Source organism: Alishewanella jeotgali KCTC 22429 (assembly GCF_000245735.1).
Classification (GTDB): domain Bacteria; phylum Pseudomonadota; class Gammaproteobacteria; order Enterobacterales; family Alteromonadaceae; genus Alishewanella; species Alishewanella jeotgali.
Window position 1 is genome coordinate 1 of sequence record NZ_AHTH01000017.1, and the last position, 54,835, is coordinate 54,835.

63 protein-coding genes, 1 other RNA gene and 1 pseudogene (1 of these 65 cut by a window edge) are annotated in these 54,835 nt (G+C 50.5%); 25 read left to right on the forward strand and 40 right to left on the reverse strand.

The window, feature by feature from the left end; genetic code table 11:
• From AJE_RS06860 to AJE_RS06875, 4 genes are all read left to right on the forward strand, one after another.
• On the forward strand, positions 1-490 hold a 490-nt coding region (locus AJE_RS06860), incomplete at its 5' end, for an ATPase (RefSeq protein WP_008950235.1).
• Entirely contained in the window at positions 483-677 is a 195-nt protein-coding gene (locus AJE_RS06865; protein ID WP_008950236.1) for a hypothetical protein, read from the forward strand. The genes AJE_RS06860 and AJE_RS06865, both read left to right, overlap by 8 nt.
• Positions 678-797: 120 nt before the next feature.
• Complete coding sequence (locus tag AJE_RS06870) at positions 798-1,067, forward strand: BrnT family toxin (RefSeq protein WP_008950237.1); 270 nt, start codon at positions 798-800, stop codon at positions 1,065-1,067.
• Positions 1,051-1,326, forward strand: a complete 276-nt coding sequence (locus tag AJE_RS06875) for a BrnA antitoxin family protein (RefSeq protein WP_008606745.1) — start codon at positions 1,051-1,053, stop codon at positions 1,324-1,326. Before AJE_RS06870 ends, AJE_RS06875 begins: the two co-directional genes overlap by 17 nt.
• A 202-nt stretch (positions 1,327-1,528) precedes the next feature.
• On the opposite strand, the gene AJE_RS06880 is transcribed toward AJE_RS06875, so the two are convergent.
• Together AJE_RS06880 and AJE_RS06885 are read right to left on the reverse strand one after the other, a co-directional pair.
• Positions 1,529-1,975, reverse strand: a complete 447-nt coding sequence (locus tag AJE_RS06880; protein WP_008950238.1) for a helix-turn-helix domain-containing protein — start codon at positions 1,973-1,975, stop codon at positions 1,529-1,531.
• Between the two features lie 10 nt (positions 1,976-1,985).
• The gene (locus AJE_RS06885; RefSeq protein WP_008950239.1) at positions 1,986-2,327 is read right to left on the reverse strand and encodes a DUF4258 domain-containing protein; all 342 of its coding nucleotides are present in this window, start codon (positions 2,325-2,327) and stop codon (positions 1,986-1,988) included.
• A 422-nt stretch (positions 2,328-2,749) separates the two neighbouring features.
• On the opposite strand from AJE_RS06885, the gene AJE_RS06890 reads away from it, so the two are divergent.
• Together AJE_RS06890 and AJE_RS06895 are read left to right on the forward strand one after the other, a co-directional pair.
• Entirely contained in the window at positions 2,750-2,995 is a 246-nt protein-coding gene (locus AJE_RS06890; protein WP_008950240.1) for a type II toxin-antitoxin system CcdA family antitoxin, read from the forward strand.
• The gene (locus AJE_RS06895; RefSeq protein WP_008950241.1) at positions 2,995-3,291 is read left to right on the forward strand and encodes a CcdB family protein; all 297 of its coding nucleotides are present in this window, start codon (positions 2,995-2,997) and stop codon (positions 3,289-3,291) included. Before AJE_RS06890 ends, AJE_RS06895 begins: the two co-directional genes overlap by 1 nt.
• A gap of 91 nt (positions 3,292-3,382) precedes the next feature.
• On the opposite strand, the pseudogene AJE_RS18990 reads toward AJE_RS06895, so the two are convergent.
• The 4 genes and pseudogenes from AJE_RS18990 to AJE_RS06910 form a co-directional block, all read right to left on the reverse strand.
• Positions 3,383-3,834 (reverse strand): annotated as a pseudogene (locus tag AJE_RS18990) (type II toxin-antitoxin system YhaV family toxin).
• Positions 3,835-3,857: 23 nt separating this feature from the next.
• Positions 3,858-4,190: a type II toxin-antitoxin system PrlF family antitoxin gene (locus AJE_RS06905; RefSeq protein ID WP_039928224.1), complete on the reverse strand. Its 333-nt coding sequence runs from the start codon at positions 4,188-4,190 to the stop codon at positions 3,858-3,860.
• An 89-nt stretch (positions 4,191-4,279) separates the two neighbouring features.
• Positions 4,280-4,510 carry a hypothetical protein gene (locus AJE_RS18995; protein WP_420167170.1) on the reverse strand — a complete coding sequence of 77 codons (231 nt, stop codon included), beginning with the start codon at positions 4,508-4,510 and terminating at the stop codon, positions 4,280-4,282.
• A 156-nt stretch (positions 4,511-4,666) separates the two neighbouring features.
• Positions 4,667-4,837 carry a hypothetical protein gene (locus AJE_RS06910; protein WP_008950244.1) on the reverse strand — a complete coding sequence of 57 codons (171 nt, stop codon included), beginning with the start codon at positions 4,835-4,837 and terminating at the stop codon, positions 4,667-4,669.
• Between the two features lie 258 nt (positions 4,838-5,095).
• Between AJE_RS06910 and AJE_RS06915 the strand changes: the two genes are divergently transcribed.
• The 3 genes from AJE_RS06915 (at position 5,096) to AJE_RS06925 (ending at position 6,015) form a co-directional block, all read left to right on the forward strand.
• On the forward strand, positions 5,096-5,380 hold the full coding sequence (locus tag AJE_RS06915) for a BrnT family toxin (protein ID WP_008950245.1): 285 nt from the start codon (positions 5,096-5,098) through the stop codon (positions 5,378-5,380).
• Positions 5,355-5,636: a BrnA antitoxin family protein gene (locus tag AJE_RS06920; RefSeq protein WP_008950246.1), complete on the forward strand. Its 282-nt coding sequence runs from the start codon at positions 5,355-5,357 to the stop codon at positions 5,634-5,636. Before AJE_RS06915 ends, AJE_RS06920 begins: the two co-directional genes overlap by 26 nt.
• Positions 5,637-5,736: 100 nt before the next feature.
• On the forward strand, positions 5,737-6,015 hold the full coding sequence (locus tag AJE_RS06925) for a CopG family antitoxin (protein WP_008950247.1): 279 nt from the start codon (positions 5,737-5,739) through the stop codon (positions 6,013-6,015).
• 52 nt (positions 6,016-6,067) lie between these two features.
• On the opposite strand, the gene AJE_RS06930 is transcribed toward AJE_RS06925, so the two are convergent.
• The 5 genes from AJE_RS06930 to AJE_RS06950 all read right to left on the reverse strand — a co-directional run bounded on the left by AJE_RS06930 (position 6,068) and on the right by AJE_RS06950 (position 8,230).
• The gene (locus AJE_RS06930; protein WP_008950248.1) at positions 6,068-6,373 is read right to left on the reverse strand and encodes a nucleotidyltransferase domain-containing protein; all 306 of its coding nucleotides are present in this window, start codon (positions 6,371-6,373) and stop codon (positions 6,068-6,070) included.
• On the reverse strand, positions 6,370-6,789 hold the full coding sequence (locus AJE_RS06935; RefSeq protein WP_008950249.1) for a nucleotidyltransferase substrate binding protein: 420 nt from the start codon (positions 6,787-6,789) through the stop codon (positions 6,370-6,372). Before AJE_RS06935 ends, AJE_RS06930 begins: the two co-directional genes overlap by 4 nt.
• 95 nt (positions 6,790-6,884) lie before the next feature.
• A complete protein-coding gene (locus tag AJE_RS06940; RefSeq protein ID WP_008950250.1) occupies positions 6,885-7,349 on the reverse strand; it encodes a hypothetical protein in 465 nt (154 codons plus the stop codon).
• The gene (locus tag AJE_RS06945; RefSeq protein ID WP_008950251.1) at positions 7,346-7,633 is read right to left on the reverse strand and encodes a nucleotidyltransferase domain-containing protein; all 288 of its coding nucleotides are present in this window, start codon (positions 7,631-7,633) and stop codon (positions 7,346-7,348) included. The genes AJE_RS06940 and AJE_RS06945 overlap by 4 nt, the downstream gene beginning before the upstream one ends.
• 120 nt (positions 7,634-7,753) lie before the next feature.
• Positions 7,754-8,230, reverse strand: a complete 477-nt coding sequence (locus AJE_RS06950; protein WP_039928212.1) for a hypothetical protein — start codon at positions 8,228-8,230, stop codon at positions 7,754-7,756.
• 282 nt (positions 8,231-8,512) lie between these two features.
• Between AJE_RS06950 and AJE_RS06955 the strand changes: the two genes are divergently transcribed.
• Positions 8,513-9,319 carry a substrate-binding periplasmic protein gene (locus AJE_RS06955; RefSeq protein WP_008950253.1) on the forward strand — a complete coding sequence of 269 codons (807 nt, stop codon included), beginning with the start codon at positions 8,513-8,515 and terminating at the stop codon, positions 9,317-9,319.
• A 77-nt stretch (positions 9,320-9,396) separates the two neighbouring features.
• Here the strand turns inward: AJE_RS06955 and AJE_RS17945 are convergent, their stop codons facing one another.
• From AJE_RS17945 to AJE_RS17960, 4 genes are read right to left on the reverse strand one after another with little or no spacing between them, the layout of a single operon-like run.
• The gene (locus AJE_RS17945) at positions 9,397-10,563 is read right to left on the reverse strand and encodes a PilX N-terminal domain-containing pilus assembly protein (protein ID WP_008950254.1); all 1,167 of its coding nucleotides are present in this window, start codon (positions 10,561-10,563) and stop codon (positions 9,397-9,399) included.
• An 8-nt stretch (positions 10,564-10,571) separates the two neighbouring features.
• Positions 10,572-11,420 (reverse strand): PilW family protein, encoded by an 849-nt coding sequence (locus AJE_RS18530; protein WP_008950255.1) that lies wholly within the window; start codon positions 11,418-11,420, stop codon positions 10,572-10,574.
• A gap of 12 nt (positions 11,421-11,432) precedes the next feature.
• Positions 11,433-11,855, reverse strand: coding sequence for a type IV pilus modification protein PilV (pilV, locus tag AJE_RS17955; RefSeq protein ID WP_008950256.1), 423 nt, complete (start codon positions 11,853-11,855; stop codon positions 11,433-11,435).
• The gene (locus AJE_RS17960) at positions 11,848-12,348 is read right to left on the reverse strand and encodes a GspH/FimT family pseudopilin (RefSeq protein ID WP_008950257.1); all 501 of its coding nucleotides are present in this window, start codon (positions 12,346-12,348) and stop codon (positions 11,848-11,850) included. The genes pilV and AJE_RS17960 overlap by 8 nt, the downstream gene beginning before the upstream one ends.
• A 281-nt stretch (positions 12,349-12,629) precedes the next feature.
• Between AJE_RS17960 and pilB the strand changes: the two genes are divergently transcribed.
• The 6 genes from pilB (at position 12,630) to yacG (ending at position 18,191) form a co-directional block, all read left to right on the forward strand.
• Positions 12,630-14,333 (forward strand): type IV-A pilus assembly ATPase PilB, encoded by a 1,704-nt coding sequence (gene pilB / locus AJE_RS06980; RefSeq protein WP_008950258.1) that lies wholly within the window; start codon positions 12,630-12,632, stop codon positions 14,331-14,333.
• A gap of 83 nt (positions 14,334-14,416) precedes the next feature.
• Positions 14,417-15,646 carry a type II secretion system F family protein gene (locus AJE_RS06985; RefSeq protein ID WP_008950259.1) on the forward strand — a complete coding sequence of 410 codons (1,230 nt, stop codon included), beginning with the start codon at positions 14,417-14,419 and terminating at the stop codon, positions 15,644-15,646.
• Positions 15,646-16,524, forward strand: a complete 879-nt coding sequence (locus AJE_RS06990; protein ID WP_008950260.1) for a prepilin peptidase — start codon at positions 15,646-15,648, stop codon at positions 16,522-16,524. The genes AJE_RS06985 and AJE_RS06990 overlap by 1 nt, the downstream gene beginning before the upstream one ends.
• Positions 16,521-17,153, forward strand: coding sequence for a dephospho-CoA kinase (gene coaE, locus AJE_RS06995; RefSeq protein ID WP_008950261.1), 633 nt, complete (start codon positions 16,521-16,523; stop codon positions 17,151-17,153). Before AJE_RS06990 ends, coaE begins: the two co-directional genes overlap by 4 nt.
• Positions 17,153-17,902, forward strand: coding sequence for a cell division protein ZapD (gene zapD / locus AJE_RS07000; protein ID WP_008950262.1), 750 nt, complete (start codon positions 17,153-17,155; stop codon positions 17,900-17,902). The genes coaE and zapD overlap by 1 nt, the downstream gene beginning before the upstream one ends.
• Before the next feature lie 55 nt (positions 17,903-17,957).
• Positions 17,958-18,191, forward strand: coding sequence for a DNA gyrase inhibitor YacG (yacG, locus tag AJE_RS07005; RefSeq protein WP_008950263.1), 234 nt, complete (start codon positions 17,958-17,960; stop codon positions 18,189-18,191).
• Positions 18,192-18,216: 25 nt separating this feature from the next.
• On the opposite strand, the gene mutT is transcribed toward yacG, so the two are convergent.
• Together mutT and secA are read right to left on the reverse strand one after the other, a co-directional pair.
• Positions 18,217-18,633 (reverse strand): 8-oxo-dGTP diphosphatase MutT, encoded by a 417-nt coding sequence (gene mutT, locus AJE_RS07010; RefSeq protein WP_008950264.1) that lies wholly within the window; start codon positions 18,631-18,633, stop codon positions 18,217-18,219.
• Positions 18,617-21,337 (reverse strand): preprotein translocase subunit SecA, encoded by a 2,721-nt coding sequence (gene secA, locus AJE_RS07015; protein WP_008950265.1) that lies wholly within the window; start codon positions 21,335-21,337, stop codon positions 18,617-18,619. The genes mutT and secA overlap by 17 nt, the downstream gene beginning before the upstream one ends.
• 241 nt (positions 21,338-21,578) lie before the next feature.
• Here secA and AJE_RS07020 point away from each other — a divergent pair, with 241 nt between their 5' ends.
• Entirely contained in the window at positions 21,579-22,040 is a 462-nt protein-coding gene (locus AJE_RS07020; protein WP_008950266.1) for a DUF721 domain-containing protein, read from the forward strand.
• A 57-nt stretch (positions 22,041-22,097) separates the two neighbouring features.
• Here the strand turns inward: AJE_RS07020 and lpxC are convergent, their stop codons facing one another.
• From lpxC to mraZ, 16 genes are all read right to left on the reverse strand, one after another.
• Complete coding sequence (gene lpxC, locus AJE_RS07025; RefSeq protein WP_008950267.1) at positions 22,098-23,009, reverse strand: UDP-3-O-acyl-N-acetylglucosamine deacetylase; 912 nt, start codon at positions 23,007-23,009, stop codon at positions 22,098-22,100.
• Positions 23,010-23,173: 164 nt separating this feature from the next.
• Positions 23,174-24,343 carry a cell division protein FtsZ gene (ftsZ, locus tag AJE_RS07030; RefSeq protein ID WP_008950268.1) on the reverse strand — a complete coding sequence of 390 codons (1,170 nt, stop codon included), beginning with the start codon at positions 24,341-24,343 and terminating at the stop codon, positions 23,174-23,176.
• 28 nt (positions 24,344-24,371) lie between these two features.
• Positions 24,372-25,607 carry a cell division protein FtsA gene (ftsA, locus tag AJE_RS07035; protein WP_008950269.1) on the reverse strand — a complete coding sequence of 412 codons (1,236 nt, stop codon included), beginning with the start codon at positions 25,605-25,607 and terminating at the stop codon, positions 24,372-24,374.
• Positions 25,604-26,356: a cell division protein FtsQ/DivIB gene (locus AJE_RS07040; protein ID WP_008950270.1), complete on the reverse strand. Its 753-nt coding sequence runs from the start codon at positions 26,354-26,356 to the stop codon at positions 25,604-25,606. Before AJE_RS07040 ends, ftsA begins: the two co-directional genes overlap by 4 nt.
• Before the next feature lie 6 nt (positions 26,357-26,362).
• Positions 26,363-27,274 (reverse strand): D-alanine--D-alanine ligase, encoded by a 912-nt coding sequence (locus AJE_RS07045; protein WP_008950271.1) that lies wholly within the window; start codon positions 27,272-27,274, stop codon positions 26,363-26,365.
• Positions 27,271-28,725 carry a UDP-N-acetylmuramate--L-alanine ligase gene (gene murC, locus AJE_RS07050; protein ID WP_008950272.1) on the reverse strand — a complete coding sequence of 485 codons (1,455 nt, stop codon included), beginning with the start codon at positions 28,723-28,725 and terminating at the stop codon, positions 27,271-27,273. The genes AJE_RS07045 and murC overlap by 4 nt, the downstream gene beginning before the upstream one ends.
• Entirely contained in the window at positions 28,722-29,807 is a 1,086-nt protein-coding gene (gene murG, locus AJE_RS07055) for an undecaprenyldiphospho-muramoylpentapeptide beta-N-acetylglucosaminyltransferase (protein WP_008950273.1), read from the reverse strand. The genes murC and murG overlap by 4 nt, the downstream gene beginning before the upstream one ends.
• Complete coding sequence (gene ftsW, locus AJE_RS07060; RefSeq protein WP_008950274.1) at positions 29,800-30,999, reverse strand: cell division protein FtsW; 1,200 nt, start codon at positions 30,997-30,999, stop codon at positions 29,800-29,802. The genes murG and ftsW overlap by 8 nt, the downstream gene beginning before the upstream one ends.
• Positions 30,996-32,327 carry a UDP-N-acetylmuramoyl-L-alanine--D-glutamate ligase gene (murD, locus tag AJE_RS07065; protein WP_008950275.1) on the reverse strand — a complete coding sequence of 444 codons (1,332 nt, stop codon included), beginning with the start codon at positions 32,325-32,327 and terminating at the stop codon, positions 30,996-30,998. The genes ftsW and murD overlap by 4 nt, the downstream gene beginning before the upstream one ends.
• Positions 32,328-32,333: 6 nt before the next feature.
• Positions 32,334-33,416 carry a phospho-N-acetylmuramoyl-pentapeptide-transferase gene (mraY, locus tag AJE_RS07070; protein ID WP_008950276.1) on the reverse strand — a complete coding sequence of 361 codons (1,083 nt, stop codon included), beginning with the start codon at positions 33,414-33,416 and terminating at the stop codon, positions 32,334-32,336.
• Entirely contained in the window at positions 33,410-34,789 is a 1,380-nt protein-coding gene (locus tag AJE_RS07075) for a UDP-N-acetylmuramoyl-tripeptide--D-alanyl-D-alanine ligase (protein ID WP_008950277.1), read from the reverse strand. The genes mraY and AJE_RS07075 overlap by 7 nt, the downstream gene beginning before the upstream one ends.
• The gene (locus AJE_RS07080; protein WP_008950278.1) at positions 34,786-36,240 is read right to left on the reverse strand and encodes a UDP-N-acetylmuramoyl-L-alanyl-D-glutamate--2,6-diaminopimelate ligase; all 1,455 of its coding nucleotides are present in this window, start codon (positions 36,238-36,240) and stop codon (positions 34,786-34,788) included. Before AJE_RS07080 ends, AJE_RS07075 begins: the two co-directional genes overlap by 4 nt.
• Positions 36,230-37,981, reverse strand: coding sequence for a peptidoglycan glycosyltransferase FtsI (locus AJE_RS07085; protein WP_008950279.1), 1,752 nt, complete (start codon positions 37,979-37,981; stop codon positions 36,230-36,232). Before AJE_RS07085 ends, AJE_RS07080 begins: the two co-directional genes overlap by 11 nt.
• Positions 37,978-38,286: a cell division protein FtsL gene (ftsL, locus tag AJE_RS07090; protein WP_008606716.1), complete on the reverse strand. Its 309-nt coding sequence runs from the start codon at positions 38,284-38,286 to the stop codon at positions 37,978-37,980. Before ftsL ends, AJE_RS07085 begins: the two co-directional genes overlap by 4 nt.
• On the reverse strand, positions 38,286-39,224 hold the full coding sequence (gene rsmH / locus AJE_RS07095) for a 16S rRNA (cytosine(1402)-N(4))-methyltransferase RsmH (RefSeq protein WP_008950280.1): 939 nt from the start codon (positions 39,222-39,224) through the stop codon (positions 38,286-38,288). The genes ftsL and rsmH overlap by 1 nt, the downstream gene beginning before the upstream one ends.
• On the reverse strand, positions 39,225-39,689 hold the full coding sequence (gene mraZ, locus AJE_RS07100) for a division/cell wall cluster transcriptional repressor MraZ (RefSeq protein ID WP_008606714.1): 465 nt from the start codon (positions 39,687-39,689) through the stop codon (positions 39,225-39,227).
• A 350-nt stretch (positions 39,690-40,039) separates the two neighbouring features.
• On the opposite strand from mraZ, the gene AJE_RS07105 reads away from it, so the two are divergent.
• On the forward strand, positions 40,040-40,885 hold the full coding sequence (locus tag AJE_RS07105; RefSeq protein WP_008950281.1) for a MurR/RpiR family transcriptional regulator: 846 nt from the start codon (positions 40,040-40,042) through the stop codon (positions 40,883-40,885).
• Here the strand turns inward: AJE_RS07105 and AJE_RS07110 are convergent.
• Together AJE_RS07110 and AJE_RS07115 are read right to left on the reverse strand one after the other, a co-directional pair.
• A complete protein-coding gene (locus tag AJE_RS07110; protein WP_008950282.1) occupies positions 40,882-41,976 on the reverse strand; it encodes a dipeptide epimerase in 1,095 nt (364 codons plus the stop codon). The two genes, AJE_RS07105 and AJE_RS07110, sit on opposite strands and share 4 nt — an antisense overlap.
• A gap of 11 nt (positions 41,977-41,987) precedes the next feature.
• Positions 41,988-43,385: an SH3 domain-containing protein gene (locus AJE_RS07115; RefSeq protein ID WP_008950283.1), complete on the reverse strand. Its 1,398-nt coding sequence runs from the start codon at positions 43,383-43,385 to the stop codon at positions 41,988-41,990.
• Positions 43,386-43,571: 186 nt separating this feature from the next.
• Between AJE_RS07115 and AJE_RS07120 the strand changes: the two genes are divergently transcribed.
• Positions 43,572-46,415, forward strand: coding sequence for a TonB-dependent receptor (locus tag AJE_RS07120; protein ID WP_008950284.1), 2,844 nt, complete (start codon positions 43,572-43,574; stop codon positions 46,413-46,415).
• A gap of 50 nt (positions 46,416-46,465) precedes the next feature.
• Here AJE_RS07120 and rnpB read toward each other — a convergent pair.
• An RNA gene (gene rnpB, locus AJE_RS17965) (RNase P RNA component class A) lies at positions 46,466-46,840 on the reverse strand.
• Positions 46,841-46,879: 39 nt separating this feature from the next.
• Entirely contained in the window at positions 46,880-47,728 is an 849-nt protein-coding gene (rsmI, locus tag AJE_RS07125) for a 16S rRNA (cytidine(1402)-2'-O)-methyltransferase (RefSeq protein ID WP_008950285.1), read from the reverse strand.
• 75 nt (positions 47,729-47,803) lie between these two features.
• Between rsmI and AJE_RS07130 the strand changes: the two genes are divergently transcribed.
• Genes AJE_RS07130 through dolP form a run of 4 tightly spaced genes read left to right on the forward strand, consistent with a single transcriptional unit; the run spans position 47,804 to position 51,202 of the window.
• Positions 47,804-49,687, forward strand: a complete 1,884-nt coding sequence (locus AJE_RS07130) for a penicillin-binding protein activator (RefSeq protein WP_138984206.1) — start codon at positions 47,804-47,806, stop codon at positions 49,685-49,687.
• A gap of 5 nt (positions 49,688-49,692) precedes the next feature.
• Positions 49,693-50,040 carry a YraN family protein gene (locus AJE_RS07135; RefSeq protein ID WP_008950287.1) on the forward strand — a complete coding sequence of 116 codons (348 nt, stop codon included), beginning with the start codon at positions 49,693-49,695 and terminating at the stop codon, positions 50,038-50,040.
• 11 nt (positions 50,041-50,051) lie between these two features.
• Entirely contained in the window at positions 50,052-50,639 is a 588-nt protein-coding gene (locus AJE_RS07140; protein WP_008606700.1) for an SIS domain-containing protein, read from the forward strand.
• Entirely contained in the window at positions 50,639-51,202 is a 564-nt protein-coding gene (gene dolP, locus AJE_RS07145; RefSeq protein WP_008950288.1) for a division/outer membrane stress-associated lipid-binding lipoprotein, read from the forward strand. The genes AJE_RS07140 and dolP overlap by 1 nt, the downstream gene beginning before the upstream one ends.
• Before the next feature lie 110 nt (positions 51,203-51,312).
• On the opposite strand, the gene AJE_RS07150 is transcribed toward dolP, so the two are convergent.
• Together AJE_RS07150 and AJE_RS07155 are read right to left on the reverse strand one after the other, a co-directional pair.
• Positions 51,313-51,990, reverse strand: coding sequence for a DUF599 domain-containing protein (locus AJE_RS07150; RefSeq protein ID WP_008950289.1), 678 nt, complete (start codon positions 51,988-51,990; stop codon positions 51,313-51,315).
• A gap of 36 nt (positions 51,991-52,026) precedes the next feature.
• A complete protein-coding gene (locus tag AJE_RS07155; protein ID WP_008950290.1) occupies positions 52,027-52,479 on the reverse strand; it encodes a thioesterase family protein in 453 nt (150 codons plus the stop codon).
• Positions 52,480-52,605: 126 nt separating this feature from the next.
• Between AJE_RS07155 and recQ the strand changes: the two genes are divergently transcribed.
• Entirely contained in the window at positions 52,606-54,423 is a 1,818-nt protein-coding gene (gene recQ, locus AJE_RS07160) for a DNA helicase RecQ (protein ID WP_008950291.1), read from the forward strand.
• Here the strand turns inward: recQ and AJE_RS07165 are convergent.
• On the reverse strand, positions 54,381-54,698 hold the full coding sequence (locus AJE_RS07165; RefSeq protein WP_008606695.1) for a c-type cytochrome: 318 nt from the start codon (positions 54,696-54,698) through the stop codon (positions 54,381-54,383). The two genes, recQ and AJE_RS07165, sit on opposite strands and share 43 nt — an antisense overlap.
• 92 nt (positions 54,699-54,790) lie before the next feature.
• Here AJE_RS07165 and AJE_RS07170 point away from each other — a divergent pair, with 92 nt between their 5' ends.
• On the forward strand, positions 54,791-54,835 hold the start of the coding sequence (locus AJE_RS07170; protein ID WP_008950292.1) for a 7TMR-DISMED2 domain-containing protein. Its footprint extends 1,137 nt past the window's final position; the window shows 45 of its 1,182 coding nt (coding positions 1-45); the start codon lies at positions 54,791-54,793; its stop codon lies beyond the right edge, outside the window.

Consider the following 54,835-nt stretch of genomic DNA (forward strand, 5'->3'; position numbering starts at 1 on the left):
AGATAGTTTTATTAACGCAGATTTAATAGCGGCAGGCTTGTCACCATTAGCACCAGAGAAAGAGTTACTGAATGCCAGCAGGTTATTTCTTGCAGAAATACAAAACCGTATTAAAGCGAGAGCCTCATTTGCATTTGAAACAACTCTGTCAGGCCGCACTTATTTGAAATTAATAAAACAATTGCAAGCGGATGGCTGGAAAGTAGAATTGATCTATCTTGCTCTTCCAAATAGTGATATATCACAGCTCCGTGTTGCTGAACGTGTAAAACATGGCGGTCATAACATACCGCTACGTGATATCAAACGTCGCTTTCCGCGAAGTTTGGTTAACTTGCTATTACATTACTCGCCTTTGGTTGATCACTGCCAATGTTATATGAACGCCGATGATGAGCCTGTGCTTATATTTGAACAGCAAGGCCAAGTTCGTCTCATTAAAGAGCCTACTCTTTTTGATGTTTTAATTCAGGGAGCTGCTTATGACTAGCCAAGATGTTGGAAAATATACAGTTGAAGACACACACAATGCTTTACGTAATGCGGTTCGTAAAGCATTAGAGCGAAAAAAGAAACTTGGTCATTACAGTGTAATGTGGCAAGCTAACCGACTGGTTCTTGAGGGGCCAGACGCACCCGTTTTAACAAATCAGAGCACCTCGGAACCCCAGGGCTAAGAGCCTTCGGAGTCACCCATTAGCCTCTCGGTGTCAGATACCGAAGAGAATCCCTATCTTGATCACCTTAATTTTTGTTACTACAATAACTGATATAACATTGAAGATTCGGATGCAATTTTGCACATTACTTACGATCCTGAAAAAAATCAGCGTAATATTAATGAGCGAGGTTTGGCTTTTGATGATGCGGCATTTTTTGAGTTTGCCACAGCATTAATTGCAAAGGATGATCGCAAAGAGTACGGAGAAATACGCTACTCAGCATTAGGCATTTTGGATGGCCGCGTGCATGCTTTGGTGTTTACACTAATTCCAGATGGCATTCGGGTTATCAGTTTTCGAAAGGCCAATAAAAGAGAGGTACAGCGCTATGGCACAGTTAAATAGACCATTAACTACAGAAGATGGTGAGCTGCGTGACGATCTGACAAAAGAAGAGCTGGATCGTTTCAAACCCGCATCTGACGTTTTACCGGCAAAAGTACTGGCACAATTAAATCGTGGTGGTCGTCCTATATCTGATAACCCTAAAGTGTCGACGACAGTTCGTTTTGATGCAGATGTTTTAGCTGCTTTCAAAGCAACCGGAAAAGGCTGGCAAACCCGGATGAATAATGCACTCAAAGAGTGGCTGGCAACGCATTAAAAGACCTTCGTAAACCATTGGGGTCAGGTCTTGACTTTTTCCACTAATAAGAACTTAAGACTTATACACCGAATAACCAGCCCGCCTCGTGCGGGTTTGTTTTTCTTTGTAATCTCAGGAGTCTTTGGGGTCAGGTCTTGCTTTTTGCCCCAAATCCCAAACTGCGATACTGAACTATCAACCCCCCAGAGCTCTGTTAATTTTAAGCTGCAACAGACCAATGATCGTCCACTTCTTCCAGTTTTAATTGAATACTTTGTGCTGCAGCTTGGGCTTCAGTATCTGCGAGTAAATCCAGAAAGTAGCTAACCGGGTTATTCTTTTGCTGGCTTTCCATATACAGTGAACGTAAAACTGCATCTGTGGTTCTGGGAATACTTGACTCGCCTTTCTCATAGCGGGCGATCGTTTGTTCCGTCACACCGAAACGTGTTCCCAACGTTTTTTGCGATACGTTCATTTCAATGCGCAGGAACCTAAATTCCTGATGAGTTAGCGGTTTTGGACTATCGATAATAGCGTTAGCAATAGTTTTGTGCAGACCGTTCATGTCGTCAATGCTGGTGTATTCCTCACCGTCCAATGTCTCTACGGTAAAGCCATTAACCAGATACACGTTCGGCAAGCCACTTTCAGTGTAATGATACATAGAGATCTCCTTAACTAATCCAAACTGTCACAAGGACAGAGCTTGGAGAATGCTGATGACTTTTCAGCGCAACAGCCAGTTCTATCACTGTCCCCGCCGCCATCCCTTTTAGATTGAATTTCCAGTCGCCATTCGTTTCCTGATACGGTCCTTCACGGAATACAGAATGTCTGCTTTTCAACAGCGTCAATATTTGACCGGTAGTTACATCGCGTTCCTGCATCCGCTCTTTGACGTGTTTACTCCAGCGGATCCTGCCCGTGTGATATTCAGCCAAATTATTGATGATCTGCCTGGCCGTTCCTTCTGTCAGAGGAAATTCATCTACTCCTTGAGGTTCAGTGTTGCTCATGAATCACCTATCAAGTTGACACCTATCATTCTGATAGGCTGCATGCACATTGTCAATCATTGTTATCCACTCACTCCTCAAACCTTCGGGGTCACCCATTAGCCTCTCGGTGTCAATAGCGTAACCGAACCCGCGCGCACGCCAGTGCGCGTATCTTTTCGCCCTGCAAGCCCAAAACCTTCGCAATTTAGTTCTCGTTGGTGGTAGCGATAGTTCGCACCCGTCACCCATCAGGATCAAGGCTTTGGACTCACTGCGTTCGGCCCCTGGCTACTTGTAGCCCCCGAAAACTCTCTGTTCTCCCGCCTGTCCAAGTGATGTAGCTTGTAGGTATACCATAATAGAGCATGTTGAAAAGCGTGCTTGAAAGGTAACGCATTGGTGTGTATATTTATTACACAACAGCAAGTAAGGGTATTGCTATGGCAACCAACAGCCATGTAACCAGCCACAAAAAGCGCACTAACCTCTCCATTGATAGTCAGTTATTGTTTGAGGCAAAGCTATTGGGTATTAATGTTTCGCAATCTGCAGAAGCCGGGCTTGCACAAGCTGTTAAACTGCAAAAACAGCAGCGCTGGCTTAAAGATAATAACCAAGCGATTGAAAGCTCAAATGATTTTGTTACTCAGCATGGCTTACCGCTTGCAAAGTACCGGCATTTCTAATGGCTCGCTTCGATGTCTATCTAACCAGTAGTAGCGGTTACTTACTGGATGTGCAAACAGATTTATTAGCTGGTCTGAACACCCGTGTAGTTGTGCCTCTACTGCCTCTGGACAATGCACCTAAAGCGGCCAAACGCTTAAATCCTATTTTTGACATTAACAATCAAGCTTATCTGATGGCAACGCAATTTATGGCAGCTATACCAGAGGTCGAATTGAAGCAGAAAGTTGGCAGTCTGATTGACCATCAACAAGAAGTATCTGAAGCGCTGGATATGCTGTTTGTTGGTTTTTAACCTTTTAAAGCTTCCGAACCTTCAAACCTTCGGGGGCAGATACCGAATCTCGATCCAGATTATTTTCTTTTCAAAAGAAGGGATTAGATAGTTAAGGAGAGCGTTGCGCGTCCGTGGCAGCTTTTAGTAGCGCATCCCAATCATCCGGGGGATTCCCTGACTTGAGCATCTTTGCAAACACCTTGTAAGCATCCGACTTACTGTCGTAGGCTCGTTTGCTGTCTTCATCATTGACCCAAGCATAAACAATAATTTTCGATTCAAGATGATAACGAAAGAATAGCCGATACTGCTGAAAAATTTGGCACGAAACCAATGTTTATTGTGGCCTCCTAATGTCGTCCCTTGGCGATAATCTGGCAAAGTTGGATCTTGGGGAATAATCTCAAAAGCCAGCTTATAGATTGCTGCTAACCGCTTCGCGTCGTTTTTCTTAATGTAGCCTTGTGGATCTTTTGCTTTTAATGCCTCTACTTTGTCTTGCAACCTTTGGTACTGCTGTGCAAAAAGAGGATGGGTAAATAGCGTCCAACCATTAACCACTATCGGAACATTGTCTGGCAAAGTTATTCATCCTCATCAGACAAGGCTGCATCCAAATCCACTTCTACCCCAGTGACCAGCGATGCCACGCTCTGACGCATACTCGCTGATAAGGGTTGTAACTTTTCAGGGTGCTTTTGCATATCAACAGCCAAAAAGGATAAAAATTGGTCCAGCACAGGATCAGTATCCGCAGTATCAGCTCGTTGCATCAGCACGCTGCCATCAGATTGGATGATGTATTTAATCTTATCTTTCTTATCCAGATGCAATGCCTGACGCACAGAACTTGGTACTGTTGTCTGGAAACGATCTGTCAATGTTGATTCTGCCTCCAAAGCCATTTGTGTAACCATGATACTCTCCGCAGGTTGAAGCTGGTTAATAACGGCTAGTTTAGTCGCAACGCGCAGGTAATGCAAACGCATTACCTTAACCTTCGGGGTTAACCTTCGGGGGCAGATACCGAACCACAAGCCCGTCTCGTGCGGGTTTGTTTTTTGTGAGTGGGCTGGTCGTAACGCTCGCGTAGCTGGCCAACAGGCTGGGCCTGAATTTCATAATCGTTCAGTGACAAATACTCTAAAGCTACCGCTAATGCTGTTCGTTTGTTAGCATCAGGCATAGCATGAGCAATGGCGATTGATTTTGCGTATTTAGCTGCAATTTCAAAAATATCATCGAGTTGCTCATATAAAGGATGGCGTTATCAATGCGCCCTAATGCCCCACGAAGCTTGTTTAGATCAATGCCCCCCTCATGCCTGGTTCCCGGCTTAATATATGAGCGTTGATTTCAACGACCCGCTCAAATGGGAATAGCATAAGCTCCATCACATATCAGCCAGTTTTTTAAACGTTTTAGCGTGGGTTCGAAGTACCAACTTCGTTTCAGAAAGAACGATCTGCTGTCCTTCCGCACCGGTTAAATCCAGCTGCTTTTTAGGCTTGATTTTGGGACGTTGTACCAATTGCAGACCCAACTGTTGTATTTTAGGGTTCATCGTTATTTCCTGTACGTAGCTCAGAGTTTATTCTCTATCTAAAAATAGCTTAAGTTTATATTATCGACGGAATGTGCGCCAGCAGGTGCCATCGAGGCATAACCCTTCGGGGTCAGATACCGAACAGCAAACCAACCTGCGTGGCAAACCTTCGGGGTCAGATACCGAACCACAAGCCCGCCTCGTGCGGGTTTGTTTTTCTTTGTAATCTCAGCGTCTCAATTTGCTTAAACCACTTTGTGTATGTACACTAAGTGTATGAATATCACCTATGATCCACAAAAAGATTTGAGGAATCAGACTGAACGCGGGATTTCACTGTCCGAGGCAGCAAACCTGGACTGGGATTCCTGGTTAGGTGCTGAAGATGTGCGTCGAGATTATGGTGAAGTGCGTTATCGTGGCTATGCCATTATGCCGGCTGAAAACAGGCTGTACTGTGTGGTGCATACTCATCGGGAAGATGCCATCCGCATTATCAGCTTACGTAAAGCGAATAGCAGAGAGGTCGCATTATATGAAGCAACAAAACAGACAACTTAATCGGCCAACGCCGGAAGAGGATCAGCAAATTAACGAAATGATAGCTGCTGATACAGATGATTTTGAAGCAACAGCCGATGACTTTGCACAGTTTCAGCCACTGACAAAAATGGGCCGTCCTAAAGCTGCGATTAAAAAAGAAAGCGTAACGATTCGTTTGTCACCTGAGGTTGTCGGCTATTTCCGTGCCAGTGGTAAAGGTTGGCAGACTCGGCTTGAACAGGCGCTAAAAGATTATATGCAATCACATCCCTAAAACAGTTCAAACCTTTGGGCGTAGATACCGAACATGAACTTTTTTTGAAAACGATTATTCCAAGCCGTAAAGCAACCAAGCAGTATTTGAGGTAAATTCTATGCACGATCCAAAATATACCGCTGATGAACAGGACCTTATCAATGATTTTGTGGCAGAAGAACTGATTTCAGATTTTTCCCCTGAGCGGAAAAATGCACTAATGCAACTCGCTGGCAATAATATCGAACAAGACAAAAAAATCAGTGTGCGGATTTCGGTGCGCGATTTAGAAGTTATCCAGCGGCGAGCACTTGAGCAAGGACTACCTTATCAATCTTTGGTAACTAGCATCCTGCATAAATATGTTTCTGGTGCTTTTAAAGAGGTGGAGCGTTGAAACCTCTGGAACCTTCGGGGGGAAAATACCGATCAACTGCCAACGACGAAAACTAAGGATAGATTACCTGACCAATGCGACTGATATGCTCAAGCAAAGCCGGATTCTGAATATCGGATAGCAGTTGTATATCCACCTGAAATGGCAAATCACTCTCATCAAATGCCAGCATTAACTCTGCCAGCATATGCCTGTCAAGCGCTTTGCCCGTTACCGCCAGATCAATATCACTACGTTCGTGCATGGTGCCCTTAGCACGGGAGCCAAAAATAATTGCCGACTCAATTGCCGGGAACTGCTTTAAAGTACTCAGCAATTCAGCATACTGCTGCGGCGACAAACCAAACTGCGGCTTCATTCCTGACCCTGAACGATTTCTGCTAATAGCCCAAGTTGCCACTCCGTTAGCATTGGTAAATAGTCGCTGGCAATGGCTTGCAACACCAGTTCAAACTTAGCGCTGTCATAGGTGTGACTCATTAAGTTACGATCCCCTATCATTCGCAGCCATACCTCCGCATCGGCGATATATTTAGCCTGATAGGCCAATCTGACGACGGCGCGTGGTGAAATTTGGTCGATAACCAGACCATCATGCTCCATTTTGTCTTTCAGCACCTTCCACGCCAGCTCAAAGGTAAATTCAAAGCGCTGAATAATGCCCTCTTTCTCCAGCTGATTTAATTGCTTCAGATCCTGATCCATCGCCTCGCGCAATAAACCAAAGGCGCGCTGAAAGTTTTGAAAACGTTGCTGCCAGCGGATATCCTGCATCGTTATTCCTTGTTCAAACATTATCTTATCAGCAGAGTATAGCTGAAACCTTCGGGGGCAGATACCGAACCAGCGCTGGCAAAATTCCGCGACTTTTAATCTGAATGTTGCGTTAGCTTGTTGTCGTCAATATAGCTCAATGCAACCTTTACCAACTCAAGCAGAATGGTGGTATAACGCAGAATCTCGAGTTGCAGGTTTTTTAAATTTTCTACCACATACTCATGTACGATTTCATTTCTGATATCTTTCAGTGTCCTGGCTGTTTGGTTATCTTCAAGCAACCCTTTTTTAACTGCCCGATTAATGGTATCAATTAAGCTACCCGCTTCCAGCAATTCAGCGGCATCTATAGCGCGATAAAGCTTATTAATTAAAATATCCACCACACGAGCAAAGCGGCTGCTAAGGTTTTCTAAGGCATCATACTGTTCAGCTGTAAGCGGCTTAGCGACATCAATAGGCAGGCACTGCTCAAAGGAGCGCTGTAGCCATTTACTGGCATCCTGTAGTTGTGATGCACATAAAGCTAAATGCGAGGCCGAGCTTAACCTGCTCACAATGATAATTCCTCAGCGGTTGGCTTAATTAACTGCACAAAAGGTTCTGAGCCATCTGCACTGGCGATGATATCTATTTTTTGCTCTCCGAGTTGTTCCAATATTCGCCAACGTGCGGCACGCAGTTTTTGCTTGTCAAAGTGTTGTGATAATACCAGCAAGTCGATATCTCCCCCCCTGGCATTATCGTCTGCTCTAGAGCCAAATAAAAACACTTTGGCATTAGCATCCTCAGCGGTGATCGCTTTAAAAATCACTGATTTTTCATAATCAGACAGACGCATATATTTGCACCTTAGTGTGTTGCCAGCACTTTCAGCAGACGATAATGAACAATATCATTTATTTACATAGTAGCATAACTGAAAACCCTCAGGGCCAGCTCCTGTGGGCTCCCCAGGTTATTATGGCTTAATATTAATACCCAAGTCAGATAAATCATTATCGCGCCAGGGTTCAGGCAAACTCGACTGCGGGCAATAAAAACCTTGATAGAAAACTTCTGTATCGGTTGGTTGGCTTAGCACTGGCTGGTCAGTATTAACCCGGCTCAGTTTAAAACTTACTGCATCAATAATCTGGTAGCGCACCAAACGCTGTTCAGCTTCGGAAGCTTGAAAATCGGCACAGGATTCTGTAACCAAAAAGTCCTGCGCACTAAGCTGCCGGATACTGAGAAACTGGCAAAAATCTCTGGCGCCACCTATGCCATCGGCTCGCAGCAGCAATAAAGTCGCATTAGAGGCGTTAGCACAGGGCGTATCCGCAGCGACATAAAAACCGAGCTGTAACGGCAGCGGGTTTTCTGCCGATGCTGGCCCGCAGGCGGTTAATGGCTGCAGCAAGATCAGCGCGGCGGTCAATCTCTGTAGTATCTTCATAGCACAGACTGCGATTAATAGTCATGCTTAAGTATCGGTTAAGGTCTGGCATTTAGAAAGCTACTGGGTCAGATCCCTAACACCAAACCCGGCTTAGTGTTGGTATTAGCGGGCAGCCCAGGCTAAGTTTAACGGCTTACTTAACCGCTTAATGGTAGCATCTTTGTTCTAGCGCCTGTTTCGTCGCGATGAATATCAGCCATAAGCGGCGAAACTTAACTGGCGGTTTAAAGGCTGCCAGCTACACTTAACGAGACGCTAAAACCTGTAAGGAGCTTTGCCATGCGCAGCTTTCCTCTACTGTTGGTTATGTTGTTATCTATACTCCTGCTTGCTTGTAAACCGGCTGCTAACTCTGGCCCGGCCGCTGACGTAACGCCCGTTGCGGTCGAAAATCCCCCAGCTTGTGTGTTACGCGCTGGCTTTGATGCCTGGGAACCATACCACTACCTGGGGCAGGGTCAGCAGCCTCAGGGCTTGGATATTGAAATTTTGCAAACCCTGGCCGCCGAATTAAATTGTGAGCTAAGTCTGGAGCAAGACACCTGGGCTGCGTTGCTGCGCAAACTGCAAAGCGGCGAGCTGGATATCTTGCCCGGCGCCTCGATTAGCAGCGAACGTGAGCGTTATGCCTGGTTTTCCCGGCCCTACCGGCAAGAACAGTTTGTGTTGTATCAACGTCAGGATGCTCAACTTAATTTCCCCAATTTAGCGGCAATGCTGTCGGCCGGGCATAAGATCGGATTAGTTAGTGGCTATTTTTATGGCACTGAGGTTGACGAGTTACTGGGGCAAATGCCGGAGTCTTTTGTTAGTGCCCAGCTTAGCGAGCTAAATATGGCACGGTTGTTAGATGAAGAAATCAGTGCGCTGCTGGAAGACAGTATGGTTGCCACCGCCATTTTGCGCCGCAAAGGTCTGGATCGTTATATTAGTGCCAGCAGCTTACGCCTGCCCGAGTCAGAAGTTTATCTGATGTTAAGTAAAGGCAGCGTCGGCGAACAGCAATTGCAGCAAATTAATGCGGTGCTGGATAAGTTACAGCAGGATGGTAGTTTGGCTAAGCTAATAGCCAAGTATCAGCAGTAAGAAGGTGGCAGGCAATACTTTTGCCTGCCCAATTTTATCAACTATTGACGAAGACTCGGCAGAATTGAGCGTTTTTACTAACGCTGTTCAATCCAGCGCGCAATCCTTAACTTCTGCGGGCTTTTGGCACCAACGACACCGTCAAGATTATCTTCAAAATCAGAAACCTGTGTATAACTGTATTTACCGTTAATATCTAACTCTTCTTTAGCAACAACGGCACCTTTCAGTCTGGCACTACCATTTTGCTCAAAAGCACCGTCAGTCCAGAATACAGCAGCTGATTCATTACTCCCGCGGTTTGTGATATTGCCTGCTGCAATTAGTGCAACGCTAAGTTTGTTGTTGCCCATATTGACACCGCCACGAATATCAATGGTATTCAATGTCATAATGGTGCCATTAGAAATAACATTTTCAATAACAACATTATTATTACAAAAATACGTTTTTCCCTGTAAATCAGCCGGTAAATTTGTGCAGTCATTGAGCTGAACTACGTTCGCACTGTTTTTATTGGCGTTGATAAAGTCTGTCGCTGACGGTATTTGTATTTTAGCTACAGCAGATTCAATTTTTGAACCCTGGCCCAAATTAACATTTTTTCCTTTTGCTGTTCCCGAAGCGCTAATGGAAAAAGCGTTACCGGTAGAACCTAAACTAAAATTACCATTTACAGTAACATTTTTGTTTGAGTGAATATTTCCATTTATGGATGGGCCACCATTAACGGTAATATTCCCCTCGGAGAGCAACCCCGCCATAAAAGCCGAAGCAGGACTACCGCCCGCAGTGATAGGGCGTAAAAACTCGACATTTACCTTGGTACTTGCTACCGCATAAGGCTCAGGACTGGCATCAATAGCTTCGCCAAGAACGGTAATACTAACTTTGCTGGGGTTACTCCAGTCAATTTGCTCCACCGTAAAACGCCCTTTAGAAGCCGCAACCGCTATGGCAGTATTAAAGTTCGTTTGCAAACTACTTTGCCAGGTTGCATCGGCCCAGTTCATTTGGCCGGACTCTTCCTGTAGTACCAACCAATTCCAGACCTCGGCAGCACCTGCTTCGGCGGCCATCAAAGCCCGGCTTTGATTAAACTGATTTGCCGTCATTTTTTCTTGAAATAGGCTGCCGCGCATTGAGCCGGTGACCATTAAGGTCAAAGCTAACAGTAATACCAGGCTAATAACCATAGCCATACCACTCTGAGAACGCTTAAAGTTTTGCTCCTTTAATTTCATAACAGCTCCTAATTACAGACGCCTAGTTGGGTTGTGAAATCAACGGGAACAGTTACTTTATTTGCAGCACTTGTCTTGCAGCAAGAATTGCACTCCGTAACCTTATTGTTTGAAGCTTTCACTTCACCTTTCTTAACAGTACATTGACACATGAACGGCGTGTCGTTACCGCTGTTGCCGCTATTACTGTTATTACTGTTATTACCGTTATTACCGTTATTACCGTTATTACCGTTATTACCGTTGCCACTCTCACCAGAGTCAACATCATCCGAAGTTGTGTCTGGACTTTCGATGCTTCCAGGCAAATCAGCGGCAATCTCCTCCGCCAATTCCGTTTTAATTAAACTGGCACGGGAAGTCGCAGAAAAAGAAGTGTTTAGCGCTCCGATACTCAGATCAACCTTTACCAAGGTCGCTTCCTCTGCTGGTACCACCCATAACTTACCGCTGCTATCGCTACTCAAATAAGCAAATGACAGCTGGTCGATACCACTAAGTAATAACTGATCATTACAGGTCAGCGTTTTATCAGTCGCATTAAAGCGAAAACGGTCCACCACATCCGAAACATCAGTATTGCCTAAACAATCCGGGCTGGAGTTGCTGCGATTAAAGGCGATAGCAAGTTCGGTTGCGGTGCTGCCGCCATCAATACCGGCACCATTTTTAACGATCCGATTGATAGTATAGGACGCAAATCTCAATGCCTCTTGCCGGCTATCGAGCTGCTGTCGCGCCTCGGATGTTTGCTTATTCGACAAATAGACGCTGAAGGCGCCGCCTATTAATAGCAACGATAGCGTCATACCAATCAGTAACTCGATTAGCGTGATCCCGGCCAGCCGCTTCTTCATGTTCCGCTCCTGTTATTCGTCACATTGCACCAAGGGTAGTAACACCTGAAAGTCAAAGCTTTCGGTCGCATCTAACTTAGTGTCGCGCCAATTTATCCGGATGTTATAGGCTATCGGGTTGACATCCGCCGCACTGGTTTTTTGCAGTGAACCGGCCCATTCGGGTAACGAGGAACTGTGCTCAGTCACCCATTGTTTGCAGATTTCGTTATTGGCACAACCGCTAAAATCTAATTCGTTAAGGTGACACGCACTGGCCCAGAGGCGCTCATGCAAATCATTTGCTTGCTGTAACGCCAGATTGCGCTGGAAGCTGGACTGTGAATATTGCAAGCTTTTAAGCTGCAACGATGCCAAGGCAATTAAACCAAAAGACAAGACAAACAGCGCGATCAGCGCTTCCAATAAACTAAAGCCGGACAAAGATTTACGCATCGCTGCAGCCCCCCCGCCGCACTTCTGCCCGGCCATTAAGCTGCAGCTCAACTTTGAAACAATGCGCCTGGCGTTGCACATTAAACGTAATGGCCTGTGATGCAGCACCAACCGAATTAAAACTTACCTTGTCGACATCAGCAGATGCCTTGATCGTGAGATTAGTCGGAATTTCCACCACTGAAATTACTTTATTACTGTCCCGAATCAACAAATAACCCTGCCAGTTAATGCTATCGGCGCAATTTGTCTGATCGGTAGAAGGGCAAAGGCTGACATTGGCGCTCTGTTTCACCGCTTCGCTGCGGGTCAGTTGTAACTGATTCAGAAGCATATTGGCTGCGCTGGTTGCTTGATTACTTTGGATAAAACCGGTTAAACCAGGGGTTACTACCATGGCAAGAATGGCCATGATCGCTAAAACCGTCATTAGCTCAGGCAAAGTAAAGCCGGCGGTGTGGCGCGCAAAAAGGGTAGGGTTATGCGATTTCATCCATTAATCTCATTATCCATGCAGAGGCAGGAGAGCTGACCGCTGGACACGGATCCAATCTCATACCCATTCAGGGTAAAATTTGCGCAATTGTATCAATTAAGCAACTTTTAACAATATACTTTACAAAAAATAGTTAGGTTAAGCTTGATTTGGCACAAATGCCGCGCCAAGCAAGGTGTAACAAGACAGAAATACCGATAATACCTTGATCAGATTATGGATACTGGCATAATCTTAAGCTAATACAGGCAGCTCAATACCCGAGGCCAATAGCCATTATGGCGGTGAATACCAATTCCACGCTTCTCAAACGTTTGATTCAGCAAAGTTTTATCGACGGCGATAAAGCTCAGCGCGTCATTCTGGAAAAATCCCGTCAATATCGTACCTTGCCCGAATTACTGATCAGTGAAAAACTGATTAATGCCAATACCCTGCATGAAGTGGCAGCGAGTATCAGCAACCATCTGACCCTGGATCTGGAATTCTTTAACCCAGCCTCCATTCCGGAAGATTTACGCAACGAAAAGCTGACCCGCAAAAGCGATATGCTGCCATTGAACAAACGTGGCCGCACCATGTACCTGGCGGTGGTCGACCCGACCAATATCGCGGCCATTGAAGACTTTGAATTTAATGCCGGCATGAATGCTGAAGTCGTGGTAGTGCATTACGACAAACTGCATAAGCTGCTGGATAAACTGTTCGAAAATGCCTATGACAGCCTGGGCGGCAATGACGGAGATTGGGATCTCTCGTCGATGGGCGTGGTGGAGGAAGATGAGCAAGCCGATATCGTGTCGGCGACACCAGACAAAGAAGATCAGCCGATCATAGCCTTTATCAATAAGATACTGCTGGATGCCATCCGTAAAGGCGCGTCGGATCTGCACTTTGAACCCTATGAAAAAAGTTACCGCATCCGTTTTCGGATTGATGGCATTTTAAACGAAGTCGCCAGCCCACCGGTTGCTTTATCCACCCGACTATCGGCGCGCTTAAAGGTGATGTCGCGACTGGATATCGCCGAAAAGCGGGTACCACAGGATGGCCGGATTAAACTTAAGCTGTCGGCGAAAAAATCGATCGACTTCCGGGTTAGCACCCTACCCACCTTGTGGGGCGAAAAAATTGTCATGCGGATCCTCGATTCCGACAGTGCGATGCTGGGGATCGATGTGCTGGGTTATGAGCCAGAGCAAAAACAACGCTATCTGGATGCGTTAGCGCAGCCACAGGGTATGATCTTAGTGACTGGCCCGACTGGTAGCGGGAAAACGGTATCGCTATATACCGGTTTAAATATTTTAAATACGGAAGAAACCAATATCTCCACCGCAGAAGATCCGGTCGAAATTAACTTACCCGGTATTAACCAGGTGCAGGTTAACCCGCGGGCCGGCCTGACGTTTGCCTCAGCACTGAAAGCCTTTTTACGGCAAGACCCTGATGTGGTGATGGTCGGTGAAATTCGCGATCTGGAAACTGCTGAAATTGCGATTAAAGCGGCCCAAACCGGCCACTTAGTCTTGTCTACCCTGCACACCAACTCGGCGCCGGAAACCTTAACCCGTTTACTGAATATGGGCGTACCGGCTTATAACGTCGCCAGTTCTGTATCGTTAATTATTGCCCAGCGTCTGGCGCGACGTTTATGCCCAAAATGCAAACAAGCCGAACAGATTCCGGCTGCCGAATTATTGCGCCAGGGCTTTCGTGAAGACCAGCTGGATAAAATCACCATCTTTAAACCGGTGGGTTGTGATTATTGCACCAATGGCTATAAAGGCCGGGTCGGTATTTATGAAGTGATGCCAATTAGCCCGAAGATGGCCGATATTATTATGGATAATGGTAACTCCTTAGATATTGCGACTCAGGCCCAACGCGAAGGAATTAATAATTTGCGACAATCGGGCCTGATTAAAGCCGCCGCCGGTATTACCAGCCTGGCGGAAGTCAACCGGGTAACCAAAGGTTAAGCTATTGGCTTACATAAGACTTTTTGAAAACAAGAGCTATACTGTTGCAAAGTAGCACACAGAGCTGATAAGGATCCTTGCTGATGGCTCAAAATATAAAATTCAAAATAAAAGAGCTACAAACCTTTAACTATAAAGGTGTAAATCGTAAAGGTGATAAAAAAAGCGGTGAAATTAAAGCCACCAGTATCGCCGAAGCCAAGGCGCTGCTACGCCAGCAAGGCGTTACGCCATCAGCGGTAAAAAAGAAACCGAAATCGCTATTTGGCGATGAAAAACGTATTACCGCAATGGATATTGCCGTGGTGACCCGGCAAATCGCCACCATGCTGGGCGCCGGGGTACCGCTGGTGCAATCTATTGATTTGATTGCCAATGGCTCTGACAATAAAAGCCTGCGCAGCCTGATGCAAAAAATTTCGATAAAAATTCAAGCCGGTTTACCATTATCTGACACCCTGCGCGAGCATCCTAAGTATTTTGATGATCTCTATTGTGACCTGGTGAAATCAGGCGAGCAGTCTGGTGCTTTGGATAAAATCTTCGATCGGATCGCGATTTATAAAGAAAAAGCCGAAGCCTTAAAATCGAAAATTAAAAAAGCCATGTTTTACCCTGCTGCCGTTGTCGTTGTCGCCGGTATTGTAACCTCCATATTGCTAATCTTTGTGGTGCCGCAATTTGCGGAAATTTTTGGCAGCTTTGGTGCTGAACTGCCGGGTTTTACCCTTTTTGTACTCGGTATTTCCGAGTTAATGCAAAAATATTGGTGGGTGGTGTTGGGCGCTATTATTGTTGCTGGCTATCTCACAGGCAAAGGCTATAACAATAACCTCAAGTTTCGCACCGCCTGTGATGCGATGCTACTTAAAGCCCCGGTATTTGGCATGATTTTAAATAAGGCCGCGGTAGCGCGTTATGCCCGTACCTTGTCGACGACCTTTGCTGCCGGGGTGCCGCTGATTGAAGCACTGGAATCTTCCGCCGGCGCGGCTGGCAATGAAATATATAAAAAAGCGATTTTAGATGTGCGCGACGAAGTTTCCTCCGGTAACCAGATGCACTTTGCGATGAAGCAAACCGACTGTTTCCCGGAAATGGTGGTGCAGATGGTGTCGATTGGTGAAGAGTCTGGCTCGCTGGATAGTATGCTGGCCAAAGTCGCTAATATCTATGAGCAGGAAGTGGATGATGCGGTCGATGGCCTAACCGCCCTGTTAGAGCCGCTGATTATGGCGGTACTGGGGGTGATTATCGGTGGCCTGATTATCGCTATGTATCTGCCAATCTTCCAGATGGGTAATATTGTTTAATGTCAGAATTTATCCTGTTATTACAACAGCACAGCTGGTTGTATCTGCTGTTGGTGTTTGTGTTTAGTCTGGTCATCGGTAGTTTTTTAAATGTGGTGATTTACCGCCTGCCACTGATGATGGAGCGGGAATGGCAGGCTGAGTTTCAGGCCTATTTTCAGCAAGCGCCCGCCAGTGCAGTAACTGAGCGTTTTAACCTGGCCGTGCCACGCTCCGCCTGCCCCAGTTGCCATACGCCCATTGCCGCCCGTGATAATATTCCGCTGCTCAGTTGGTTGTTGCTTAAAGGCCGCTGCCGGCATTGTCATACCAGGATCAGTATCCGCTATCCGGCCGTAGAGTTACTGACAGCGCTATTAGCCACCACGGTTGCCTGGCAATTTGGCGTCACCACCACAGCCGCGATCTTGTTACTGATCACCTTTGGTTTGATTGCCCTCAGTTTTATCGATATCGACAAGATGCTGCTGCCGGATCAGATTACCTTGCCACTGTTGTGGCTGGCCTTAGTATTTAGTTTAAGCGAGCATGCCCTGGTCGATCCGGCGACGGCGATCTTAGGTGCGGCTTGCGGTTATTTAAGCCTGTGGGCGGTGTATTGGGGCTTTAAGCTGCTAACCGGTAAAGAGGGCATGGGCTATGGTGATTTTAAGCTGTTAGCCATTTTTGGTGCCTTACTGGGCTGGCAACAACTGCCCTTGATTATTCTGCTCTCGTCGCTGGTAGGGGCGGTGATCGGGGCAACACTGCTGAGTATTCAGGGTAAAGATAAAGCCACGCCTATCCCCTTTGGCCCCTATATCGCAGCAGCAGGCTGGATTGCCATCTTATGGGGCGAACAACTTACCGGCGCTTATCTGTCTTACCTCGGCCTATGAGTACGCTAACCGGCAAACTACTGATTGGCTTAACCGGTGGCATCGGCAGCGGTAAAAGCACTGTAGCCGAGCAGTTTCGTGTTTTGGGTGCTGGTTATGTTGATGCCGATATCGTGGCACGCGAAATAGTCGCACCCGGCACACCCGCCTTAGCCGCTATTAGCGAGCACTTTGGTGCTGAGTTATTGCAGGCCGATGGCAGCTTAAACCGCGCTGCGCTGCGCCAGCGCATCTTTAGTGACCAGACCGCCAAACTCTGGCTGGAACAGTTACTGCATCCGGCGATCCGGGAGCAGCTGTTTGCCCAGTTAACCGCCCTGCCTACACCCTATGCGCTGCTGGTTGCTCCCTTGCTATTGGAGAACGGTCTGGATACATTCTGCGACCGGGTATTGCTGGTCGATGTTAGCGAGCAAACCCAGTTAAAACGCACCATAGCACGCGATCAGAATAATGCTGAGCAGGTAAAAGCCATTATGGCCGCGCAACTGGGCCGGCAACAAAAACTGGCCCGGGCTGATGATATCATTGACAATAATGGCAGTTTGTCGCAACTCACTGAACAAATTGCGCATTTACATGAAAAATATCTTGAACTTAGCCGAGAAATAAGACTCAAAGAGCAGTGATGACTGCTGAAATAGTATACGAACATCCTCTGAACACCAAAATCCGCACTTATTTGCGGATTGAGCACTTATTTGCGCAACTTTCCGGTTTACGTCAGGCGGAAGCTGAAGCCCAGCAACTTAGTTTTTTCAGTACTTTATTTAACCTACTGGATATGCTGGATCGTAATGATATCAAGCCGGACTTGTTAAAAGACTTAGAACGTTGTGAAAGTCAGCTGGTACAGTGGTCAACTCATCCGGCTGTATCAGATCAAAAACTACAATCAATTCTGCAACAAGCCTTACGCTACCAAACGGCATTGTTACGCTGCGGCAAGCTGGCAGTGCCATTAAAAGACGACAAGTTTTTAGCGCCTTTGCGGCAACGTTTTGCTTTGCCCGGAGGCTGTTGCTATTTTGATGTACCACAATTGCAATACTGGCTAAAGCTGCCAGCTGCTGAGCAACAACAACAAATCAGTGACTGGCTGGCGCAGCTGGCCCTGACCGAACAAACGCTAGCGTTCGTACTGAATTTTATTCGTCAACGCGGTGAATTTATGTTGTTACAGGCTGAGAATGGCTTCTATCAACAAAACGCCGAACAATACGAGTTACTGCGCATTAAATACTCGCAAGACTGCTGCTCTTTTCCGACCGTTAGTGGTAACAGGTACCGTTACGCCATCCGATTTATGCAGCTATCAGAACAGGACGGACGCAGTGCCTGTAGCAATGATATCAGTTTTCAATTGGCGTGCTGCTAACACCTGATGATTCTGCTACACTGCCGGCCGTGTTTTAGCTGTTGTAGGAAAATCCATGGCCACCACTGTCAAATGTCCAACCTGTGAAAAAACAGTCGTCTGGGCGGCTGAGTCGCCGTTCCGGCCATTTTGCTCTGAGCGCTGTAAGTTGATTGACCTGGGTGATTGGGCGGCAGAAAACCACCGCATTGCCGACAAGCAGCCCATCGATTCGGCGCTGTCAGAGCAGTTTTTGGCGGAGTTAGAGCAGGAATTTCTGGCGAAAGATAACCAGTTTTTTAAAGAGTAACGCAATGGCTGGCGGTTACTGCAGGCTAAGCGCCTGCCAGAAAAGCCGCCTGCAATTTATCCACGATCGGCTGGTTCGCATCGGGCAATGATAATTGGTGCAACTCACTAAGATCTGCCCAACATAATGGCTGCCCCTCAGCGCCATGTGGCTCACCGCTAAAGTCAGTAACCAGATAAATATCCAGCAACACACAGCGCTCCGGATACTCATGCTGCAGCTGCATAAAGGGCTCGGCGTGCTGCACTGCTATGCCGATTTCTTCCACCAACTCGCGTTTTAGCGCAGCCAGCACGGTTTCACCTTGCTCCAGTTTACCGCCGGGAAATTCCCAGCGGTTACCCTGATGCTTAGTTGCCGCCCGCTTTGCTAGCAACACCTGCTGTTGGCGCAGAATAACGCCAACCGCGACATGGAGGACTGGCTTAACTGAGTTGGCCATGACAATGCTTATATTTTTTACCTGAGCCGCACGGACAGGGATCATTACGACCAACTTTCATGCCATCACGGTAAGCTGGTGTAGCGCCTTTCACCCCCTCTGGCAGCTCGCCACCGACTTGCTCAGCGGCAGCATGCTGATATTGATGCGGAACCTGATCGGCTTTGCGACGTTGCTCTTCAACCGCCTCAACATCTTCTGATGCTCTAACCTGTACCCGGCTTAAGATACCAATCACATCCAACTTCAGGTTTTCCAGCATGGTGGTAAAGAGTTCGAAGGCTTCGCGTTTATATTCCTGCTTCGGGTTCTTTTGGGCATAGCCACGCAAGTTAATGCCCTGGCGCAGGTGGTCCATTGCTGCCAGGTGCTCTTTCCAGTGGCTGTCCAGACTCTGCAGCATAATAGCCTTTTCGAACTGACGCAGTACCTGAGCGCCGACCATTTGCTCTTTCAGGGCATAGGCAGCGGCCACATCTTGCTGAATGCGTTCGCGCAGTTTTTCCTCGAACAGCTTTTTGTCTTCTTTCAGCCACTGAGCTATGGGTAACTCAACACCGAAATCGGCTTGCAAACGCTGTTCCAGACCAGGAATATCCCACATTTCATCCAGTGACTGTGGCGGAATATATTCGTTAATCACCCGCTCAACCACATCTTCCCGGATAGCATGAATGGTGTCAGAAATATCAGCCGCATCAAGTAAGTCGTTACGCTGTTCGTATACTACTTTACGTTGGTCATTGGCTACATCGTCGAATTCGAGTAACTGCTTACGGATATCGAAGTTACGTGCCTCTACTTTGCGCTGGGCATTTTCAATGGCCCGGCTAACCCAAGGGTGCTCGATGGCTTCGCCTGGCGCCATACCAAGGCGACGCATCATGCCTGCCATCCGGTCAGAGGCGAAAATCCGCATCAGTGCGTCTTCTAACGACAAATAGAAACGCGAAGAACCGGGATCCCCCTGACGACCAGCACGGCCACGTAGCTGGTTATCGATACGGCGCGATTCATGACGTTCTGTACCGATAATATGCAAACCACCGGCAGCGATAACTGCATCATGCCGCAGCTGCCAGTCGGCCTTAGCTTGTGCAATTTGTTCTGTTGTCGCTTCAGGGCCTAAAGCTTTTAACTCTGCCTGTAAGCTGCCCCCCAGCACAATATCAGTACCCCGACCCGCCATATTAGTGGCAATGGTAACGGTACCGGCCCGGCCGGCATCAGCGATAATCTGTGCTTCGTTGGCGTGAAATTTGGCATTCAGAACCTGGTGCTGGATCTTGGCTTTATGCAGCAGGCTGGATAAGTACTCTGAGCTCTCAATTGAAGCTGTACCCACCAGTACCGGGCGTTTGGCATCCCGAGCCTGCTTAATATCTTCGATAATGGCATTATATTTATCTTCTGCCGTGAGATAGACCAGGTCAGCCATGTCGTTACGTACCATGGGTTTATTGGTAGGTACTACGATGGTTTCCAGACCATAAATTTGCTGAAATTCAAAAGCTTCTGTATCAGCTGTACCGGTCATACCGGCCAGTTTGCTGTATAAACGGAAGTAATTCTGGAAGGTTATAGAGGCCAGCGTCTGGTTTTCGTTTTGGATCCGAACCCCTTCTTTAGCTTCCACCGCCTGATGTAAACCTTCTGACCAACGGCGGCCTTCCATAGTCCGGCCGGTATGCTCGTCAACAATGACAATTTCACCGTCTTTGACGACATAATCCACATCGCGCTTAAACAACTGGTGGGCGCGCAATGCCGCGTAAACGTGATGCAACAGGGTAATATTGGCCGCAGAAAACAGCGTATCGTGCTCGGCGATCAGTCCCTGCTCGCGCAACATGTCTTCAACTTTAATCTGGCCTTGCTCAGTCAGGTATACCTGACGTGCTTTTTCATCCACGGTAAAGTGGCCATCACCGTGATTTCCTTCTTCGTCTTCCTTGTCCTGTTTTTCCAGTAAAGGTACCAGCTTGTTGATTTGCTTGTAGAGCTCGGAGCTGTCTTCGGCAGGACCAGAAATAATCAGCGGCGTACGGGCTTCATCAATTAAGATTGAGTCGACTTCGTCAATAATGGCGTAAGCCAGGTCACGCTGTACCCGATCTTGCGGAGAAAACGCCATATTGTCACGTAAATAGTCAAAACCGAATTCGTTGTTAGTACCATAGGTGATATCGGCGGCATAAGCCTTTTGTTTTTCGACATGAGGCAAGCCTGGCACATTTACCCCTACGCTTAAACCCAAAAAGCTGAATAAGGGTTCATTGGTTTGGGCATCGCGTTTGGCAAGATAGTCGTTGACGGTAATCACATGTACCGACTTGCCACTTAAGGCGTTTAAATAGGCGGGTAAGGTCGCGGTCAGGGTTTTACCTTCACCGGTGCGCATTTCAGAAATTTTCCCTTGATGCAGAACCATACCACCCATTAACTGTACGTCGAAGTGTCGCATACCAAATACGCGCTTACTGGCTTCACGTACTGTGGCAAAGGCTTCTGGTAAGATTTCATCCAGGGTAGTGCCGCTTTGTACCCGTTGCTTGAATTCGCTGGTTTTATTTTTAAGTTGTTCGTCACTCAGCTTTTCAAAATCGGCTTCCAGTGCATTGATTTGCAAAACGATCTTTTTGAGTTTCTTCAAATAGCGGTCGTTACGGCTGCCAATTATTTTGGCGAAAAGATTTCCAAACATTATCCCAATACCATATTAAGTTTAAACTGCATGCCCTACGCCGCTTGCTGAGGCAACTAAGGTGATTGCAGCCCTGGCGACGCCAGTATTAATTTTTGCTGTTACCTGCGCACCAGGCCAGTTGTTGGCAGATGTTAGCAGGATATGGCGCTAAAAACAGTGCCTTTCAAGGCTTAAGCTATGGCTGTATGCAAAAAACTGCTACAATTTTTGCCGATATCTGTCTGTGGTACCTTGCCTGATGAAACGCTATAACCATAAACCTGAAGATCTGAGCCGGCTGTTAAGCCACGGTCAGCTATCGGGTATTCAACAGCAGTTTAGCGTGCTCAGCCAGTTTAATCAGGTTCTGGCCGAGCTGTTGCAAACGCCACAACTGGGCTTTTGTCAGGTTGCGAATATCAAAGATGGCCGGGCTGTCATTTTATGCAGCTCAGCGGCCTGGGCCACCCGCCTGAAAATGCAACGCGACGCCATTTTAGCCAATTTCCGGCAGAAAATCTTGCCTGATTTAGCGGGTCTCGACATCGAAGTTTCGCCCAATGGTCAGAATAAACCGTTCAGTGTGCAGGAAAAGGCAGCAGTAGCCTATCAGGTGAAAAAAGGTGGTCTTAGCGAACAGAATCGTCAGCAACTGGCCGCGTTAGCCGCCAGCAGTGATGGCCCGGTACAACAAGCTTTGCAGCGCTTACTGAAACCCTGAAAACAAATCGGGCCGCATAGCGGCCCAATTCAACTCTTAACATTTCACAAATGGCAGTTAAGCCAACTGCGGCGCCAAAAACGAAATCGGCATCTCGGCTTTGTCTTCGAAAGTCACAAATTCCCAGTTTTCCTGATTAGCTAATACGGCACTTAACAGCTGGTTATTCAGGGCGTGACCGGTCTTGTAAGAGCGGAATTCACCCAGAATGCTGTAACCAGCCATGTACAGGTCGCCAATGGCATCCAGAATTTTGTGCTTGATAAACTCATCGTCGTAACGCAGGCCGTCCTGGTTTAATACCCGGTATTCGTCCAGCACCACGGCGTTATCCATGCTGCCACCTAACGCCAGGTTGTTAGCGCGCAGGTATTCCACTTCATGCAGGAAACCAAAGGTGCGGGCACGGCTAATTTCTTTGATAAAGGCCGCAGCAGAGAAATCCATCACCAGATGCTGGGTGGTTTCAGAAATGACCGGGTGGTTAAAGCTGATGGCGAAGTCCAGTTTAAAGCCGTTGTAAGGCTTAAACTCGGCCCACTTATCGCCATCTTCTACCCGCACAGTCTGCTTAATACGGATAAACTTTTTTGCCAGCCGCTGTTCGCTGATACCTGCTTCCAGCAACAGATAGACGAAAGGATTGGCACTACCATCCATAATCGGGATTTCCGGCGCATCGACATCAATCACCAGATTGTCGATGCCCAGACCGGCGATAGCGGCCATCAGGTGTTCGGTAGTAGAGAGGCGCACGCCCTGCTCATTAATTAAACAGGTGCACATCACCGTATCACCGACCAGTGATGGCGTGATCTTAAAGTCAATTACCGGGTCCAGGTCTACACGCCGGAATATAATTCCAGTGTTATCGGGTGCAGGCCGGAGAGTAAGCGTAACCTTTTCCCCTTTGTGTAACCCGACGCCGACAGAACTGACTGTTTGGCTGATGGTACGTTGTTTAATCATAATTTTATCCTGCTCATTTACTAAGCAAACAAAATGGGCGCGAAGCATAGCACATGACTGCAACTATGCCAAATATTGGCTGAACAGCAAATGAACTCCATTAACTGCTGAGCTTAAATCGCCACTACCTGTTACCGCACACTGTTACCGCACAATTTGCGGTATTAGTCAGCCTGTTTGCGTAAAAAGGCCGGGATATCAAAAATATCAATACCACCACCTTTTGGCTCAGGTTGCACCTTGGTTTGTAATACTTCTTCACGCTGTACTACTGGCTGCGGTGCGCTCTGGCGCATGGTATTACCATGCTGTACATAGCTGTGGCTGACCGGCTCGGCACGGTGATGCGTTGGTACCAGGCTGATATCTGGTTTGCGATCCGCACCAATACCAGTGGCAACGACGGTCACCCGCAGCTCGTCACGCATTTCCGGATCGATAACAGCACCAACGACAACGGTCGCGTTCTCAGAAGCGAAAGCTTTTACTGCGTTACCAACAGTTTCAAACTCTTCGATACTGATATCCAGACCAGCAGTGATATTCACCAGAATGCCACGCGCGCCGGATAAATCGATATCTTCCAGCAGCGGGCTGGAAATAGCCTGCTCGGCAGCTTCTTCAGCACGATCCGGGCCAGTAGCACGACCAGTACCCATCATCGCAGTACCCATTTCTGACATCACAGTACGTACGTCAGCAAAGTCCACGTTGATCAGACCCGGGCGGGTAATTAATTCTGCGATACCCTGCACCGCACCTAACAATACGTTATTGGCCGCTTTAAACGCATCCAGCAGGCTGGTGCCTTTACCCAGTACCTTTAACAGTTTGTCGTTCGGGATAGTGATCAGTGAGTCAACATGTTTGCTCAGCTCTGCAATACCTTCATCGGCAAAGGCGGTGCGCTTTTTACCTTCGAACGGGAACGGTTTAGTCACCACGGCAACAGTCAGAATGCCCAGCTCTTTCGCCACTTCTGCTACGATTGGCGCAGCACCGGTACCGGTACCGCCACCCATACCCGCGGCGATAAACACCATGTCAGCGCCTTGCAGCGTTTTCTTGATGGTTTCGCGGTCTTCTTCCGCTGAGCGGCGACCAATCTCCGGATTGGCGCCGGCACCTAAACCTTTGGTTACGGCAGCACCCAGTTGCAGCGTCACATTGGCGGACGAATTACGCAGCGCCTGGGCATCAGTATTGGCGGCGATAAATTCGACGCCTTCAATATTGCTGGCAACCATATACTCGACAGCATTTCCGCCGCCGCCGCCAACCCCTACTACTTTAATGACAGCTTCTTCGCTGTGGTTTTCCATTAACTCAAACATAGCTCTCTCTCCGTTTTATTACGCTTACTCAAAACTGACCGTTAAACCAGCTGCTGATTTTTTTAAATAGCCCGCTGACTGTATCGCGGCTCTGACCGGCAGCTTTTTGTTGGCTGCGTACGTCTTTGCCGTATAGTAATAAGCCAATGACACTGGCATAAGCCGGATCACTGACATAATCTCTTAACCCGGTAACGTGCATCGGATAACCGAGTCGTACCGGCATTTGAAAAATGTCTTCAGCAAATTCGACTGCGCCTTCCATCTTGGCAGTGCCACCGGTTAACACCAGGCCAGCCGCAATTTGCTCTTCTAAACCACTGGAGCGGATTTCTTCCAACACCAATTCAAATAATTCCTGGTAACGTGGCTCTACCACTTCCGCTAGCGTATGCCGCGACATCGAACGCGCCGGCCGGCCACCGACACTGGGCACTTCGATGCTTTCTTCTTTACCCACCATACTGCGCAAGGCGCAGGCGTACTGCACCTTGATGTCTTCGGCATGGCTGATTGGAGTGCGGAAGATTTTGGCGATATCACTGGTCACCTGATTACCGGCGACCGGGATCACAGCGGTGTGGCGCAAAGCACCATTGGTAAAGATGGCAATATCAATAGTACCACCACCAATATCGACGACACAGACACCCAACTCTTTTTCATCATCAGTTAATACCGCATAGCTGGAGGCCAGCGCGCTGAAAATTAACTGGTCGACGTGCAGACCACAACGCTCGACACATTTTTCGATATTTTTTGCCATATCATTGGCGCAGGTAATGATGTGGGCACGGGCTTCCATGCGTACGCCAGACATGCCGACCGGACTTTTAATACCTTCTTGCATATCGACCGAAAACTCTTGCGGTAACACATGCAGCATTCTGCGCTCAGCCGAAATGGGTACTGACTTAGCAGCGTGAATCACGCTCGCCACATCTTCAGCAGTCACTTCGGTATCGTTAATCGGCACCATACCGCTTTCGTTCTGGCAGCGGATATGCTTACCGGTAATACCCAGATAAACAGAGGATACCTGGCAGTCCGCCATCAGCTCAGCCTCATTCACTGCCCGCTGCACTGCCTGCACCACCAGGTTCAGATCGTTAACGCCACCTTTGTCCATGCCGCGCGACGCATGCGTCCCTACGCCTACAATGCTAAGCTGGTTATCTGCGGTGATCTCGCCCACCACCGCTTTAATCTGCGAGGTGCCGATATCCAGACCGACTATCAAATCCCGTTCTGCTGACTTTGTCATGTTTTTCTCTTTGTGTCTGTTACTGCATAGCGCACGGCAATGCCCGTGTCATAACGTAAATCAACTTCGGCCATCCCGGCCTGATGTTGTTGCATTTGTGGATACAGATCGATAAAGCGCTGCAGCCGTTTTAGGGTATCTTCGCGCCCAAGCTGTAAACTTAAGCCATCGTCCAATTCCAAACGCCAGGCGAAACGCTCTGTTAACCATACCTTGCGTACCTCGAACTGATGCAGCTTGAGCAACTGCTGCATTTTACTGAACATCGTCAGTGCATCTTGCTCGGTTCCTTCCGGACCATGTAACCAGGGCAAAGTCGTTACCAGCGGTTGTATTGGCGCGGTAAATACCTGGCCCTTGTCATTCAATAGCTGATCACCGTTCCAAACCGCCACCGGTTGCTGCTCAGTCACTACCACCACCAGCGTATCGGGCCAAAGTTTACGCACAGCGCTTTGATACACCCAAGGCTGCAATTGCAGGAACTGCTGCACCTGATCCACATTCACCCGAAAAAAGTTTCCTACATATTCTTGCTGCAAGCGCTGCTGTAATTCGGCCGCGTCCAGTTGCTGAAACTTACCGTATAGCTTCACCTGCGAAATCGGGGCACTTTGCTGATCCTGCACCCAGTTTTTTAGCGTCGCGATCAGGTACATTAAAAAAATCAGCGAGCAGGTAAAAAACACCAAGCCGGCGATAAATTCCGCCCGGCTTCTGACTGGTGCTTGATTAACCTGCTCTGCCATTGCCGCTTAGCTCCTCGTCGCCTGAGCTTGTTGTAAAATAGCCAGCACCAGCTGCTGAAAACTGTAACCTGCTGCTTTTGCCGCCATCGGCACCAGCGATTTCTCAGTCATACCCGGTACAGTATTCACTTCCAGCAAATAGTGCTGTCCGGCCTGATCCAACATTAAATCAACACGGCCCCAGCCACTGGCGCCTACCGCTTTAAAAGCGGCTAGGGCACTTTGCTGCATAGCCGCAGTGAGCTCAGCGGTCAGTGGTGCCGGGCACAGATATTCAGTGCTATTGGCCTGATATTTGGCTTCGTAATCATAAAACGCGCGCGGCGTGCGCATTTCAACTATCGGTAATACCTGCTCATTTAAAATAGCGATGGTAAATTCCCGACCGTCAATCCAGCGTTCAACCAGCACTTCCTGATCATATTGATGGGCGGTGGCGATAGCAGCGGCCAGCTCTGCCGCATTGCTGGCTGCACTCATGCCAATACTGGAGCCTTCGTTGGCGGGCTTAACCATCACCTTACCACCGAGTTGCTGTAACATAGCGGCGTAGTCGGTATCGTCGGGGCGCACGACCAAAAACGGTGCTGTTGGCAAACCTTGCGCCTGGAATAACCACTTACAACGGATCTTATCCATTGCCAGCGCTGAGCCCAGTACACCACTACCGGTATAGGGTAACCCCAGCTGCTGCAAGGCGCCTTGCATGGTGCCATCTTCGCCACCGCGACCATGTAATACGATAAAGACCTGATCCGCTTGCAAACTCGATAACGGCTGCTCTTTCGGGTCAAAGGCAAAGGCATCAATACCGGCGTCCTGTAGTGCCGACAATACCGCCTTACCGGAGCGCAGTGATACCTCGCGCTCAGCTGAGCGGCCACCAAACATCACGGCAACTTTTGCATTCTGGCTCATTGCGCAGCTCCCTTGGTTGCTTTTAACTGTTCAATATCTAACTGCATGGCGGCCAGCTGCTTCACCAGGCTGCCAATATTGCCGGCGCCTTGCGTCAGAACGACATCACCATCCTGTAATACTTCAGCCAGGCTGGCGGCCAGATCGGCTGGCTGGGCGACATAAATCGGTTCCAGTTGCCCGCGCGCACGAATAGAGCGCGCCAAACTGCGGCTATCTGCACCGGGAATGGGGGCTTCACCAGCCGCATAAACTTCGAGTAGTAACAGCGTATCGACTTCAGACAGCACCCGGGCGAAGTCATCATAGAGATCCCGGGTTCGGGTATAACGGTGTGGCTGATAACACATCACTAAGCGTCGCTGCGGCCAAGCACTGCGCACGGCAGCAACGGTTGCCGCTACTTCGGTTGGATGATGGCCATAATCATCCAGTAACAATACCTTGCCACGGCCGGTTTCAAATTCGCCGTACTGCTGGAAGCGCCGGCCAATGCCTTCAAATTTACTCAGTGCTGCCAATATAGCCTGTTCAGCAATGCCTTCATCCTGTGCCAAAGCAAAGACTGCCGTGGCATTTAACGCATTATGCCGACCCGGTAAATTCAGACTGATTTCTCGCTGATTACCAGCTGGATCGGTGATCAGAAACTGGCTACGGGTACCCGTTTGGCTAAAGTCGCTAATTTGATAATCAGCATCGTCGCTAAAACCATAGGTTAAGACCGTACGACCAATACAAGGGATCAGCTGCCGTAATACCGGATCATCAAGGCAAACTACGGCCAGACCATAGAAAGGTAAATTATGTAAGAACTCCATATAGGTGGCTTTGAGCTTTTCAAAGTCGCCCTGATAGGTATCCATATGGTCCGCTTCGATATTGGTAATCACGGTTGCCATCGGCTGTAAATGCAAAAAGGAAGCGTCGCTTTCGTCGGCTTCAGCAATCAGGTAACGGCCAGCACCTAAACGGGCATTAGAGCCCGCTGAATTTAATAATCCACCAATCACAAAGGTCGGATCGGCGCCGGCTTCAGCGAAAACAGAGGCCATTAAACTGGTGGTCGTGGTTTTGCCGTGAGTTCCGGCGATGGCGATACCGTGGCGAAAGCGCATTAACTCCCCGAGCATCTCTGCACGACGCACTACCGGGATGCGCAATTCACGCGCGCTGCTCACCTCTGGATTATCGGCTTTAATGGCGCTGGATACCACGACAACGCTGGCACCCTGAATATTCGCCGCAGTGTGGCCGATAAAAATCTCCGCCCCTAACCCCGCCAGCCGTTCTGTTACCGCACCTGCGGCAATGTCTGAACCACTGACTTTATAACCTTCATTAAGCAGCACCTCGGCAATACCGCCCATACCGGCGCCGCCGATACCGACAAAATGAATCCGTTCAACCCTGCGCATCGCCTGCTTTTTCTGCTGGAGTGTCGTAATCATACTACTTGTCCTGTTACTTGCTGGCATAACGTCACGACCTGCGCCGTAGCATTATCCAGTGCCAGTGCTCTGGCTTTATTTGCGCGCTCGGCTAAGCCGGCCTTGTTGTGCATAAATTCGGCTAAAATAGGGACTATGCCCGGCGCCATCAGTTGATGCTGGGGTAATAACCAACCCGCATCGTGGCTGGTCAGCGTTTTGGCATTGGCCGTTTGATGATCGTCAATCGCTGTCGGCAGTGGTACAAAGATCGCCGCAATACCCGCGGCAGCCACTTCACTAACAGTGAGCGCCCCAGCACGGCATATTACCAAATCTGCCCAGCGATAAGCTTCCGCCATATTTTTGATAAAGGCACATACCTCTATTTGCAGCCCCTGCTCACGCAGTGGCTGATAGGCGTTATATACTTGCTGATACATGGCATCACCGGTCTGATGTTTTACCGCCAGTACGCCTTGGTGTGCTAACGCAATCAGTTGTGGTGGTAGTTGCTCATTCAGCGCCTTTGCTCCCAAGCTTCCACCAACAATTAATATTCTGAGCTCAGCATTAACCGGACGCTGTTCACGACAGCCGATCACTTCTTTACGTACTGGATTACCCACCAGCTGCTGCTTGACGGAGCTGGCGAAAGCCTCAGGGAAGGCCACCATGATTTTTTCAGCAAAACGTGCCAGTAGCTTATTGGTGCTGCCCGGCACGGCATTTTGCTCGTGGATCAAAAGTGGTATGCCGCCAAGCCAGGCAGCGAAGCCTCCCGGCCCACTGGCATAACCGCCAAAGCCAATCACCAATTGCGGCTTTATTTGCTTAATAATCTGACGCGCCTGCCATACTGAACGCAGTAACATAAAGGGCGCTGCCAACTTTGCGCCTAATCCCTTACCACGTAAACCAGCTACCTTAATACTGTAAAACGGATAACCAAACTCCGGCACCAATTGTGCTTCCATTCGATCTGCAGTCCCCAGCCACGCAATATCCCAGCCGGCTTGCTGCAGCGCGTTAGCTACCGCCTGAGCCGGAAAAATATGCCCACCGGTTCCTCCAGCCATAATTAGCGCCAGCGGCTTAGTCATGCTTACCTCCGCTAACCGCTTGCTTACCCTGCAACCGCACCTCAAAATCAATCCGTAACAATAGTGCGGCAGCCATTAACATGATAATTAAACTACTGCCACCATAACTGACAAAGGGTAATGTCATACCCTTAGTTGGCATCATGCCGCTGGCCATACCGGCATTGACCGCTGTTTGAAAGCCAATCCAAATCGCCAGGGCGTAGGCCATAAAACCGTGAAAACTCATGCCTTTTTGCAAAGCCCGATTACCCATCATCAGCGCCCGAAACACCATCAGGAACAACAAACAAAGCAGCATGGCAACACCAAAGAAGCCGGTTTCTTCACCAATAACGGAGATAATAAAGTCAGTATGCGCTTCCGGCAGATACTCAAGTTTCTGAATACTGTTGCCCAGCCCCTGTCCGGACCAGCCGCCGCGGCCAAAGGCCATCAAGGATTGTGTTAACTGATAGCCACTGCCAAAGGGATCAGCCCAAGGATCAAGGAAGGCAGTAACCCGTCGCCAGCGGTACTCGCTATAGAAAATTAACACCGCTATTGACGCCAGACCGGTCAGGATCAGGGCAATAAACTGCCATAACTTAGCGCCGGCCAAAAACAGCAAAACCACCGCCGTCGCAAACATAACGATTACTGTTCCCAGATCCGGTTGCATTAACAGTAACACTGCCACCACAAACAGCATGATTAAAGGCTTCAAAAAGCCCATCAAGTTTTCCCGTACTTCTTCATGCCGGCGCACCAGATAACTGGCCAGATAACAAAAGAAGAACAGTTTGGCCGGTTCGGCCCCCTGAACGTTTATCGGCCCCAGTGCCAGCCAACGGGTGGAGCCATTGACGTTTTTACCAAAGAGTAGTACTGCAACCAACAGCGCCAGGGCGGCAAATAGCAGCTGCATATTATAGTTATGCCAAAAACTAATCGGCAGCCGGGTGACCACATAAGCGGCGACAAAGCCGATACCCATATAGATTAGGTGGCGCACGGTAAAATGGAGTGGATTACCGTATAAGCGCTCCGCAACCGGAATGGAGGCACTGGTCACCATGACCAGACCAAAGGCCAATACCAGTAGTAATGCTGTCAGGAATACATTATCAAAAGTGCCCTGGTCTTTACTTTGCCACCAGCTATCCAGACGGGGTAACGGATTAAAGCGACTACCTAACAAGATAGCTTTCATGGCTTTAACTCCCGCACTGCGGCAGCAAATTGTTCGCCCCTGTCAGCATAGCTTTTAAACATATCTAAACTGGCACAGGCTGGTGATAACAGCACCATATCACCAGCTTTCGCCAGTTCGGCAGCGGCTTTCACCGCCTGTTGTAGTGTTTTCACCTGCGTACTATTTGGCATTAACGCAGCAATAGCTGGACCATCCTGCCCCAAGGTGATCAAATGCTGCACATCACGCAGCAGCGCAGGTTGCAACTCAGTCAGATCAGCCCCTTTGGCATCCCCACCGGCAATCAGGATCAGCTTACCTTCAACACTGCTGCGCAGTCCGGCCAGCGCAGCCAGGGTTGCGCCGATATTAGTGCCCTTGGAGTCGTTGACCCAGCGCACACCCTGCCGCTCCAGCACCAGCTCGCAACGATGCGCCAGGCCGCGGAAAGTTTTTAACGTAGTAGCAATGGCTTCGCGGCTTGCTCCTGCCGCTAAAGCCAGAGCCGCTGCAGCCAACGCGTTAAACTGGTTATGTTTGCCAAATAAACTCAGTTCAGATAGCGGTAACAGTGGTGCACCGGCGACCAGCAGATAATCCTGTTGCTGGTAGTGTACTATGCCATAGCCACTAGTATTGTCCTGCAGGCTTAGACCAAGCCGCGGTCCTGAGCTGGTGGGTAGCGTCAAGCTATCAGCAGCGTTATAGACCGCCAGCGCGCTATGTTGATAAATACGTTGTTTGGCAGCGGCGTAATCGGCCAGATCCAGATAGCGATCCAGATGATCGGCACTAACATTTAGATTGGCCGCGGCAACTAACTGTAAATGCTCAGTCGTTTCCAACTGAAAGCTAGATAGCTCCAGTACATAGACTTCTGTATCGCCTTTGCTTAATGCATCCAATACCGGCAAGCCAATATTACCTGCCGCCAACGCATTAATTCCGCTTTGCTGTAACATTGCCTCTGTCAGCTTGGTCACAGTTGATTTGCCATTGGAACCGGTGACGGCCACAGCAGGCTTAGTATTGTAGCAAGCAAATAGCTCAACATCGCCGATAATACGTGCGCCCTGCAACTTGGCAAAACGCAACGCCGGATGTTTTACCGACAACCCCGGACTCACGATGATCAGCTCCATTTGTGCCAGCCGGTTGGCATCCAGCTCACCTAAATAAATACCGTCAACTTTCTCTGCTGCGATCTGCTCCAGTCCGGCCGGTTGCTTACGGGTATCCATTAGTACCGGCTTAATACCTTTTGACAGCAAAAAACGCACCGTAGCCAGACCTGACTGGCCCAACCCAACAACAGCGATTCGTTTTGCGGTCAATAAGTCTTGCATAGGCTCTTATCTCAGTTTCAGGGTGGCTAAACCCACCAGCACAAAGATGATCGACAGGATCCAGAAGCGCACAATCACCCGAGGTTCTGGCCAGCCTTTTAATTCATAGTGGTGGTGGATTGGTGCCATCCGGAAAATCCGCTGTTTGCGCAGTTTGTATGAACCGACCTGCAGGATCACTGACAGCGTTTCCATCACAAAGATACCGCCCATAATAAACAACACGATTTCCTGGCGGACTAAAATGGCAATTACCCCCAGCACCGCACCCAGTGCCAATGAGCCGACATCACCCATAAACACCAGCGCCGGGTAAGTGTTAAACCAGAGGAACCCCAAACCAGCACCAATTAACGCGGCGCAAAATACGACCAGCTCCCCGGCATAAGGTAGGAAAGGAATATTCAGATAGCTGGCAAAGTTCACATTACCGCTGGCATAGGCAATAATGGCAAAGGCACCGGCCACCATAATAGTCGGCACTATGGCCAGACCATCCAGACCATCGGTCAGATTAACGGCGTTACTGGTGCCGACAATCACAAAATAGGCCAACGCAATAAACAGTAAGCCCAGCTGTGGCATCACCTCTTTGAAAAAAGGCAATAGCAGCGCAGTTTCTGCCGGCCGCTCAGCCGTGGCATAAAGGAAAAACGCGGTTAACAGCGCAAATACCGACTGCCAGAAGTACTTCCAGCGCGCGATCAGCCCCTTGGGATCCTTGCGGATCACTTTGCGGTAATCATCAATAAAGCCGATGGTGCCAAAGCTGACCAGCACAAACAGCACCACCCAGATGTATTTATTGCTCAGGTTGGCCCATAGCAAGGTCGAAATCAGAATTGAACCCAGGATCAACAGTCCGCCCATCGTCGGGGTGCCTTTCTTCGAGAAATGGCTCTCCGGACCGTCATTGCGTACTACCTGCCCAATCTGCATCCGCTGCAAGGCGGCGATCAGCTTGGGCCCAAGATAAAGGCTGAGTAACAAGGCGGTTAATACGCCCAAAATCGCCCGGAATGTCAGATAACTGATCACATTAAAGGCACTGATATACTGCGTTAAATACTCTGCTAACCACACTAACATGGCTGAGTCTCCTGCTGACAACGTTCTAGCAAGTCCTGTACAACCTTTTCCATTCTCGCGCTGCGTGAACCTTTCACCAGGAGCGTAACGTCTTGTTGACCGGCAATGATTGGTAGCAAATGCTCGACCAGCGTTTGCTGTTGACTAAAATGGGCACCAGTAACTCCAAAGCGGTCACTGGCGCTCTGTGATAACACACCAACAGTGAATAACAGATTAATACCGGCTTTTTTGGCGTAATCGCCAATCTGTTCATGGTATAAACGGGCGTCAGCACCCAACTCACCCATATCACCGAGTAACAAGCCGCGGAAGCCCGAATAGCTGGCCAGCAAGTCAATGGCCGCTTTCACCGATTCCACATTCGCATTGTAGGTGTCGTCAATAATTTTCAGACCGGCTTTGGGCGTCAGCAAATTAGTACGGCCTTTAACCGCTTGCATCCCGAGCAGGCCGCGCTGTACTTGCCGTAAATTCAGGCCCAGTCCGAGGGCTGCAGCGGCGGCAGCCAGCGCATTAGCGACATTATGCCGGCCGGGGATTTTCAGCTGGATTTGCTCATTGCCCTGCGGGCTATGTAACAGAAAATGCGCACAACCACTGGCATCCAGACGAATGTCAGAGGCATGAAAATCTGCTGCCGGATTTTGTAAACTAAAGGTCTGGCAGGCTTGCTGTCTGACCTGCGCCAGCCAGTAATCGCTAAAATCACTGTCCAGTGACACTACGGCGCTGCCGGTATCGGTTAAACCACTGTAAATTTCTGCTTTAGCACGGGCCACGCCATAAACATCGCCAAAGCCCTCCAGATGCGATGCGGCGGCATTGGTGATCAAGGCGACATCCGGCTTCACCAGCGCCGTGGTATAAGCTACCTCGCCGGGATGGTTGGCCCCCAGTTCAAGTACCGCATATTGGTGTTCCGGTGTTAACCGCAATAGGGTCAGGGGCACACCAATGTCATTATTAAAATTACCCGCCGTCGCCAATACCGGCCCTTGCTGGCTTAGGATCGCGGCCAGCATTTCTTTTACCGTGGTTTTACCGGCACTACCGGTAATCGCCACCGTTTTTGGCGCCAGCCGTTGTTTCAGGGCCGCGCCAATCTGCCCCAAAGCTATGCGGCCATCCGGTACCAGAATATAAGGCAGGGCAACCGGCGGCTGTTGATTGCAAATCAGCGCTACCGCACCCTTTGCCGCCACCTCAGCTAAAAACTGATTGCCATCAAAATTCGGGCCCTTTAACGCCAAAAACAGCGCTGTACCTTCCAGGGTGCGGCTGTCGGTGCTGATGCTTTCAATCAGCCGGTCTTCGCCGACTAATGGGGCCTGCAGAATGGTTGCCAACTCGGATAAATGGAGCGGGATCATAGGGCCATCTCCCGTTGCAGCTGCTGCACATAGGCGCGTTCGTCATAGTGCAGCGCAGTCTGGCCAATAATTTGCTCGGTTTCATGGCCCTTACCGGCAAGCAGCACTATGTCGCCAGCCTGAGCCTGTGCCACTGCTAACTTAATGGCAGAACGGCGATCCGGCTCCAGTACATAACAGTGATCATTACTAAAGCCGGCAGCGATATCCTGCAATATCTGCAGCGGATCTTCGGTACGCGGGTTATCCGAAGTCAGAATCACATGATCAGATAACAGCTCAGCAAGTTGCCCCATCAAAGGTCTCTTGCCTTTGTCGCGATCACCACCACAGCCAAAGACGGTCCACAGATGGTTACTGCAGTGGGCGCGCAGCGCCAGTAAGGTTTGCCGCAATGCATCCGGGGTATGGGCATAATCGACTACTACAGTGGCGCCGGTTTTAAACGGAAATTGCTCCATCCGCCCGGCGACAGCTTTCAGCTTGGCGGCTGCCTGTAACAGTGCGGCTAATGGCTGCCCCAGCGCCTGCAGACAACGTATCGCCGCCAGCGCATTCTGCACATTAAATTCGCCTAGTAGCGGTAATTGCAACTGATAATGCACACCGTCAGCCTGTAGCTCGCAGTAAATGCCTTGCTCATTTGGCGCCGCGCACTGATAGGTCAGAGCGGCAGGGTCGTTACAGTCCGCGGTTTTGCCATAAGCAAACACCGGGATCTGGCAATTGGTGGCATAGATGCGACCGGTTTCATCAGACAGATTCAGCACCGCCAACCGGCTTTGCGCTTGTTGAAACAATAATGCTTTAGCCTCAGCATAGGCCTGCATACTACCGTGATAATCCAGATGATCCCGGCTCAGGTTAGTGAAGACGGCGGCCGCGAACTCCAGGCCGGCAACCCGCTGCTGCACTAAGGCATGAGATGACACCTCCATCGCCACCAGACATACACCACTGGCCAGCATTTCGGCGAAAATCCGCTGCAAATCAACAAAGTGCGGCGTGGTATTTTTTAATGGCGTTAATTGCTGCCAGGAACCATAGCCGAGGGTACCGATAATGGCGCTTTTCAGTCCAAGCTGCTCTGCCAACTGCGCGATAAAACTGCAGACCGAGGACTTACCATTAGTGCCGGTCACTCCCACCAACGTCAGCTGTTGTTGCGGGTGACCATAGAAACTGGCTGCCAACTCGGGTAACACTGTATTCAGCTCGGGTAATACCTGAATCCGCGGATCGCTGTAACTACCGGTATGGGTAAGTACCAGGGCTGCGCCTTGTGCCAGCGCCTGACTGATAAAATGCTGACCATCGGTATGGGTACCCGGCAGGGCAATAAAGACATCATTTGTTTGCACCTGACGGCTATCAATGCGCAAATCCGCCAGTGTGCACTCCGGCACCTGGGGGCACTGCGCTGCTAACCAGACTTTACTGTTAACCGGCATTTTGTGTACTCCTTACGGCAGAGATCCTGGGCCGGCTTTGCGCATCCGGCGGTAAGTTCAGTAACTGCATGGCAGCACCCATAATCTGGGAAAATACCGGGGCCGCGATTTCACCACCGTGGTAGAAATCACCGGCCGGCTCGTTAATCACCACCACTGTTACCAAGCGTGGATTACTGATTGGGCCAACACCGGCAAAGGAGGCGATATAGTCATTACCGTAACCACCAGCGACGGCTTTACGGGCAGTACCGGTTTTGCCACCGACGCGGTAACCCGGAATTTGTGCCCGGGTTGCAGTGCCGCCGGGCGCAATACTGCTTTCCATCATTTCTAACATCGCCAGCGCATATTCTTGTTTTAATACCCGCTCACCTGGTTCAGGCTGCTCCACTTTGAGAATGCTCAGTGGCCGGTTGACCCCGCCATTGCCAATGGTGGCATAGGCTCTGGCCAGCTGTACTGCAGTGACGGATAAGCCATAGCCATAAGAGAAAGTAGCGCGTTCAAAATCAGACCAACGCTGACGGAAACTGAAAATACCGCTGCTCTCGCCGGTTAGGCCGGTGCCGGTATCCTGGCCCAGGCCCAGATTACTGTATAAGCCAATGACATTTTGATGCGGGATCTGTAACACCAGACGGGCCACGCCCATATTACTGGACTTTTGAATGATACCGCCCAGGCTCAAGCTGCCATAGTTATTCGGATCCCGCACCCAGCTTCCGCCAATCCGCATTACGCCGGGGCTAACATCGACCATGCTATCCAATTTGGCGTTGCCAAATTCCAGCGCACTGAGTACCGCCAGTGGTTTCATCGTAGAACCGGGCTCAAAGGTATCGGTGATGGCGCGATTGCGGAAACGATGCACCGGCGTATTGCGGCGGTTATTCGGGTTAAACGACGGGCTGTTGACCATCGCCAGGATCTCGCCGGTATGCACATCGACCACCACGGCAGAACCGGATGCCGCACCATGCGCCAGCACGGCTTTTTTCAGCTCGCGATAAGCGACCGCCTGGATCCGCTGATCGATACTCAGCACAACATCCGCCGGCTCCTGTGACGCCTCACGCTCCAGCACTTCAATTTCGCGGCCTTTGGCGTCTTTACGAAACACCTTGCGCCCCGCGGTACCGGTTAGTAAGTCGTTAAACCGCTTCTCGATACCCTCAACACCGACATCGTCAATATTGGTAAAACCAATCAACTGCGCTGCAACTTCTCCCGCCGGATAAAAGCGCCGCGATTCCTGACGGAAGTGAATTCCAGGCACCTTTAATTTGCGCACATACTCCACTACGGCAGGATTTACCTGACGCTGCAAATAGACAAAGCGCCGACTCGGGTTATCACCAATCCGCTGTAATAATTGTTGCGGCGTCATTTGCAGAATTTCAGCCAGCGCATGCCAGCGCCGTTCATCGGCTGCGGCATTGCGTTCGATCACTTCTTTCGGATCGGCCCAGATCGCCTCCACCGGCACGCTGACCGCTAACGCCTGGCCATGCCGATCCAGGATCATGCCGCGCATCACCTTGTCGGATTCAATCCGTAAGGTACGCAAATCGCCCTGAGTGACCAGCATGTCCGGCTCCAGCACCTGTAACCAGGCAGCCCGGGCAACCAGCGCCACAAAGACCGCGCTTAAGCTGAGCATCACAAAAGCAAACCGCCAACCCAACACTGTCGGCTGCTTCCTGGTTTTTGCCTGGGCTTTCGCTACGGGCCGCTTCATGGTTGCCTCACCGTGATATCCCGATTGCCGCTCGGTCTTTCCATATTCAGTTGCCGGCGGGCAATTTCTTCCACCCGGCTATGCTCGGCCAGCGCCCGCTGCTCCAGCAACAGGTTGCGCCACTCGGTATCCAGCTGATCACGCTGCTGGTAATTCTGATCCTGCTGGATCGTTAATTGCCGGTTTAAATGCGCCATCTGCACCACGGCCAGGCCGGTTAACACACAAGCCAATAACAACAACAGCACCAGCTTGCGCTGCTGCCATTGTTGTCTGATTTGAGTAGATAACCGGATCTCGCTCATCAGCCAGTCCTCTCAGCGATCCGTAGCACCGCACTACGGGCGCGCGGGTTGACCGCCAATTCAGCATCAGATGGCATGATGGCCTTGCCGATCAGTTTTAAAGGCACCTCTTGTTGCAGCTGGGCATTCGTCAGCGGCAAACCACGCGGTACCGCTTCAGGCTTGGAATGACGCCGCATAAACTGTTTCACCAGCCGATCCTCCAGCGAGTGAAAGCTAATAACACACAGGCGGCCACCGGGCTTTAGTGCCGCCATAGCGCCCTGCAGTGCCAGGTTCACTTGCTCCAGCTCACTGTTGATATAGATGCGGATAGCCTGAAAGCTGCGGGTAGCCGGGTGCTTTTTCTCTTTGGCACTTTTGGGAACCGCGCGGCTAATCAGGTCAGCCAGCTGGCCGGTACGGGTTAACGGCTGCTCGGCGCGGCTATTAACAATGCTGTTGGCAATGCGCCAGGCAAACTTTTCTTCGCCATATTCACGCAACACAAAACTGATATCTTCAACATCAGCACTGGCTAACCACTCGGCGGCTGACAAACCACTGGTCGGATCCATTCGCATATCCAGTGGACCGTCACGCATAAAACTAAAACCACGCTCGGCTTCATCCAGTTGTGGGGAAGAAACGCCAAGATCCAATAAAATACCGTCAATTTTGCCAAAAATAGCCAGAGATTCGGCAATGTTCGCCAGGGCGGCAAAGGGGCTGTGGGTGATATGAAAACGCGCATCAGCTTGCAGTGGGGCTGCGGCAGCGATGGCGGCAGGATCGCGATCTATGGCATACAGCCGGCCTTGCGGGCCCAGCTGTTTCAGGATTTCCCGGCTGTGACCACCGCGGCCGAAGGTGCCATCCAGATAGATGCCGTCAGCCTTGATCGCCAGGCCTGTCAACGTTTCCGCCAACAGTACCGAAATATGCTCAGTTGTGGTCATTTACAGTACAAAATCCTGTAAGCGTTCGGATAACTCCACCGAGCCAGCTTGCGCCTGTTCCAGCTCAATATCAGCGGCCAGACGGTCTTGCCAGGTGGTTTCATCCCAGATTTCAAATTTATTGAGTTGGCCCACCAAACGGATATTTTTGCCCAGGCTGGCATGCTGCCTTAAAAAGGCTGGCAGCAGGATCCGGCCGCTTTTATCCATATCGCATTCGGTGGCGTTACCCAGCAAAATGCGCTGTAAACGGCGCTCCTGCGGGTTCAAACTGGAGAGTGACTGCAATTTTTCTTCGATTTCTTCCCACTCTGCCAGCGGAAACAGTAATAAACAGGGATCATGCAGGTCGATGGTACAGATCAATTGCCCCTGATTTTCAGACAAAAGGCGGTCGCGGTAACGCGCTGGCAGCGCTAACCGGCCCTTGTCATCTAATGTCAGTGTGAATGATCCACGAAACATCGTTGTTTGCCTGTATTAAGTGTTAACGGTCGTTAAAGTGGCGCTCAATGGCGTGGCAGTGACACCTTAGTTATCGCACTAAGCGCGTTCTGCACTCCAAAATGATCCACAATTACCCACTTATCCCCACAATGAGACAGTTTAGGGTGCCACTTCGGCACCTGTCAAGGTAAAAACAGCATCACAGATCGAATAAGATCCCGCTAATTTCGCGGCTTGGAGGAAGTAAATGATTTAGTGGGAAATTAAATCGCTGCGGCAACGGAATAGTGAAACTTGCTATTGCGGAATAAATTATTCAATATAAAACCTCTGTCCAGACTGGCCAGCACATTATGAGGCGCCACCCGATGCTTAGTCTGTTGAAAATAAAAGGAATGTTAGACCAACTTTCTGCCAGCGAGCGTAAGTTGGCAGACTTTATTCTGGATAACTCCAACCTGTTACGTGACTATTCGTCACAGCAACTGGCGGATGCGGTTGGGATCAGCCAGTCCAGCGTGGTGAAATTTTGCCAGAAACTGGGTTATAAAGGCTACCCCGATCTAAAGCTGGCGATCACGGAAGCGGTGGTCACTGCCACCACCCTGCAACGGGAAGCACCGGAAAATAATGCTGAACTCAGTGGCCTGGCGCAGTTAGCGGAGCAACTGCAGCAGAGTTTATGGCAAGGCCTGCGCGGCTTGCTGACCATCAACCCGGAAAGCCGGCTGCAGCAAGCGGCCAAGTTGTTACAACAAGCCCGGCAAATTCTGTTGGCTGGCAGTGCGCATTCCGCGGTAGTCGCGGCTGATATGCAAAGCCGCTTACTGGAGCTGGGTAAACTGGCGCTGTTTCACAGTGATCCGGCGGTCAGTTTACAATTGGCCCGCACCCTGCCCGAGGGCAGTATCGTACTGCTGATTTCTGATAGTGGTGAGAATGCAGATTTACTGCGGCTGGAGAAATATGCCAAACGCCGGCAATTGCAGATCATCTCCCTGACACGTTTTCAAACCAGTGCGCAAAGTGCGGTGGCTGACGTGACCTTATTTACATTGGATACCGCAACCGATGAACATTTGGCGCGGCTGGTCACCCAGCAAGCACAGCAGCATCTGTGTCATTTACTCTATTTGTTACTCTGCCAAAGCCCCAGTTACCGCCAGCATATTACAGAGCACAATAAATTGCTGGCGTTGCTGGAAAAGAGTTAGTTTAACCACTCCAGGCCATCAATCGCAGTCACGCCCAGACCCGGCGCATCACCTATGGTGATATCCGGGCCGTTAAAGTTCACACTGCAATGCACCGGATTAAAGGCACAGAGCGAGGGCCCATCCAGATCGACCTTGGTAATCACATCAGCTTTCGCCACCGCAACATGTACCGCCGCTGCGACACTAATACTGCTTTCCAGCATACAGCCAATCATGCACTGCATATCGTAGAAGGAGCAAATATCGGCGATCTTAATGGCGTTGGAGATACCACCGGTTTTCATCAGCTTAATATTGATAATATCGGCGGCCCGCATCTTGATAAGCTCAATCACCTCGCGCGGGCCAAAGCTGCTTTCATCGGCCATCACCGGCGTATGTACCCGCTCGGTAATATATTTCAGTCCTTCCAGATCGTAATATTTAACCGGCTGCTCCACCAGCTCCAGCCGCACCCCGGCATCCTCCAGCTTATGCAGCGCATAGACAGCTTCCTTGGCAGTCCAGCCCTGATTGGCATCCAGCCGGATCAAGGCTTTGCCGGCCACCGCGTTATAAATGGCTTTTACCCGCTCTATATCGACGCCAATATCCTTACCCACCTTAACTTTCAGGGTTTCAAAGCCATTGGCGACCGCATCCAGTGAATCCGCGACCATCTTATCAATGTAATCGACACTGATGGTAATGTCGGTGGTCAGCCGCGGCACGCCACCGCCGAGCACCTTATACAGTGGCGCCTGATAGGATTGCGCGAACAAATCATACACCGCCATCTCAACAGCCGCCTTGGCGCTGTAATTTTTCATAATACAGCCTTGGATCAGCCGGATAATGTGATTTAAATCACTAATCTCCTGCCCCAACAGCTTGGGTTTGATCACGGTACGGATCGCTTCGATGATGGAGCCATGAATATCACCGGTGATCACCGCCGTTGCCGGTGCCTCTCCATAGCCCAGATGGCCGGTATCGGTTTCTACCACCACCACCACATCTTCAATCTGATTCACTGTCCGCAATGCCGTTTTGAATGGCGTCTTTAGCGGCACCCGTAGCATGCCCAGCCGGATATCGGTAATTTTCATGCGCACCTCGGTTAACGCAGCGATTTAATATTATACAGCCGGTGCAGATAACTCTGCTCTGCTGTCAGATAAAGCGGAGTCAGGGGTGTTACAGCCACTCCGTTCAAGGTACCGCGATAAAAACGACCATCCTGTTGGTAATAGGCCAGATCAAATACCGAATGCAGCACAAAGGGCTCACCGCCACTTTCGCCCAGATAGATCATCACATGGCCGGGGCGATACAGCAAATCACCGACCTGTGCTGACTTTAGCAACGCCAATTTGTCCGCCACCGGTAAATCTTCGGCAAAACGCCGGTTTTGCCCAAAGTCTCCATAACCTTGCTCACCGGAATTACGCGGCATCAGCAGACCAAAGGTACGGAACACATCGACCAGCAAGCCGGTACAATCAACACTGTTATAGTCATAGCCCCAGCCATATCGCTGCCCGAGGTATTTAAACGCCTGGCGCAGCAGCTGCTCTGTGGTGTATGGCAGGTAGCCCACCGACACGTCCTGGTTGCGCGCAATCAAGGCTGGCACCAGCTCTAGGTTGCCATCCGCGCCCCGTATGGGTAGCTGTACAATATAGCTGGCATGCGGATTCTGGCCATAAATACTGTGCCCCTGACTGGCGGCAGTTAGTAACGGTAGCCGCACCCCCATATCCAGTTGCAGCTCAGAAATAGCGGCCAGCTCAGGGTTGAAATTAGTGTGCGCTCTGGCGCCGGTGATTACCAGAAAGGGTTCAGCTGCGGCATAGGCTAATACCTGTTGCCTTTCGCCGATCGCGAGCGCTGAGGTTTCTACCCAGCCGGTGTAATGATAGTTCTGAACCAGTGACCATTGCTGGTCCGCGGTTTGGTGTAACACCGCCAGCGGCTCACCGACGAAGACGGCAGTTTCCTGCAGGCGGTTTAAATCCAGCGCCATGGCGTCATTAAAGATCCGCAGTTTCGTCGGAAAGGCTAACAGCAAGCTGCGTCGGGTGACCAGGGCAAACCGCGTCGGATTAATCTCAGCAATGCCATCGCGATTCAGAGCAGCTTGCAGTGGCAACCAATCTGCTTCAACCAGCGCCCGGCCATCGGCGAAAAAGCGCGCACTGCCCGGAATACTGCTAACCTTATTCAACCGCTGTAACAACTGCTTGCGGGAATGGCTAAGCGGGATTTCGGCGATGGGTTGCATTTCTGGCTGCACGGCAAAGGTGCGCTGATTAAAAGCCTGGATTTGTTGCGCGTCGAGCAGTAGTTGCTGAGCTTCTGGCAGTTTCGTCAGCCAGTAGTCTGCGCTTAGATGCTGTCGCTGTAGTAGCGGAATGTCAGACTGCCAGTCCGGGGTTTGGGCACGGCCACTACCCGGCAACAATAATGGCAGCATCATCAGCCAAAAACAGGTGCTTACAGCCAGTATTCTGTTCAACCCAGACTCCGTCGGAATGAAATATTCCTGAATTTGTTATTTTTTAGCATAAATTATTTTCAAAACCAACAAAAGATTGCTATGTTAATTTTGTGCAGAAAATCTACATCCCTGCACAGCGCCGCACGGCTAAGCAGCGTAACGATGAAATAATTATAAAGGGTGTAATATCCAGGAGAGATTGCAATGAAGTTGAACAGGCTCATTCAGTCCATTGCCCTTGCCGGCTTGGGCTCATCAGTCGTCATGGCGCAGGACACAGCAGTTCCGGACGCCGAGGATGCAAAAGTAGAACGGATCCGGGTTACCGGTTCCAGCATTAAAAGAACCAATATCGAAGGTTCGCTGCCGCTGACCGTATTTAGCAAAGCGGAAATCGATGCTCAGGGTATTACCTCCGCAGAACAGCTATTAATGCAGCTGAATATCGCCGGTAACTCGTCAGATAACCTGGCCAGTAATGGCGGTATCGTCTCAGAAGAGCAGCGCGGTAATAATGGTGTATCCGGTGCCAACCTGCGTGGTCAGGGCGCAGATGCGACACTGGTGCTGTTAAACGGCCGCCGGGTGGCAACGCACGGGTTAAAAGGTCGGGCAGTAGATTTGAATTCAATCCCTTTTGCAGCGCTGGAACGGGTTGAAGTACTGCGTGATGGTGCTTCTGCCATGTACGGTACCGATGCCATCGGTGGTGTTATCAACTTTATCACCAAGAAAGATTATACCGGTGCCGAAGTTTCTGCTTTTGCCGATACGACTGAAGCCGGTGGCGGTAATATCTATCGTACTAACCTGTTACTCGGTGCCGGTGATATTAATAAAGATGGCTGGAACGTGTTTGGTACTCTGAGCTACAAGAAAAATGAGACGCTGGAGGGTACCGATCGTGCTTTCTCCAATACTTTTCAGCCGGAGCGTGGTTTATCACCCGATACCCGCGGTACCCCTTTTGCAACAGTATTTAACCGGCCGGCGGCAGAACGCAACCTGATCGGTACCGGTTTACGCGATCCACGTGATGGCATGAATATGATTGCCATTAACATTCTGGATTTACCAGGCGGTTTAGGTTGTGAAAATGGCGGTCCGAATATGGGCCCTTATGATGAGCGGCTCTGGAGTTCAATTTCGTCACGTTATGCCTGTGCCTGGGATTATCCTGCCGCCGCGCGGATCCAGCAGCCAATGGATAGTCTGGATTTTATCAGCCGGGCTTCTTTCAAGCTTAGTGATGAGCATATGGCGTACTTTGAGTTTGTTGGCTCAAAAGTTGATGTCAGCAAGGCGTTTGAACCCAACCAAATCTCTCCGGGTGCCGTTTTTAACCGCAGCACCTGGTATCCGGTAACAGGGGCATCGTATAACTTAATTTATACCGCACTGGCAAACTACTTTGGCACCAGCCAGCTAAACTATGGCGAACCTATTGCCTACCGTTGGCGCTGTATGGCATGCGGACCACGGCAGATTGATACCGAAACCAAATCTTACCGCATTAATGCTGCATTCGAAGGCATTATTAGTGCTTTTGACTGGGACTATGCCGTCGGCTTATCCCGCGCCTCCAGCACCTCAAACTCAATACTGGCCAGCGGCTATCATTACACCGATGCGTTACAGCAGGTTCTGGGTAGTGGTTTAATCAACCCCTTCCTATTCCCGGGACAACGCCAGTCTGATGCTGGTATGGCAGCGTTACAAGCAGCGTCTGCTGACGGCGTACGCTTGTATGACGGTGAGTCGTTGATGACACAGTTGGATGCCACCTTTACCGGAGGGTTAGGTTTCGAGCTACCGGGCGGTGAAATTCAGGCCGCTATTGGTACTGACTTACGCCGCGAGGAATTTAAGTTTAACGGTGATCAGCGCGCACAGATGCGGCCGATCTTTAATGCGCCCTTTGACAACGCTAACGTGCTGGATAAAGTCAGCCGCGATATTAAAGCGGTTTTTGTAGAGTTTTATCTGCCGGTATTAGATAGTCTCGATGTCAGCCTGGCCGGTCGTTATGACCGCTATGATGGTTTTGGCAGCACCACTAACCCTAAAGTCAGCTTTAACTATCGTCCGATAGAGGAAGTAATGATCCGCGGCGCCTTCAGTACTGGTTTTAAAGTGCCCTCTTTTAACCAGTTGTTTAACGGTAACACCGAGTCGCAGTATACCGGCTTAGATCTGGCTGACCCGGCAACTTGTCCGGGCGCAGTCGCCAGTGAGACCATTCCGGGTTGTGCCTCGATCCGGCCGGTGGAGATTTTTGGTGGTAAGCCAGACCTGAAACCGGAAGAATCAGAGCAGAAGAGTTTCGGTGTAGTGGTTGCGCCTTTTGATAACTTTAACTTTAGTGTCGACTGGTGGGAAATTGAGCGTACCGATACTATCCGCTCAGCACCTCGGGATGTTCTAATCAACAACTACGATGTGTTTCAGGCGAACTGGATCCGCGACAGCAATGGCCAGATCGTTGCTATCGATCGCCGCTTTATCAACTCGGGTGGTACCCTGACCCGCGGTATTGAAATTGACGCTAACCTGACCGGCGATTTCGCTGATGGCAAATGGCGCCTGAACCTGAACGGTAGCTATATTGATACCTTTAAAACTAAGGGACTGGAGACGCTCCCATACAGTCCTAACCTGGTTGGCGAGTATGTACGCTACTTTAACTTACCGATTAAGTGGAAACATACGCTGAATCTGAGCTATACCCGAGGTGACTGGAGCCATAGCCTGACCCAGATCTACCGTGATGGCTATAAAGACGAGTTGCCGGTGAGTGTCCGTAATGGCAGCTATACGCCAAGCGGTTGGAATCCCAACGTCAGTAGTTATACCACCTACAACTACAGCATGACCTACAGTGGCTTTGATAACCTGAACTTTACCTTCGGCATCAAAAACCTGTTTGATGAGGACCCACCGTTCACCGCGCATCAAAACGACTTTGCTGCCGGTGCCGCCTGGGAACCACGGATTGCCGATCCTCGTGGTCGGGCCTATACCCTGTTGCTGGAATATAAATTTATGTAGCCCAGCTTAAATGCTAAAAGCCCGCGCAAGTTGCGCGGGCTTTTTTTGAGATGTGGAGTCAGCCGGTAAGCCGGGTTCTGTGCTCTGTTGCCAGAGTGGCAATCATTCCTCTAGGACTTAGGTCACCCTAAGCCTCCAGCAATCTACCCGCCCCCAACGCGGGCCGCGCCATAGGGGGCCTATTTGATCTTGCTCCGGGTGGAGTTTACCGTGCCACGAACTGTTACCAGTCGCGCGGTGCGCTCTTACCGCACCCTTTCACCCTTACCTGATCCCAGCTGTAAACAGCTAGGCCATCGGCGGTTTGCTCTCTGTTGCACTGGTCGTAGGCTCGCGCCTCCCAGGCGTTACCTGGCACCCTGCCCTGTGGAGCCCGGACTTTCCTCCCCTTGCTTGCGCAAGCAGCGATTGCCCTGGCCGACTCCGTGGCGGATTATACGCGAGAATCGCGTTAAGGGCTAACGCTAATCTGTTTGCCAACTCAGCGCCAACTGATAGAGCGCATTTTTCTTTTCGTTATGAATTTGTGCCGCCAGCGCTGCCGCCTGTTTCAGTGGCAACTCAGCGAGCAGGATTTTTAGCGTACGCTGCACATCTTCACGGACTGAGTCATCGGCTTTCGCCGGTGCCGGTGCAATCATCAGCACCATTTCGCCCTGACAGCGCTGTGGATCCTCAGTCAGCCAGCTGCTGATCTCTGCTGCGGTGCCACAAGCAAAATGCTCAAAGGTTTTGGTCAGCTCTTTCGCTAAAACCAGCTGCCGTTCTGGCCCGAACACCGCGACCACATCTTGCAGTGTATCCAGAATCCGTCGCGCTGTGTCATAACAAATAATGGTGCCACCGGCGGCTGGCACCTCGGCTAACTGGTTTTGCCGTTGCGTCGATTTCGCTGCTAAAAAACCGATAAACTGAAACTTATCGGTAGGCAGGCCGGCGGCACAGAGCGCAGTGATAAGTGCACAAGGCCCGGGGATCGGTACTACCGGCACACCGGCATCCCGACACTGCCGTACCAGGTTATAGCCAGGATCGCTAATCAGCGGTGTACCGGCATCGGAGATTAGTGCCACCTCTTCGCCCGCCAGGCATTTTTCAATAATGCTGGCAGCGCGCTGTTTCTCGTTATGGTCATGCAAGGCGAATAAACGGTTGCTGATTCCCAGATGCTGTAACAGCTTTCCACTGTGGCGGGTATCTTCAGCGGCGATACAGCTAACCTGCTGTAAGGTACGGATTGCACGCTGGCTTATATCGTCCAGATTGCCAATAGGCGTGGCTACAACATAAAGTGAGCCGATTTGTTTAGTCATAAGTCGCTATTTCATTGAGCTTAACGGGTAGTGTCAGTAAGATACCACTATTAACACCTTATGGTACTGTGCATTGTGAAAACCAGCAAACTGAAGCCTGTATTCCTGTTATCCTTCGCCGGCCTGCTAAGCAGCTGCGCGCAAACACCGGCCCCATCCGGGCTTGAGGTCAGTCCTATCGAGCGGCCGCAAGTTGTCGCTCCGGCTAAGCCTGACACCACAGGTCCTAAAGTAACAGCTCGTACGGATAGCGCCGAATCACTATTACAGCAAGCTGCCAGCGAGAGCGGTGAACATCAGCAGCGCTTACTGCTGCGCGCCTCTCGTCAGGCCCTGGCGGAGCAAAACGCTGAACTGGCACTTGCTATTAGCGATAGCTTGCAACTAAGTGAAACAACCGCCATCCGCTCGGCGAATCAATTGCCATTATTACAAGCCTATCTGGCACACAACGAATTGAGCCTGGCCGAGCGCTTAGTTCAGAACACCAATCCGGCTCAGCTGCCGCTGGCAGATCGACCGGCATTTTTATGGGCCAGCGCCAGCCTGTATCAGCAAGTGGGCCGCAGCTATGCTGCTGCGCGTGCCTTACTACACTTGGACCAACTGCTAGCCGACAGCCGTCAGACGGAAACCAACTACCCTGAGTTACAAGCGCAACTCTGGCAGCAGCTGAGTAATCTGGATAATACTGAGCTAAACAACCTGAAAGTGGGCGCCAGTCAACGCAGCCTCGGCTGGCTGAATTTACTGGAGCTGGTACGTAACTATCTGGGCGCGCCGCAGCAACTGCAGTTTGCACTGGCCGATTGGCAGCAGCGTTATCCGCAGCTGCCGTCACTGCGCGAGCTGCCGGCGAATTTACAACAGCAACTAGCCTTAGAACCCTATCAACCGCGCAAGATTGCTGTGTTACTGCCGTTTAGCGGCCAGTTCAGTCAGCCGGCCAGGGCCATTCAATATGGCTTGTTAGCCGCCGCGGCTCAGAACCAGACCTCTGAGCGCCAGTTACTGTTTTTTGATAGCCAGCAACCGATGGCAGCGCTGCAGCAACAACTTGCCACGGCCGGTGTCGATTTTGTCATAGGGCCACTATTGCGGGATCAGGTTGATGCTATCAGCCAACTGCAGGACTGGCGTTACCCGACGCTGTTTTTAAACAGCCGCGACAGCAGCCGGCAGCCACAGGCCGATCGTTTTTACTTTGCACTGAATATGGAAGATGAAGCCACACAGATGGCACAGCTATTCGCCCGTAAAAACTATCAGCGGCCAGTGGTAATAAGTGCCCGCAATGCCATTAGCCAGCGTATGCTGCAGCAGTTTAGCCGGCAGTGGCAACAGCTTGGCTTTGCGGCACCGGAAAATTACGAATTTACTGCCCGTGACGAGCTGGAAGCGCTGGTTACCCGGCTGTTAGAAACCGACGCCAGTCGTGAGCGTATTCGTCAGATCTCAGGCCTGATCAGCGGTAAGGTCGAGAGTGAACCGCACAGCCGGCGCGATATTGACGCCATTTATCTGATTGCCGATCCGGTACAAACCCGGATGTTTAAACCCTTTCTGGACGTCTCCGTCAGCCAGCATGGCCCACGCTTACCGATATACGCCAGCTCCCGCAGCTATACCGTTGGCGGAGATGCCAATGATCTGCGCGACTTAAACGGCCTGACCTTTACGGAAACGCCCTGGCTGTTGGGTGAGCAACATATTCTGACGGTACGCGAGCAGTACCTGCAGCTATTTCCGGAGCAGGATGAAAGCCTGCAACGCTTATTCGCGATGGGCTTTGACGCCTACCAGCTGGTGGGCAGCCTGAAACAGCAACAGCAATTGCCGTCGTTAAGCTTCCCAGGCTTTACCGGCCGCCTCAGTGTACTGAGTGACGGCAGCATCAGCAGGCAACTCAGTTGGGCCAGCTACCAAAGCAACCGCCTGGTTGCGGTGCAGGAGCCTTAAACACCTTGAATCAGCAGCAGGGAGCCTACTACGAGCAACTGGCCGCCAGTTACCTGCAACAGCAGGGGTTACAACTGGTAGCACAGAACTTTCAGTGCAAAGCCGGCGAAATTGACCTGGTAATGCGACAAGGCTCCTGCTGGGTCTTTGTTGAAGTAAAGTACCGGGCCAGCCAAGCCTTTGGTGGCGCCCTGGCAGCCGTAACCTATAGCAAACAACAAAAGGTCCGCCGTGCGGTCCAGTGGTATTGTCAATTACACCGTTTAAATGAACAACCTTGCCGGATCGATGTCTTAGCCGTGCAAGGTCCGGCACCATACCAATACCAGTGGCTGCAAAACGCCTTTAGTTAACAGGAATCAGGATGCAGGAACATATCAGACATCTGTTTAGTGAAAATATCCAAACCATGATCGCCACCAGTGAGGCGCTGGCCGGCCCGATTGAAAGCAGTGCTTTACTGTTGGTTGATGCCCTGATCAATGGCGGCAAGGTGATTTGCTGTGGCGAAGGTGCCTCCCGCAGCCTGGCCAGTCATTTCGCGCAATTATTGTTAGATCAGTTTGAAACCGAACGCCCTTGCCTGCCGGCCTTTGCCTTGCAGGCGGATGCGTCCAGCCTGCAACCGGGCAACCAGCAGAACCATGATTATCTGGCACGGCAGGTACGCGCCCTGGGGCAAGCGGCGGATGTGTTGGTGGTGATTTCTCTCAATGGCGCAGAACAAAGCCTGATCCGGGCTACCGAAGCGGCCTTAACCAAAGATATGAAAGTGATCGCGCTGACCGTGGATAACAGCAGTGAGTTATCCGGTTTGCTCAACCAGCAGGATGTGGAATTAAAGGTGCCAGCACATCGGCCGGCGCGGGTGGTGGAGTGTTACACCTTCCTATTACATTGTGTCTGCGAATTAATTGATATGACGCTGTTCCCACAGCAAGGAGAGTTCTAATGGCTAAATTATTACCGTTACTGGCTGCATTGTTAGTACTACAAGGTTGCGCTGCCGCCGTCGTTGCCGGAGGCGCTACAGCGGTGACTTCGGCCCATGACAGACGCACCCTGGGTTCACAAATTGACGATAGTAGCATAGTGATGAAAGCGCGCCGGGCGCTGAGTGAAGATCAGCTGACTGCCAAAGGCAGCAATATCAATATCACCAGCTATAACGGCGTGGTATTGCTTACCGGGCAAACGCGCAGCGAACAAGTTAAAGAACAGGCGCAACGGCTGGTACAGGATATTCCGAGCGTTAAAGTCGTACATAACCAAATCCGGCTGGGTAACAATACCTCCATGACCACCCGCACCCGTGATAGCTGGATTGCAACTAAGGTAAAAACGCAGTTGCTGGCAGATGAGCGGGTCAGCGGCCTGAATATTCGCGTGGTCGCCGAAAACCAGGAAGTCTTTTTAATGGGACTGGTTGGTGGCAACGAGGCCGATCGCGCCGTGGATATTGCCCGTAACGTCGAAGGCGTAGTGCGGGTGATTAAAGCCTTTGAAAACCCGTAACATCAATTAACATACCCGGCGGCGTTATTAAGCAGCCGGGTACTGTGTTAACGCACTGCACGTATCGCGTTCAAAACACCAGCAGACGAACAAAATCCAACCTGTCAGGATTAACACTCCTGCAAGGCTTTTAGGATCTTAGAATGAAACTCCCGGTGTTTCAGGATCAATAGCACCAGCACCGTAACCACCATAAACAAAGCGGCATCAATAAACCAGGTCAGGGCCGCGAGCGAAAAATAAATCGCTCTTAAACCATAGTTAAAAGAGTGCCCGGCCTGATCAATCACCTTAGCGGTGCGATTTGCATACAACTGCTGCTCTTCCGGCGTCAGGGCTTTACCGTCCGGCGCGGCGCCAATCAGCACGCCGCCAAAGCCATACTGCCGTAACGACCAGGTAAACTGGAAAAAAGCAAACACATAAATAAAGGCTAATAACAGGATTTTGAGCTGGATTTGCATTTCCGACTGCACACTCCACGGGATCAGACCGCTGAGCATGGTACTGAGTCGCTCACTGGAGGTCAGCACTGTCAGTAAACCCGCCAGGATCAGCAAACAGCTGGAGGCAAAAAAGGACACATTGCGTTCCAGGGTAGAGATCAAACCGACATCGGCCATCTTATTATCCCGGCGCAGCATCTGCTGCATCCAGTCATTGCGTTTGCGGCGCATTTCAAATGATAAGCAGGTCGACGTTTTCGCTCTTTTCTTGGCATACAGCGTATAACCAGACCACACTACACTGAACCAGAACACTGCTATGATATCCAGCCAACTCAACATTTTTACCTCTCTATCACTAGGGCGTATTGTAGCACTTTAGCCGACCAGATAGGTGCCGGTGCCGAGCGCAATATGCAAGCCTTGCTCGTTATGCAGCTCCATCCGGCATACTGCGACCTTGTTACCAGCCCGGATCACCCGCGCCGTGGCAATGAACTCTTCACCACGACCAGGCCGCAGATAGTCGGTGCGAATATCAATGGTACTCATCTTACCAAACCGCTCTGCCAGTTCAGCCGGCGCCACGCTGCTAACCCGTCCCAGGGCACTGGCAACGGCCATTAAGCCGCCGGCCACATCCAGTACCGAGGCGATCACGCCGCCATGCAGAATTTGCTGCAACGGGTTACCGACCAGTTGCGCTGACCAACGGAAACGGACTTCAGCCCCCTCCTCATCAAAGCGGGTAACGGTTAGGCCCAGTAGTTTGTTAAACGGCATTTCGTTGAAGGCAGCGGCAATATAGTTAAGTAGTTGTTCCGGCGTCATTTTCAGCTCAGTGGTAAGACCTTTTCTGTCAGTGTAGCGGCAAAGGTGGCTGCTGCAAAGCCAATGCTGCTGTAAAACTCAGGCTTTTCTGCATACAATAGGCGTTTTTTCTGAGGTGCATTTCGGGTGTCAGAACAACTGCTGGCGGTATTAAAGCAAAGCTTCGGTTACAGCAGCTGGCGTAACGGTCAGCAGGAGATTATCTCGGCTGTGCTGCAGGGCCGGGATTGCTTTGTGTTGTTGCCCACCGGCGGTGGTAAATCACTCTGTTATCAGTTGCCAGCATTGCAGTTGCCCGGCGTGACCCTGGTGGTGTCGCCGCTGATGTCGCTGATGAAAGATCAGGTCGATAGCCTGCGCGCCAACGGCATTGCCGCAGCCTATGTCAACAGCAGTTTGAGCCGGGAAGCGGTGTTGGACGTGCTAAACCAGCTGCGTTATGGCGAACTGAAACTGCTGTATGTGGCACCCGAGCGTTTGCTGCAACCGAGCTTTCTGGAGCGCTTGCAGGAGGTTGGCGTCAGCCTGTTTGCCATTGACGAAGCCCACTGTATCTCACAGTGGGGCCATGATTTCCGGCCCGACTATATGGCCTTGTCGCAACTGAAACAACGCTTTCCCGGTGTGCCCTTTATTGCTCTGACCGCCACTGCCGATCCGGCGACGCAGCAGGATATTCTGCAGCAACTGGGGTTAAGCAACCCTTATATTCATCGCGGTAGCTTTGACCGGCCGAATATCCGCTATACGGTACAGGAAAAATTCCGCCCGCTGGAGCAACTGCTGGCTTACCTGAAGCAACAGGAAAACCAGAGTGGCATTATTTACTGCAGCTCCCGGCGCAAAGTCGATGAACTGACCGCGCAACTGCAGGAACGGGGTTATAAAGTCGCAGCCTACCACGCCGGCCATGACTCAACCGAACGGCAACGGGTGCAGGATGCCTTCAAGCGTGACGATATCAACCTGATTGTTGCCACCGTGGCCTTTGGCATGGGGGTCGATAAGCCGAATATCCGTTTTGTGGTGCATTTTGAATTGCCGCGCACCATTGAAGCCTATTATCAGGAAACGGGCCGCGCCGGTCGGGATGGTGTGGCAGCAGAGGCCGTGCTGCTGTTCGATCCGGCAGATATCGGCAGGATGAAACGCTGGCTGGAAGCCGAGGAAAACCCGGGCCGGGCCGAGGTGGTATGGCAGCGCTTTTTATCGATGGCGGCCTTTGCAGAAGCGCAAACCTGTCGCCGACTGGTACTGCTGAATTACTTTGGTGAAGCGCGGCAACAGGCCTGCGGCAACTGCGATATCTGCCTGAACCCACCACAACAATTTGATGGCACCGAGCTGGCCCAACAAGCGCTGTCCTGCGTGTACCGGGTTGGTCAGAATTTCGGTTTACATCATGTGATTGAGGTACTACGCGGTGGCCAGACGCAGAAAATCCTCGATTTTGGTCATGACAAGGTCTCGACCTGGGGCCTGGGCAAAGCACTGAGTCACGATTATTGGCTGAGTATCTTCCGTCAGCTGATCCATTTTGGCTTATTACAACAGGATATCAGCCATCATTCGGTACTGCGGCTGTTACCGGCAGCGCGGCCGGTATTGCGCGGTGAGCAACAGTTATCTCTGGCAGTACCCAGGCTACAAAGCGTGGCGAAAGCCCCGGCGAAACTGGCCAATCAGAATTATGACCGTCAGCTGTTTGCACGGCTCAGGGCACTGCGCAAAAGGATCGCTGAGCGCGATGATGTGCCGCCCTTTGTGGTATTCAGCGACGCCACCCTGATTGATATGTGCCAGAAACTGCCGACCGATAATGCTGGTATGCTGGCGGTAAGCGGCGTTGGCTATACCAAGCTCGGCCGCTATGGCGCCGACTTTCTGACCGAAATTAACGACTACTTAGCGGCCGAATTGCCTGCAGGCGGTAAGCTGGCGTAAAAGGCAGCGATATCGGCAATATCCTGCTCTGACAGTCCGCTTGCCATCGGTGACATCACCGCATGGCGGCGCTCACCATCGCGGTAGGCCTTTATGGCCAGCTGCAGGTATTTCACTTTCTGACCAGCCAGATTCGGGTACTCGGCAATCACCGCTATACCATCAGCGCCATGACAGGCCACGCAGACCGCGGCCTTTTGCCGGCCCTGTTCAATATCAGCCGCCAACGCTGGCCAGGCTAAGGCCAACAACAGTAACAGAACATGCTTGTACATTAGGATCCCTCTGTTTATTATCATTATCACCCTATTAATCCGCAAACTGGCCTGCTGCTCAAGCCATCTGCACGTCTATTCCGGAGTTTCTTTTGCTGCTGTGGTTACGCCGTTTCACCTGTCTGCTGCTGGCCATG

What these genes read in the sequence shown, in the direction of transcription:
- AJE_RS07165 (WP_008606695.1), bottom strand. Translation starts at nt 54,698, where the DNA reads ATGTACAAGCATGTTCTGTTACTGTTGTTGGCCTTAGCCTGGCCAGCG.
- AJE_RS06895 (WP_008950241.1), top strand. Translation starts at nt 2,995, where the DNA reads ATGGCTCGCTTCGATGTCTATCTAACCAGTAGTAGCGGTTACTTACTG.
- AJE_RS06885 (WP_008950239.1), bottom strand. Translation starts at nt 2,327, where the DNA reads ATGAGCAACACTGAACCTCAAGGAGTAGATGAATTTCCTCTGACAGAA.
- yacG (WP_008950263.1), top strand. Translation starts at nt 17,958, where the DNA reads ATGGCCACCACTGTCAAATGTCCAACCTGTGAAAAAACAGTCGTCTGG.
- murC (WP_008950272.1), bottom strand. Translation starts at nt 28,725, where the DNA reads ATGATTACGACACTCCAGCAGAAAAAGCAGGCGATGCGCAGGGTTGAA.
- AJE_RS17945 (WP_008950254.1), bottom strand. Translation starts at nt 10,563, where the DNA reads ATGAAATTAAAGGAGCAAAACTTTAAGCGTTCTCAGAGTGGTATGGCT.
- AJE_RS18530 (WP_008950255.1), bottom strand. Translation starts at nt 11,420, where the DNA reads ATGAAGAAGCGGCTGGCCGGGATCACGCTAATCGAGTTACTGATTGGT.
- AJE_RS07020 (WP_008950266.1), top strand. Translation starts at nt 21,579, where the DNA reads ATGAAACGCTATAACCATAAACCTGAAGATCTGAGCCGGCTGTTAAGC.
- AJE_RS06890 (WP_008950240.1), top strand. Translation starts at nt 2,750, where the DNA reads ATGGCAACCAACAGCCATGTAACCAGCCACAAAAAGCGCACTAACCTC.
- ftsW (WP_008950274.1), bottom strand. Translation starts at nt 30,999, where the DNA reads ATGAAAGCTATCTTGTTAGGTAGTCGCTTTAATCCGTTACCCCGTCTG.
- murD (WP_008950275.1), bottom strand. Translation starts at nt 32,327, where the DNA reads ATGCAAGACTTATTGACCGCAAAACGAATCGCTGTTGTTGGGTTGGGC.
- lpxC (WP_008950267.1), bottom strand. Translation starts at nt 23,009, where the DNA reads ATGATTAAACAACGTACCATCAGCCAAACAGTCAGTTCTGTCGGCGTC.
- murG (WP_008950273.1), bottom strand. Translation starts at nt 29,807, where the DNA reads ATGACTAAGCCGCTGGCGCTAATTATGGCTGGAGGAACCGGTGGGCAT.
- AJE_RS07040 (WP_008950270.1), bottom strand. Translation starts at nt 26,356, where the DNA reads ATGGCAGAGCAGGTTAATCAAGCACCAGTCAGAAGCCGGGCGGAATTT.
- AJE_RS06985 (WP_008950259.1), top strand. Translation starts at nt 14,417, where the DNA reads ATGGCTCAAAATATAAAATTCAAAATAAAAGAGCTACAAACCTTTAAC.
- AJE_RS17960 (WP_008950257.1), bottom strand. Translation starts at nt 12,348, where the DNA reads ATGAAATCGCATAACCCTACCCTTTTTGCGCGCCACACCGCCGGCTTT.
- AJE_RS06935 (WP_008950249.1), bottom strand. Translation starts at nt 6,789, where the DNA reads ATGCAGGATATCCGCTGGCAGCAACGTTTTCAAAACTTTCAGCGCGCC.
- AJE_RS07150 (WP_008950289.1), bottom strand. Translation starts at nt 51,990, where the DNA reads ATGTTGAGTTGGCTGGATATCATAGCAGTGTTCTGGTTCAGTGTAGTG.
- AJE_RS07105 (WP_008950281.1), top strand. Translation starts at nt 40,040, where the DNA reads ATGCTTAGTCTGTTGAAAATAAAAGGAATGTTAGACCAACTTTCTGCC.
- AJE_RS06945 (WP_008950251.1), bottom strand. Translation starts at nt 7,633, where the DNA reads ATGCGTCTGTCTGATTATGAAAAATCAGTGATTTTTAAAGCGATCACC.
- pilB (WP_008950258.1), top strand. Translation starts at nt 12,630, where the DNA reads ATGGCGGTGAATACCAATTCCACGCTTCTCAAACGTTTGATTCAGCAA.
- ftsZ (WP_008950268.1), bottom strand. Translation starts at nt 24,343, where the DNA reads ATGTTTGAGTTAATGGAAAACCACAGCGAAGAAGCTGTCATTAAAGTA.
- secA (WP_008950265.1), bottom strand. Translation starts at nt 21,337, where the DNA reads ATGTTTGGAAATCTTTTCGCCAAAATAATTGGCAGCCGTAACGACCGC.
- AJE_RS07120 (WP_008950284.1), top strand. Translation starts at nt 43,572, where the DNA reads ATGAAGTTGAACAGGCTCATTCAGTCCATTGCCCTTGCCGGCTTGGGC.
- AJE_RS06950 (WP_039928212.1), bottom strand. Translation starts at nt 8,230, where the DNA reads ATGAAGATACTACAGAGATTGACCGCCGCGCTGATCTTGCTGCAGCCA.
- AJE_RS06990 (WP_008950260.1), top strand. Translation starts at nt 15,646, where the DNA reads ATGTCAGAATTTATCCTGTTATTACAACAGCACAGCTGGTTGTATCTG.
- ftsA (WP_008950269.1), bottom strand. Translation starts at nt 25,607, where the DNA reads ATGACAAAGTCAGCAGAACGGGATTTGATAGTCGGTCTGGATATCGGC.
- rsmH (WP_008950280.1), bottom strand. Translation starts at nt 39,224, where the DNA reads ATGACCACAACTGAGCATATTTCGGTACTGTTGGCGGAAACGTTGACA.
- AJE_RS07155 (WP_008950290.1), bottom strand. Translation starts at nt 52,479, where the DNA reads ATGACGCCGGAACAACTACTTAACTATATTGCCGCTGCCTTCAACGAA.
- AJE_RS07045 (WP_008950271.1), bottom strand. Translation starts at nt 27,274, where the DNA reads ATGAGCCAGAATGCAAAAGTTGCCGTGATGTTTGGTGGCCGCTCAGCT.
- AJE_RS06910 (WP_008950244.1), bottom strand. Translation starts at nt 4,837, where the DNA reads ATGAACCCTAAAATACAACAGTTGGGTCTGCAATTGGTACAACGTCCC.
- AJE_RS06905 (WP_039928224.1), bottom strand. Translation starts at nt 4,190, where the DNA reads ATGGTTACACAAATGGCTTTGGAGGCAGAATCAACATTGACAGATCGT.
- AJE_RS06920 (WP_008950246.1), top strand. Translation starts at nt 5,355, where the DNA reads ATGAAGCAACAAAACAGACAACTTAATCGGCCAACGCCGGAAGAGGAT.
- coaE (WP_008950261.1), top strand. Translation starts at nt 16,521, where the DNA reads ATGAGTACGCTAACCGGCAAACTACTGATTGGCTTAACCGGTGGCATC.
- zapD (WP_008950262.1), top strand. Translation starts at nt 17,153, where the DNA reads ATGACTGCTGAAATAGTATACGAACATCCTCTGAACACCAAAATCCGC.
- AJE_RS07085 (WP_008950279.1), bottom strand. Translation starts at nt 37,981, where the DNA reads ATGAAGCGGCCCGTAGCGAAAGCCCAGGCAAAAACCAGGAAGCAGCCG.
- mraY (WP_008950276.1), bottom strand. Translation starts at nt 33,416, where the DNA reads ATGTTAGTGTGGTTAGCAGAGTATTTAACGCAGTATATCAGTGCCTTT.
- mraZ (WP_008606714.1), bottom strand. Translation starts at nt 39,689, where the DNA reads ATGTTTCGTGGATCATTCACACTGACATTAGATGACAAGGGCCGGTTA.
- AJE_RS07110 (WP_008950282.1), bottom strand. Translation starts at nt 41,976, where the DNA reads ATGAAAATTACCGATATCCGGCTGGGCATGCTACGGGTGCCGCTAAAG.
- AJE_RS06925 (WP_008950247.1), top strand. Translation starts at nt 5,737, where the DNA reads ATGCACGATCCAAAATATACCGCTGATGAACAGGACCTTATCAATGAT.
- AJE_RS06865 (WP_008950236.1), top strand. Translation starts at nt 483, where the DNA reads ATGACTAGCCAAGATGTTGGAAAATATACAGTTGAAGACACACACAAT.
- AJE_RS07140 (WP_008606700.1), top strand. Translation starts at nt 50,052, where the DNA reads ATGCAGGAACATATCAGACATCTGTTTAGTGAAAATATCCAAACCATG.
- AJE_RS07080 (WP_008950278.1), bottom strand. Translation starts at nt 36,240, where the DNA reads ATGCCGGTTAACAGTAAAGTCTGGTTAGCAGCGCAGTGCCCCCAGGTG.
- AJE_RS06915 (WP_008950245.1), top strand. Translation starts at nt 5,096, where the DNA reads ATGAATATCACCTATGATCCACAAAAAGATTTGAGGAATCAGACTGAA.
- AJE_RS06955 (WP_008950253.1), top strand. Translation starts at nt 8,513, where the DNA reads ATGCGCAGCTTTCCTCTACTGTTGGTTATGTTGTTATCTATACTCCTG.
- AJE_RS07075 (WP_008950277.1), bottom strand. Translation starts at nt 34,789, where the DNA reads ATGATCCCGCTCCATTTATCCGAGTTGGCAACCATTCTGCAGGCCCCA.
- AJE_RS06875 (WP_008606745.1), top strand. Translation starts at nt 1,051, where the DNA reads ATGGCACAGTTAAATAGACCATTAACTACAGAAGATGGTGAGCTGCGT.
- AJE_RS06880 (WP_008950238.1), bottom strand. Translation starts at nt 1,975, where the DNA reads ATGTATCATTACACTGAAAGTGGCTTGCCGAACGTGTATCTGGTTAAT.
- ftsL (WP_008606716.1), bottom strand. Translation starts at nt 38,286, where the DNA reads ATGAGCGAGATCCGGTTATCTACTCAAATCAGACAACAATGGCAGCAG.
- dolP (WP_008950288.1), top strand. Translation starts at nt 50,639, where the DNA reads ATGGCTAAATTATTACCGTTACTGGCTGCATTGTTAGTACTACAAGGT.
- pilV (WP_008950256.1), bottom strand. Translation starts at nt 11,855, where the DNA reads ATGCGTAAATCTTTGTCCGGCTTTAGTTTATTGGAAGCGCTGATCGCG.
- rsmI (WP_008950285.1), bottom strand. Translation starts at nt 47,728, where the DNA reads ATGACTAAACAAATCGGCTCACTTTATGTTGTAGCCACGCCTATTGGC.
- mutT (WP_008950264.1), bottom strand. Translation starts at nt 18,633, where the DNA reads ATGGCCAACTCAGTTAAGCCAGTCCTCCATGTCGCGGTTGGCGTTATT.
- AJE_RS06930 (WP_008950248.1), bottom strand. Translation starts at nt 6,373, where the DNA reads ATGAAGCCGCAGTTTGGTTTGTCGCCGCAGCAGTATGCTGAATTGCTG.